This window comes from Zobellia russellii, assembly GCF_018728565.1.
GTDB classification, from domain to species: Bacteria; Bacteroidota; Bacteroidia; order Flavobacteriales; family Flavobacteriaceae; genus Zobellia; species Zobellia russellii.
Window position 1 is genome coordinate 173,015 of sequence record NZ_JACSOI010000007.1, and the last position, 47,727, is coordinate 220,741.

39 protein-coding genes are annotated in these 47,727 nt (G+C 39.2%); 17 read left to right on the plus strand and 22 right to left on the minus strand.

Translation table 11 applies throughout. The features are described from left to right. Positions 1-54: 54 nt before the first annotated feature. From H9565_RS16510 to tamL, 4 genes are all read right to left on the minus strand, one after another. Complete coding sequence (locus tag H9565_RS16510; RefSeq protein ID WP_215441288.1) at positions 55-540, minus strand: hypothetical protein; 486 nt, start codon at positions 538-540, stop codon at positions 55-57. Continuing rightward, positions 537-1,412 carry an acetyl-CoA carboxylase, carboxyltransferase subunit beta gene (gene accD / locus H9565_RS16515; protein ID WP_215441341.1) on the minus strand — a complete coding sequence of 292 codons (876 nt, stop codon included), beginning with the start codon at positions 1,410-1,412 and terminating at the stop codon, positions 537-539. Before accD ends, H9565_RS16510 begins: the two co-directional genes overlap by 4 nt. A 33-nt stretch (positions 1,413-1,445) precedes the next feature. Then, entirely contained in the window at positions 1,446-2,513 is a 1,068-nt protein-coding gene (fbaA, locus tag H9565_RS16520) for a class II fructose-bisphosphate aldolase (protein ID WP_215441290.1), read from the minus strand. 208 nt (positions 2,514-2,721) lie between these two features. After that, positions 2,722-5,334 carry a translocation and assembly module lipoprotein TamL gene (tamL, locus tag H9565_RS16525; protein ID WP_246560732.1) on the minus strand — a complete coding sequence of 871 codons (2,613 nt, stop codon included), beginning with the start codon at positions 5,332-5,334 and terminating at the stop codon, positions 2,722-2,724. A 184-nt stretch (positions 5,335-5,518) separates the two neighbouring features. Between tamL and H9565_RS16530 the strand changes: the two genes are divergently transcribed. Next, on the plus strand, positions 5,519-6,241 hold the full coding sequence (locus H9565_RS16530) for a TrmH family RNA methyltransferase (RefSeq protein WP_215441292.1): 723 nt from the start codon (positions 5,519-5,521) through the stop codon (positions 6,239-6,241). A 2-nt stretch (positions 6,242-6,243) separates the two neighbouring features. Here the strand turns inward: H9565_RS16530 and porT are convergent, their stop codons facing one another. Both porT and ubiE read right to left on the minus strand, forming a co-directional pair. Further along, a complete protein-coding gene (porT, locus tag H9565_RS16535; protein WP_215441293.1) occupies positions 6,244-6,963 on the minus strand; it encodes a type IX secretion/gliding motility protein PorT/SprT in 720 nt (239 codons plus the stop codon). Positions 6,964-7,042: 79 nt separating this feature from the next. Beyond that, the gene (gene ubiE, locus H9565_RS16540; protein WP_215441295.1) at positions 7,043-7,771 is read right to left on the minus strand and encodes a bifunctional demethylmenaquinone methyltransferase/2-methoxy-6-polyprenyl-1,4-benzoquinol methylase UbiE; all 729 of its coding nucleotides are present in this window, start codon (positions 7,769-7,771) and stop codon (positions 7,043-7,045) included. 203 nt (positions 7,772-7,974) lie between these two features. On the opposite strand from ubiE, the gene trkA reads away from it, so the two are divergent. Both trkA and H9565_RS16550 read left to right on the plus strand, forming a co-directional pair. Further along, on the plus strand, positions 7,975-9,324 hold the full coding sequence (trkA, locus tag H9565_RS16545) for a Trk system potassium transporter TrkA (RefSeq protein ID WP_215441296.1): 1,350 nt from the start codon (positions 7,975-7,977) through the stop codon (positions 9,322-9,324). Next, entirely contained in the window at positions 9,324-10,814 is a 1,491-nt protein-coding gene (locus H9565_RS16550; protein ID WP_215441297.1) for a TrkH family potassium uptake protein, read from the plus strand. The genes trkA and H9565_RS16550 overlap by 1 nt, the downstream gene beginning before the upstream one ends. 122 nt (positions 10,815-10,936) lie before the next feature. Here the strand turns inward: H9565_RS16550 and H9565_RS16555 are convergent, their stop codons facing one another. Together H9565_RS16555 and H9565_RS16560 are read right to left on the minus strand one after the other, a co-directional pair. Beyond that, complete coding sequence (locus H9565_RS16555; protein ID WP_215441298.1) at positions 10,937-12,145, minus strand: pyridoxal phosphate-dependent aminotransferase; 1,209 nt, start codon at positions 12,143-12,145, stop codon at positions 10,937-10,939. A gap of 94 nt (positions 12,146-12,239) precedes the next feature. Then, on the minus strand, positions 12,240-13,343 hold the full coding sequence (locus tag H9565_RS16560; protein ID WP_215441299.1) for a fatty acid desaturase family protein: 1,104 nt from the start codon (positions 13,341-13,343) through the stop codon (positions 12,240-12,242). A gap of 107 nt (positions 13,344-13,450) precedes the next feature. Here H9565_RS16560 and rsmG point away from each other — a divergent pair, with 107 nt between their 5' ends. After that, the gene (gene rsmG / locus H9565_RS16565) at positions 13,451-14,086 is read left to right on the plus strand and encodes a 16S rRNA (guanine(527)-N(7))-methyltransferase RsmG (protein WP_215441300.1); all 636 of its coding nucleotides are present in this window, start codon (positions 13,451-13,453) and stop codon (positions 14,084-14,086) included. A 541-nt stretch (positions 14,087-14,627) separates the two neighbouring features. On the opposite strand, the gene H9565_RS16570 is transcribed toward rsmG, so the two are convergent. The 5 genes from H9565_RS16570 to H9565_RS16590 all read right to left on the minus strand — a co-directional run bounded on the left by H9565_RS16570 (position 14,628) and on the right by H9565_RS16590 (position 19,898). Continuing rightward, complete coding sequence (locus H9565_RS16570) at positions 14,628-15,140, minus strand: DinB family protein (protein ID WP_215441301.1); 513 nt, start codon at positions 15,138-15,140, stop codon at positions 14,628-14,630. 118 nt (positions 15,141-15,258) lie between these two features. Continuing rightward, a complete protein-coding gene (gene pruA / locus H9565_RS16575) occupies positions 15,259-16,887 on the minus strand; it encodes an L-glutamate gamma-semialdehyde dehydrogenase (protein ID WP_215441302.1) in 1,629 nt (542 codons plus the stop codon). A 208-nt stretch (positions 16,888-17,095) separates the two neighbouring features. Beyond that, complete coding sequence (gene apaG, locus H9565_RS16580; protein WP_215441304.1) at positions 17,096-17,482, minus strand: Co2+/Mg2+ efflux protein ApaG; 387 nt, start codon at positions 17,480-17,482, stop codon at positions 17,096-17,098. 11 nt (positions 17,483-17,493) lie between these two features. Next, positions 17,494-18,621, minus strand: coding sequence for a DUF3667 domain-containing protein (locus H9565_RS16585; protein ID WP_215441306.1), 1,128 nt, complete (start codon positions 18,619-18,621; stop codon positions 17,494-17,496). Positions 18,622-18,653: 32 nt separating this feature from the next. Then, positions 18,654-19,898 carry a type IX secretion system plug protein gene (locus H9565_RS16590; RefSeq protein WP_215441308.1) on the minus strand — a complete coding sequence of 415 codons (1,245 nt, stop codon included), beginning with the start codon at positions 19,896-19,898 and terminating at the stop codon, positions 18,654-18,656. A gap of 152 nt (positions 19,899-20,050) precedes the next feature. On the opposite strand from H9565_RS16590, the gene H9565_RS16595 reads away from it, so the two are divergent. The 8 genes from H9565_RS16595 (at position 20,051) to H9565_RS16630 (ending at position 27,646) form a co-directional block, all read left to right on the plus strand. Beyond that, a complete protein-coding gene (locus tag H9565_RS16595) occupies positions 20,051-21,403 on the plus strand; it encodes a Na(+)-translocating NADH-quinone reductase subunit A (protein ID WP_215441310.1) in 1,353 nt (450 codons plus the stop codon). Positions 21,404-21,406: 3 nt separating this feature from the next. Further along, positions 21,407-22,681, plus strand: coding sequence for an NADH:ubiquinone reductase (Na(+)-transporting) subunit B (locus tag H9565_RS16600; RefSeq protein ID WP_215441312.1), 1,275 nt, complete (start codon positions 21,407-21,409; stop codon positions 22,679-22,681). 2 nt (positions 22,682-22,683) lie between these two features. Then, positions 22,684-23,433 carry a Na(+)-translocating NADH-quinone reductase subunit C gene (locus H9565_RS16605; RefSeq protein ID WP_215441313.1) on the plus strand — a complete coding sequence of 250 codons (750 nt, stop codon included), beginning with the start codon at positions 22,684-22,686 and terminating at the stop codon, positions 23,431-23,433. A 1-nt stretch (position 23,434) separates the two neighbouring features. After that, a complete protein-coding gene (locus tag H9565_RS16610; protein WP_215441314.1) occupies positions 23,435-24,082 on the plus strand; it encodes an NADH:ubiquinone reductase (Na(+)-transporting) subunit D in 648 nt (215 codons plus the stop codon). 21 nt (positions 24,083-24,103) lie between these two features. Further along, positions 24,104-24,850: an NADH:ubiquinone reductase (Na(+)-transporting) subunit E gene (gene nqrE / locus H9565_RS16615; protein ID WP_038235043.1), complete on the plus strand. Its 747-nt coding sequence runs from the start codon at positions 24,104-24,106 to the stop codon at positions 24,848-24,850. A 2-nt stretch (positions 24,851-24,852) separates the two neighbouring features. Continuing rightward, positions 24,853-26,160, plus strand: a complete 1,308-nt coding sequence (nqrF, locus tag H9565_RS16620; RefSeq protein ID WP_215441315.1) for an NADH:ubiquinone reductase (Na(+)-transporting) subunit F — start codon at positions 24,853-24,855, stop codon at positions 26,158-26,160. Positions 26,161-26,274: 114 nt separating this feature from the next. Further along, positions 26,275-26,643 carry a Na(+)-translocating NADH-quinone reductase subunit F gene (locus H9565_RS16625; protein WP_215441316.1) on the plus strand — a complete coding sequence of 123 codons (369 nt, stop codon included), beginning with the start codon at positions 26,275-26,277 and terminating at the stop codon, positions 26,641-26,643. After that, a complete protein-coding gene (locus H9565_RS16630) occupies positions 26,636-27,646 on the plus strand; it encodes an FAD:protein FMN transferase (RefSeq protein WP_215441317.1) in 1,011 nt (336 codons plus the stop codon). Before H9565_RS16625 ends, H9565_RS16630 begins: the two co-directional genes overlap by 8 nt. Here the strand turns inward: H9565_RS16630 and H9565_RS16635 are convergent. Genes H9565_RS16635 through gpmI form a run of 3 tightly spaced genes read right to left on the minus strand, consistent with a single transcriptional unit; the run spans position 27,643 to position 30,824 of the window. After that, positions 27,643-28,413 carry a class I SAM-dependent methyltransferase gene (locus H9565_RS16635; protein WP_215441318.1) on the minus strand — a complete coding sequence of 257 codons (771 nt, stop codon included), beginning with the start codon at positions 28,411-28,413 and terminating at the stop codon, positions 27,643-27,645. The two genes, H9565_RS16630 and H9565_RS16635, sit on opposite strands and share 4 nt — an antisense overlap. Before the next feature lie 42 nt (positions 28,414-28,455). Then, entirely contained in the window at positions 28,456-29,274 is an 819-nt protein-coding gene (gene map, locus H9565_RS16640) for a type I methionyl aminopeptidase (protein WP_215441319.1), read from the minus strand. A gap of 32 nt (positions 29,275-29,306) precedes the next feature. Then, positions 29,307-30,824 (minus strand): 2,3-bisphosphoglycerate-independent phosphoglycerate mutase, encoded by a 1,518-nt coding sequence (gene gpmI / locus H9565_RS16645; protein ID WP_215441320.1) that lies wholly within the window; start codon positions 30,822-30,824, stop codon positions 29,307-29,309. Positions 30,825-31,164: 340 nt separating this feature from the next. Here gpmI and H9565_RS16650 point away from each other — a divergent pair, with 340 nt between their 5' ends. Continuing rightward, positions 31,165-31,557 (plus strand): ankyrin repeat domain-containing protein, encoded by a 393-nt coding sequence (locus tag H9565_RS16650; protein WP_215441321.1) that lies wholly within the window; start codon positions 31,165-31,167, stop codon positions 31,555-31,557. Between the two features lie 109 nt (positions 31,558-31,666). On the opposite strand, the gene H9565_RS20300 is transcribed toward H9565_RS16650, so the two are convergent. From H9565_RS20300 to H9565_RS16660, 3 genes are all read right to left on the minus strand, one after another. Next, positions 31,667-31,834: a DUF6747 family protein gene (locus H9565_RS20300; RefSeq protein WP_317195445.1), complete on the minus strand. Its 168-nt coding sequence runs from the start codon at positions 31,832-31,834 to the stop codon at positions 31,667-31,669. 207 nt (positions 31,835-32,041) lie between these two features. Beyond that, a complete protein-coding gene (locus H9565_RS16655; RefSeq protein ID WP_215441322.1) occupies positions 32,042-32,806 on the minus strand; it encodes a M48 family metalloprotease in 765 nt (254 codons plus the stop codon). 37 nt (positions 32,807-32,843) lie between these two features. Further along, positions 32,844-33,578: a M15 family metallopeptidase gene (locus H9565_RS16660; RefSeq protein ID WP_215441343.1), complete on the minus strand. Its 735-nt coding sequence runs from the start codon at positions 33,576-33,578 to the stop codon at positions 32,844-32,846. Between the two features lie 363 nt (positions 33,579-33,941). Between H9565_RS16660 and H9565_RS16665 the strand changes: the two genes are divergently transcribed. Together H9565_RS16665 and H9565_RS16670 are read left to right on the plus strand one after the other, a co-directional pair. Further along, entirely contained in the window at positions 33,942-34,319 is a 378-nt protein-coding gene (locus H9565_RS16665; protein WP_215441323.1) for a TlpA family protein disulfide reductase, read from the plus strand. Next, the gene (locus H9565_RS16670) at positions 34,319-35,557 is read left to right on the plus strand and encodes a hypothetical protein (RefSeq protein WP_215441324.1); all 1,239 of its coding nucleotides are present in this window, start codon (positions 34,319-34,321) and stop codon (positions 35,555-35,557) included. Before H9565_RS16665 ends, H9565_RS16670 begins: the two co-directional genes overlap by 1 nt. Before the next feature lie 80 nt (positions 35,558-35,637). On the opposite strand, the gene H9565_RS16675 is transcribed toward H9565_RS16670, so the two are convergent. The 3 genes from H9565_RS16675 to H9565_RS16685 form a co-directional block, all read right to left on the minus strand. Continuing rightward, positions 35,638-37,095, minus strand: coding sequence for a RagB/SusD family nutrient uptake outer membrane protein (locus H9565_RS16675; protein ID WP_215441325.1), 1,458 nt, complete (start codon positions 37,093-37,095; stop codon positions 35,638-35,640). A 4-nt stretch (positions 37,096-37,099) separates the two neighbouring features. Beyond that, positions 37,100-40,243, minus strand: a complete 3,144-nt coding sequence (locus tag H9565_RS16680) for a SusC/RagA family TonB-linked outer membrane protein (protein ID WP_215441326.1) — start codon at positions 40,241-40,243, stop codon at positions 37,100-37,102. Between the two features lie 188 nt (positions 40,244-40,431). Beyond that, positions 40,432-40,797, minus strand: a complete 366-nt coding sequence (locus tag H9565_RS16685) for a hypothetical protein (protein WP_215441327.1) — start codon at positions 40,795-40,797, stop codon at positions 40,432-40,434. Positions 40,798-41,218: 421 nt separating this feature from the next. Here H9565_RS16685 and H9565_RS16690 point away from each other — a divergent pair, with 421 nt between their 5' ends. Both H9565_RS16690 and H9565_RS16695 read left to right on the plus strand, forming a co-directional pair. Next, positions 41,219-41,938 (plus strand): hypothetical protein, encoded by a 720-nt coding sequence (locus tag H9565_RS16690; RefSeq protein WP_215441328.1) that lies wholly within the window; start codon positions 41,219-41,221, stop codon positions 41,936-41,938. Positions 41,939-41,992: 54 nt separating this feature from the next. Next, positions 41,993-47,727, plus strand: a 5,735-nt coding sequence (locus tag H9565_RS16695) for an Ig-like domain-containing protein (RefSeq protein ID WP_215441329.1), incomplete at its 3' end; no start/stop codon positions are given.

The window sequence follows — 47,727 nt, forward strand, 5'->3', positions numbered from 1 at the left end:
CGGCAAATATACAATTATTATTGATAATATTTAAGAGAAGGTGCAATATGTTCTTTAAAAGGCACAACCGGTAGGAAGCGGTTCTACTTTTTCTAATTCTTTGGCAAATTCCGAGTCTAGTTGAGCTGGCATAAAGCCATTTTCAACAGAGCCTTTTTGTACGGCAGAAGCATAACCCAAGGTATTGATATGCACACGTACGTAAACCTGTGTGTTCTTTGTTAGGGGTATATTGGTTCCCGAGCGAGAAAAGGGCTGCTCGTCTACATGGCTATGCGCAAGGATTCTCCGGTAAATGAGGTTTCCTTCTAGATCAACAACTTCCCACCAGTCTGCGTATTGCTCGCAACCTGTATCCGGACTTTGTACCGTGGTGTTAAAAGTATAGGAGTTTTCGTTTCCGGTAACCTTAAGTGCAATTACTCCTGCTGTTTCAGATAAAATGCCTGCCGCGTCAGATTCTGCGGCAAGCATTTTTTCCTTATCTGTTGAACAACATAAAAACCAAAATGAAACTAGTGCGTAAACTAAAGGTTTCATGCGGAGGCTTTTTCCTTTCTAATAGGATTGTTCTGAATTAAATCTATATAAAGATTGATTTTCTTTTTCAAGTCCCTTCTATGTGAGATGAAATCTAGAAAGCCATGTTCTTTTACGAACTCTGCAGTCTGGAAACCGTCAGGAAGATCTTTTCCTGTAGCTTCTTTTACAACTCTAGGACCGGCAAAACCAATTAAAGCGCCAGGTTCGGAGATGTTTATGTCTCCTAACATGGCATAAGATGCCGTTGTACCTCCCGTAGTTGGGTCCGTACAAAGTGATATATAAGGAAGTTTGGCTTCTGCCAATTGCGCTAACTTAGCCGATGTTTTGGCCAATTGCATTAAAGACAGGGCCGCTTCCATCATACGGGCACCACCGGATTTTGAGATCATTACAAAAGGGACCTTTCTTTTTATAGCATAATCTATACCTCGTGCAATTTTCTCACCTACCACACTACCCATAGAACCTCCAATAAAGTTAAAGTCCATACAGCAAATTACAACGTCCTTGCCTAAGGATTTGCCAAAACCGGTTCTAACGGCATCGTTAAGTCCGGTTTTTTTCTGGGCGGCCTTTAAACGTTCAGAATATTTTTTGGTATCCTCAAACTTTAAAGGGTCTTTAGATGTTAATTTGGCATCCAGTTCCCTGAACTTGTTATCATCAAAAAGTATTTCAAAATACTCTTTACTGCCTATACGAACGTGATAATCGTCTTCAGGACTTACGTAAAAATTTTTGGCAAGTACTTCTGATTCAACAATTTTTCCCGTAGGAGATTTGTACCACAGCCCTTTTGGGGTGTCTTTTTTCTCTTCGGTAGCTGTCTGTATTCCCTTTTCCTTTCTTCTGAACCAAGCCGTCATATCTTCCATAATTAGTTTTGGGGATGCAATTTACTATAAGGTGTTTACATTGTTTAAGTCTTCAAAAGCCTTTTTTAGTCGCTCTACAAAAGATTTTTCACCTTCACGTAACCAAACTCTTGGGTCGTAAAACTTTTTATTTGGCTCGTCAGCTCCTTTTGGGTTACCAATTTGTGATTGAAGATAATCTTTATTGTCTTGAACGTAATCACGCACACCTGCTAAAAATGCATACTGTAAATCAGTATCAATATTCATTTTAATTACGCCGTAGCTAATACCTTCTCTAATTTCTTCGACAGTAGAACCTGAACCTCCGTGAAAAACAAAATCAATATGATTGTGCTCTACTCCATATTTTTCAGAAATGTATTCTTGAGAGTTTTTAAGAATTTTTGGAGTCAGTTTTACGTTACCTGGCTTGTAAACACCGTGAACGTTTCCAAAAGCTGCTGCAATGGTAAATTTTGGGCTTACTTTTGATAACTCTTCATAAGCATAAGCTACTTCTTCTGGTTGTGTATATAATTTAGAATCATCAACATCTGAATTGTCAACACCATCTTCTTCACCACCTGTAATACCAAGTTCTATTTCTAACGTCATGTTCATTTTGCTCATGCGTTCTAGGTATCCTTTACAGATTTCAATATTCTCTTCAAGAGGTTCTTCTGAAAGGTCTATCATGTGTGAGCTGAAAAGAGACTTACCGGTTTCGGCAAAATGCTTTTCACTGGCATCTAAAAGTCCGTCTATCCAAGGCAATAATTTCTTTGCACAGTGGTCTGTGTGGAGAATTACGGTAGCACCATAGGCTTCGGCCAATTGATGAACGTGTTTTGCTCCTGCTACAGCACCAAGAATAGCTGCTTTTTGGCCGTCATTGGATAAGCCTTTACCTGCGTTGAACTGGGCACCTCCGTTTGAAAATTGAATGATTACGGGAGCATTTAGGCTTGCTGCTGTTTCTAGAACACCGTTAATCGTGTCAGAACCAATAACGTTTACTGCTGGAAGGGCAAACCCTTTTTCTTTGGCATAGTTAAAGATTGCTTGTACTTCGTCACCTGTTGCGACACCTGGTTTTATACTGTGAGCCATAATGTTTCTAGTCTATGTTATTTGTAAAAAATGAATAGGACAAATGTAATAAAATAAATAGGTCTAAAAAGATTGGTGTTTATAAGTTTCTCAATTTTACGGCGTAAAATTGTTATAAATTGAAGGGGCTATAACCATTGTTTACGTTAAATCTGACCAAGATGTGATCTTTTTTCTATAGAAGTACATACCGCATTGGTCTGCTCCTTTAGAAAGGATAGTTAATACCAATTTGCAGTACGGAATTGGCTATATTGTAATCTCTGAACCATCTTTTTGAGATTACTTCCGCAGGATTATAGGTTTTAAATCCTAAGTCTGCACGTAATACAAAATAGGTAAAGTCATAACGAAGGCCAAAACCTGTGCCCAAGGCAATATCTTCTAATGATTTTAGACTGGTAAATGTGGCTTCGGGGTCTTCTACGTTGTCAAAAACATTCCAAATATTACCGGCATCCGCAAAAAGTGCTCCTTTAAGATTACCGAAAAGAGGAAATCTATATTCTAGATTGAGGCCAATTTTTAGGTTTGCTTCGTTAAAATCGTTAATTGCATCCGTACGGCCCGGCCCAAGGGAATACGGAGACCATGCTCTAATATCGTTAGCGCCACCAGCAAAGTAACTCCGTACAAACGGAATGTTGTTGGAGTTGCCATACGGAATGGCAATACCAAAAAAGCTGCGGAATGCTAAAACGTTGGTCCTAGAAGTGGCCCAATATTTTACATAATCGAATTCCGTTTTTAAATATTGACTATAAGGAACGCCAAATACTAGTTGGTTCTCATTATCATTTTCGTTAAACGGAATTATATTGGAAAGTAAGGATAGAGCATTGCCGGCACTTTCTAGTTTAAAACGAAACTGGAAGAAGTTGTTGTCCGTCAGGCCTTTTCTGTTGTTTAGGTTAAAACTGTAATTACTGGCAAAAATAAGGTTGTTCTCAGTAAGGCGTTGTCTTCTTTCTTCAATACGGCTTACGGTTTGGAATTCATCCGTAGTAGTTGGTACATCTCCATTAAGAACTGCTTCTGTAAACTCTGTAGTTCCGGAGGGAATACGTAGGCGTGGATTATCCGAGTTCTCTGAAGTTTCAAAATATCGTGTTAGTTCAGGGTAGTCTACCGCATCGTTATAGCTGTCAAAACTATCTGCAACATCATCAAGTTGGTTATATGAATTGCCGTAAACGTTGAAAAAACGGTCTGGGTTAACGTTTCTAACGAACTGTATGTTCAGGAGTTCAACATCATGTTTTATAAAATCCGAGGGAACCCAATTGTATCCTAATACGGTATTGAAAGCCTGCTTATCCAGACCTATATTTTTTTGAAAGCTTGTACCTATGGAAATACGTGTACGGGGCAGGGTGTAACTGGGTATAATTTTATTTGTGTTGATAAAAGGTAGCCAGATTCTAGGGATGTCCAGCGTTAGGTCTGCACCAAACTCTTGTATGTTAAAAAACCTACTATCAATAATGCTGGGGTCGTTTGAGGAACCAATACTTAATCTACCTGCTAAATTTAGGTTTTCGGCTCCGCCAAAAAGGTTTCGTGCCTGTAATGAAGGGCTTAGAGCCAATCCTACTTGCTGAATGTTGGATCTTGTAACTTCAAACGATGTTCCCAATGAGTATTTAGGGCGTGCCGCTAGATAGATGTTGGCATCTAATGTTGCGGAACTGTCTGTTGGGGTAGACGTAATAGTAGGGTACTTAAAAACACCTAGGTTGGTAATCTGTCTGTAGGTACGTGTACGGTCTATATCTTTATAAATACTGTCTTTTTCAAAAAAAACGGCATTGGCCAAGGTCTTAGGTTTAAACCTTAGCTTGTTCCTGTAAAATATAGTGTAGTCTCCGTAGCGTATAAATTTTTGTTCGCTGTCGCGTTCGTCATATAGAAAATCCGTATAAATATTGATTTTATCAAACTTATAAACCTTATACTCAGCACTGGTTACCGCACTGTCTCCTCGTCTTTTAAAATTGTCAATGTTGAGCTCAATGTTCATTTTTTGGTCATTGGCCAATTTGGTGGTATCTGTGGCTATATCATAGGAAATAGAGCTTTCTTGAAAATTATAGATACCGGAATTTCTAAAAATTGTACTTAAACGTTCTCTCTCATTGGCAAATTTAGAGAGGTCAAATTGGTCTCCATCCTTTACGAACGCATCGTCTTTGTTGAGCAGGTAGATAGAATCTATGGCTTTTGATTCTATTTTTCTTGATATGGAATCGATAATAAATGGCTCTCCTAAATCAATTTTGTAGGATACGGAAGCTCTTCTTTTGTCTACTAGACTATCAATTTCAAAACGCGTATTGTTGTTAAAATAGCCTTTACTACCATAATAAGCGCTTAATCTTTCTAAGGTGCGTTTTGTTTTTGTGGTGTCCAGTATAGCGGGAGACTCGCCTACTTTTTTAAGCCATTCGCTAAGTCCGCTCACTAGAAAAGATTCCCCAAGGCGGTCAACTTGTTTTTTTGATAGAATGTTGTTTAGCCGTCGTTCTCTTTTTTCGTTTTTATCTAGCCAGGCCTGATATGAAGAATCGGGGTTCTTTTTTGCTAAATTATAAAGGTTAAGGCGTAGCGGGTAGCCAAGAAGGGTGGTGTTGGGCTCTTGAATGATGAGGCTTTCAATATCCTCATCTTTTACTTCTACACTATCTGCAAAGATTGTATTTTTTTTGAGCAAGAATTCATCTTCGTCAACCCGTTTTAACGTGTTACAAGAGTTGATTGCCAGAACTACAAATAATAGGCTTATTTTAGCAGCGGTATTAGTAAAGCGTAACATTTTGCCCATAGAGATCAAAAATACATTGATTTCATTTAAACTTTTTTATTTGAAGCTGAAAATATAAGTTTTTCTAAGGGATGAGTCATTTTAGGCAGTCTTGATAACTTATTTTTCTAGTACAGCGTGAATATAAGGGGTAAAATAACATTTTTGCACAAATAAAAATCATCGGATAGAAGTATAGATTACTATGGTTTCAAAAAATCAAGTCAAACTTGTAAAAAGTCTACATCAAAAAAAGTACCGAAATCGTTATAATCTTTTCGTTGCCGAAGGTATAAAGGTTGTTCAGGAGTTAGTGCATTCCAGTTTTAAGGTTTATGCTCTCTTTAGTACGGATGCGCATATTGATTTGGGAAGCGAGGATGTTATTGAGATAATTAGTGAGGCCGATTTAAAAAAAATGAGTGCTCTTACTACTCCTAACAAGATTTTGGGCGTGTTTGAAATACCCGAGACTCAAAAACCTAATTTTGACAGCTGGGTGGTGGTTTTGGATGATATTCGTGATCCTGGAAATTTAGGAACTATAATTAGGTTGTGCGATTGGTTTGGTATAGAGCATTTAGTATGTTCTTCCCATACGGTAGATTGTTATAACCCCAAGACCTTACAAGCTACAATGGGTTCCATTTCTCGTGTAAATATTGGGTATACAGATATTTTAAACTTTTTAAAGGATGCTCCGGTAGATGTCTTTGGCGCCTTTATGGAAGGTGAAAGCGTATATGGGCAAGAGTTGCCTAGTTCTGGAATTTTGGTAATGGGTAATGAGGCCAATGGCATTTCCATGGAAGTGGAAGCTATGGTGACTAAAAAAATTAGTATTCCCCAATTTGGAAGAAGTACTACCGAAAGCCTGAACGTAGCTACCGCTACCGCTATTTTATTGAATGAAATTAGACGGGGTTAGGGTTATTCAAAAGTAAAGTTTATGAACAAGCCTCTGGTTTTCATAGATTCTATGTTTCCGGTCCATGGGCTATTGGGGTCGTTGTCTCTAATGATTTCATCTGTTAGCCCAAAAACACCACGTATGGAAGGGGTGAATTTGAAATATTCCAGATAAAAGTCGATTCCAAAACCGAGCTCATAATTGTAAGTCCACTTTTTCATTCTAAATGTGCCGCTGCTGTTGTCGTCAAGGCTCTTTTCATTACTTCCAAGGTTTAGGGAGGCAGAAGGCCCGGCTACTAAAAATGGTTTAAAATTGCCAAAACGGCGCATTCCTACTTTTAACAGAACAGGAAAATTAATGTAGGTAGATTTTACTTCGGTAATGGCATCGCGTTCTCCTTCTTCCGTAGCGGTAAAGCCAGGAAAACCTAAAGTACGTGCGTTATAATACAGGCCTGGTTCAAAACGTACATCAAGAAATTCATTTAAACGCAGCTCGCCAATAAGACCTACGTTAAAGCCAGTTGACTCCAAAACTTGGATATCCGTGCCTTGGTTGCCACGATCTTGTTTGTAATCAAATTTAAACCCATATCTATTAAAGCCCAGAAAATATCCGTAGTTCAGAAGTTTTTTATCCTTGTTCTCAATATTAAGAACGGGGTTGGAGTTAAATTGGGCATTCGCCGGTAGGGATAGGAATAAAATACCTCCCAAAAGCAAAAAAAATCTTTTCATTCAAAAAAATATTATCCGTTCGCTTTTCTGGTCAAAAAAAAGTAGAACCGCTATTTTTACTGGCCTTTCGGCTGCGAAATTATTTTGTAGCAACATATATAGATGCAACCCCAAATGTTTGGGGCTTGTTCTCTACCTCTATAAACCCGATTTTCCGTAAAATATTGTTGAAGGCATTTCCGTGGGGGAAAACAGAAGCAGATTCACTTAAATAGGTGTAGGCAGATTTATCCTTGGAAAACAATTTTCCAATAGCAGGTAACATATATTTTATATAGAGATTGTAACCCTGTTTAAAAGGTGTTTTGGTAGGAACGGAAGTCTCCAGAACAACAAAAGTACCGCCGGGAGCGAGCACCCTGTGTATTTCAGCAAGGCCTTTTTCCAATGTCTCAAAATTACGAACGCCAAAAGCTACGGTAATGGCATCAAAACTACCGGTTTCAAAAGGTAGGTTCTCGCTATCGCCCACAACCATTTCAATGGTGTTGTTCAAGCTTTTTTGTGCTATTTTCTTTTTGCCAACCTCTAACATTCCCGGAGAAATGTCTAGTCCTACTATCTTTTTGGCTCCTGTTTCAACTAAATTTATGGCTAAATCACCTGTTCCTGTGGCTATATCCAAAATGGAGTTGGGCTTTTTGGCCGTTAAAATGGCAACCACCCGTTTCCGCCATTTAATATCTATTCCAAACGAAATTACACGGTTTAGGCCATCGTAGTTTTCCGATATATTATCGAACATTTGGGTAACTTGGTCTTTCTTGCCAAGTTCAGAATCTTTGTAGGGTGTAACCTTTTTGGCCATAATGGGCAATTTTTTGGGCAAAGATACAATATCGTTTCAAGTAAACCTTCAAGCCAACAAATGAATGAAAGTGCATTTTATCGCCATTTTAAATAGGCAACCAAAATATTATGTAATTTTGCGCAGCAAAATATAAACAGCCATGTAGTTTTTACATTCATAAAGGGTTTATAAACTGCAGACCCGAATTAAGTTGCTGATAAATGAAAATTATTATCGCAGGTGCTGGTGAAGTTGGTTTTCACTTGGCTAAACTGCTATCTTACGAATCCCAAGATATTACACTCATTGATACTAGAAAGGAGAGTTTGGCCTATGCCGATACTCATTTGGATATTCGCGTGTTACGTGGTGATGCTACTTCTATTTCTGTTTTGAGGGATGCAGATGTGCAAAATTCCAGATTGGTAATTGGGGTTACGTCTTCAGAAACAACCAATATTACTTTATGTATGTTGGCAAAGCAATTGGGATGTAAAAGAACCATTGCCAGGATTTCAAATACGGAATTCATAGAAAATCAAGAAGATATTAATTTTGCTAATCTTGGTATTGATGAATTGATATCTCCAGAAGAATTGGCTGCAACGGAAATACAACTATTGTTAAATAAATCGGCCTTTAACGATACCTATGAATTTGAGGAGGGTAAACTAATTATGGTGGGTGTTTCCTTACCTGCTTCCGCGCCTTTTGTGGGGAAAATGGTAAAAGAAGCGGCAAGGGTGTTTCCGGAACTCAACTTTATGCCAATAGCCTTACAGCGAACCGGAACCCAGTATACGGTTGTGCCTAGGGGTGATACCGTTTTTAAACATGGTGATCAGGTCTATTTTATTACGACTAAGGAAGGTGTTGAGCAGTTGTACAAACTTACCGGTAAAAAGAAAGAATCCATTAGAAATGTAATGATTCTTGGGGGTAGTAAAGTAGGGTTTAAAGCGGCTCGTGATCTTTGTGTGAGCAAGTTTAACGTAAAGTTGATAGAGAAGGACAAAGAAAAAGCCTTTGACCTAGCAGATGACCTGCCCAATGCCCTTGTAATTAATGGCGATGGTAGAAACGTTGAATTGCTTGAGGAAGAAAGTCTGGAATCTATGGATGCCTTTATTGCAGTTACCGGAAATTCAGAAACTAATATCATGTCCTGTTTGGTGGCAAAGTCCAAGCATATCAAGAAAACCATTGCTATGGTTGAAAATATGGACTATTTTCAGTTATCGCATTCCATTGGTATAGATACCTTAATAAACAAAAAACTACTTGCCGCCAATAATATATTTAGACATATCCGTAAAGGTGAGGTAGTGGCGTTAATGCGTTTAAACAACCTGAACGCAGAAATCCTAGAGTTTGTGGTTAAGCCCAATTCAAGGGTAACGGGTAGTGTTATTCGTGAACTTAAGTTTCCGAGAGCGGCTACCATTGGCGGGGTCATTCGCGGAGAGGAAGGAATTATTGCCTTAGGGGGATTTGAAATTCAAGCGGGAGACCGCGTTGTGGTTTGTTGTTTGCCAGAGGCTATTCCTAAAATAGAACGATTGTTTCTTTAATGCAGTTAAACTCAAAAATAATATTTCATATCATGGGGCTGCTGTTGTTGTGCAACGGGGGCTTTATGCTATTAGCAGCGTTAGTAAGTGGCATCTATGATGATGGTGCAACTTTAAGTATTGCGCTGGCGGCTATTACAACCATGTTCGTGGGTACCTTTGCTATGTTCTATACTAGGGGGCATAAGAAAGAAGTAAAGCGAAGAGAAGGGTATATTATTGTTACTTTTGGCTGGTTGGTGATGTCCTTTTCCGGTATGCTGCCTTATTTGTTTTCGGGTGAAATACCTACCGTTACCAATGCCTTTTTTGAGACGGTTTCCGGCTATACCACCACCGGGGCTTCAATTTTAGATGATATAGAAGTTCTACCGGAAGGTTTGTTGTTCTGGCGTAGTCTTACCCATTGGATAGGAGGTATGGGGATTATAGTTTTGGCCATTGCAATCTTACCTTTGTTGGGTATTGGAGGAATGCAGTTGTTTGCTGCCGAAGCACCTGGGCCCAGTGCCGATAAGTTACATCCCCGAATTACGGATACCGCAAAGCGACTTTGGTTAATCTATGTAGGGTATACTTTAGCGGAAACCGTGCTTTTGAAATTGGCCGGTATGAGCTTTTTTGATGCCATTAACCATTCTTTAGCTACTTTGTCTACAGGTGGTTTCTCTACTAAGAACCTAAGTGTGGCCTATTGGAATGACCAACCTCTTATACAGTATATTATAATCTTATTTATGTTTCTTGCCGGAAGTAACTTTGTACTTAGTTATTTTGCTTTTAAGGGTAAGGTACAGCGTGTGTTACAGGATGAGGAGTTTAGGTATTACGGTGGTTTTGTTATTGTGTTTACGATAATTGCGGCCCTAGTGGTTTATTTGAAAGCCGAAGTTCCTGTCACGGAATACCATCCTATGGTTCTGGGAAGTGGGGAAAGTGCTTTTAGACATACCTTGTTTCAGGTAATTTCTGTAATAACTACTACAGGTTTTGTCTCGGCCGATTTTACAAGTTGGACTCCTTTCTTAACCGTTTTCTTTTTTGGTTTGATGTTTCTGGGCGGTTCTGCCGGTTCTACTTCGGGAGGAATAAAAGTAATGCGCCATATTCTTATTATTAAGAACGGATTGTTGGAGTTTAAGCGAACATTGCATCCTAACGGAATAATTCCTGTACGGTACAATAATAAGACGGTAAAGGAGCAAATTGTGTATAATATCATTGCTTTTTTCGTACTCTATATGTTGTTGTTCATAATAGGGGCTTTGGTGTTGGGTGCCATGGGTATCGATTTTGTGACGGCTATTGGTGGTTCTGCATCTTCTCTGGGGAATGTTGGTCCAGCTTTTGGGGGATTATACCCGCTAAGTAATTTTAACGGTCTGCCGGATGCTGCAAAATGGTGGTGCGGCTTTCTTATGCTAGCAGGTAGGTTGGAGCTTTTTACGGTTCTTATTCTATTAACCCCTTATTTCTGGAAACGTACTTAGTTAAATGATAAGTCCTTTTTTACGGAAGCTATAGGTTAAATATCTTCGCTGAAAGAGTAGATATAGAAAAACCCCGTTAATAGTAACTATTAACGGGGTTTTAAAAAATATTTAAGTTACTTCTATTGAAGTGCTTTTTTAATTCTAGAAATAGCCTCTCTAATTTCGCTCTCCGCGGCAGCGTAAGAAATACGAATACAGTTGCCGTTCCCAAAGGCATCTCCGGTAACAGTAGCTACATTTGCATATTCCAATAGGTACATGGCAAAATCCGAAGCGTTGTTAATGGTAACACCGTTTAAGGTTTTTCCAAAATAGGCGGTAACATCAGGGTAAACATAAAATGCTCCGTCAGGTTCGTTACATTTAAATCCTTCTATACCGTTCAATAGCTCTAGGATAATAGCCCTACGCTCCTTAAACTCGTCTACCATATATTTTATGCGGTCTGGAGACTCAACCAATGCGGTAATAACGGCACGCTGTGCAATACAGTTGGCACCACTAGTAACTTGGCCTTGTAGCTTGTTGCAGGCACGGGCTATGTAGGTAGGACCTCCAATGTAACCAATACGCCATCCGGTCATCGCAAATGCTTTTGCAACTCCGTTTACGGTAACCGTACGGTCAAACATATCTTCAAAAGCGGCCATAGAGGCATGCTTGGTTACTCCGTAGTTAATGTGTTCGTATATCTCATCACTAACGACTATGATTTGTGGGTGTTTCTGTAAAACATCCGCCAATGCGCGTAACTCTTCTTTACTATAGATAGAACCACTTGGGTTACAAGGAGAGCTGTACCAAAGCATTTTGGTCTTAGGTGTAATAGCAGCTTCTAATTGCTCGGGCGTCATTTTAAAGTCGCTCTCTATGCTTGTAGCAACTTCAACAGGAACACCGTCCGCTAATTTTACAATATCACTATAACTTACCCAGTAAGGACAAGGTAGAATAACTTCGTCACCTTCATTTAGAACCACCTGTGCAATGTTGTACAAAGCTTGCTTGGCTCCTGTAGATACTACAATTTGAGAAGGTTCGTAGCTAATACCGTTATCTCTCTTGAATTTGGTGATAATAGCATCTTTTAAGTCTACATATCCGTCTACAGGTGTATAGGAATTATAGTCTTGGTTTATGGCGTTTACGGCGGCTTCCTTGATGTAATCAGGAGTGTTAAAATCAGGCTCGCCCAAACTTAAACCGATTATATCTTTTCCCGCAGCACGTAATTCGCGCGCTTTAGCGGCCATTTCCAAAGTAGCCGAAGGAGTAAGGCTATTGATACGGTCAGAAAGTTGATTTTTTGTGGCAGTTGATGGTGTCATAATAAAACTAAGGTTTGTGCACGAAGCAAATTAAATAACTCATAGACCGTTACTCTCTAAATTACTTGTGCTAATAAAGTTTCTTAAATTACGTTTATTGCAGGTTCAGGGCAGGTCTTTTACCCAGTTCCTTTAAATGTTTAAAGTGCGAAATTATAGCTTTTCGGGTAGTTTCATACTCGTGGTAAGGCAAATTAAACTCCTTTGCCGTTTCTTTCACAATTTCTGCAATTTTTGTGTAATGTACATGGCTAATATTTGGGAAAATGTGATGCTCTACTTGATGGTTCAATCCACCAGTAAACCAATTTACAATCCTATTTTTAGTGCCAAAATTTACCGTAGTGAATAACTGGTGTATGGCCCATGTGTTTTTCATCGTACCTGTTTCATCAGGTAGTGGGGTGTCTGCATCATCAACTATATGTGCCAATTGAAATACTACACTTAAAATAACACCGGCAACGTAGTGCATGATAAAGAAGCCAATAAGTATTTTCCACCAAGCCATATCAACAAAAATAAGGGGTAGAACAATCCATATAGTTATGTAGAGTATTTTTGTAATTACCAAAGTACTCCAATTTACGACCGGATTAGGTAATTTACCGTATGAAAGCTTTCGTTTCATGTAGCGGTACATCTGTTGAAAATCTGTAGTTATGGCCCAGTTAAAAGTTAAAAGCCCATACAGGAAAACAGAATAAAAGTGTTGAAATTTATGATGCTTTTGCCATTCTGCATGTTTGGAGAAACGCAGAATACGTCCTGCTTCCATATCTTCATCATGCTCATGAATATTGGTATAGGTATGGTGCAGCACGTTATGTTGCACTTGCCAGTTATAGACATTTCCCGCTAGGATGTATATACTACTTCCCATAAGTTTGTTCACCCATTTTTTATTGGAATAGGCACCATGGTTTCCGTCATGCATTACGTTCATGCCAACACCGGCCATACCAACCCCCATAACAATAGTAAGGAGAAGATTGGCCCAAGTAGGCAAACCTAAGGTTAGTATCAGGAAATAGGGTGTTAGGAAAATGGCGAACATAATTACCGTTTTAAGGTGCAAGCGCCAGTTGCCTGTCTTTTTTATCTTGTTCTCCTTAAAATAATCGTTGACCCGCTTGTTCAAGGTTCTAAAGAACTGTGCGGAATCTTTTCTGGAGAATCGTACTGTTTTTTGGTCCATATGAATAATATTATTGATAGATATCGTAGAAATGTAAAGCTTTAATTATCGATAAAATATTATTTCATCGATGAATATAGTAGTTTTGCAACCATACAAATATACACATGACTGCCGAATTAGTTTTTAAATATTTTCCCAATTTATCAGATCTACAGCAAAAACGTTTCATCTTACTTGAAGAATTGTACAAAGATTGGAACCAAAAGATAAATGTTGTTTCCCGGAAAGATATAGATGAACTTTATCTAAGGCATGTTCTTCATTCCACCGGAATAGCTAAGGTTCAGCAATTTAAGGAAGGTTCTTCCATCATGGATGTTGGCACTGGGGGTGGTTTTCCCGGTATTCCTTTGGCTATTTTGTTTCCCGAAGTACAATTTACTTTGGTAGATTCTATCGGAAAAAAAATAAAAGTGGTCAATGAGGTTGTTGATGGGTTAGAGCTTGATAACGTCACTACAGTGAACTCTAGAGTAGAAGAGGTAAAAGGCCAGTACGATTTTATTGTGAGCAGGGCGGTTGCGGCGATGCCAACTTTTGTACATTGGGTAAAGGGCAAAATAAAGAAGGAGTCACAACATGAAAGACGAAACGGAATTCTTTATTTAAAAGGAGGAGATTTATCCGAAGAGCTTAAAGAATATAAGGCCATAGAGATGTATGACCTTACGAGTTATTTTGATGAAGCTTTTTTTGAAACTAAAAAAGTGGTCTATTTACCTATGAAATTTAAGGGTTAGCCTATAAGCTCAATAGGTGATAATACGCCTTTCTGTATTTTCTAGCATAAATTTTTAAATGTCCCCATACGTGTATGATTAGACAGTCTGCTATCATTCGTGATCTACTGTATGTTTTCTGCATGTCCATAATCTTCATTTTTTACAGTTACTACAAAGTACGTAATTATTACGTTTAATTTACAATTACTTAACGTTAAATTTACACTAAAAGTATGTTTTGCTGATTTTTTACTCAATTTAGAACTGAAAATCAGCTTTATAGACTACTTTTTCACGTTGTGTTTGATATTAAAAACCAAATCTATGCTTAGAAGAATAGTGATTTAATAAATTGTAAATCAGTAGTTTACTACTTAAAAGTTCTTCATTGTTGCAATTTTTGAATTGCGATATGTAGTGTGTTTGTTATTTTAATGTAAATATAACGTTAACTAGAGAGCTAAATTGTGCAGTTTGTCGGTAAAATTTAAAAACAGGACATAAAAAAGCCCCTGAAGTATAATTATACGGCAGGGGCTTTTAGTTCTTTTTCATGTTCTTATTTGCTCCAAGGCGGAGTAACTCCGTTTGAGCGTGCGTAGGCTATTAACTGCCCTTTGTGTTCTCCATTATGTTCCATCATGGCAAGAAGTCCGCCAAGCATATTCATTTTAGCAAAGCCAAAATCTACTTCGTTGGCAAATTGATCATCTTCTACTAGAACGATTTTTTCAAGAACAAATTCATTGGACTTTTTAAGTGCGGCAATAATATTTTCTTTTCCTGTTATTTTGGACAGGTTCATCATGTCAACATCTTCTGGTGGGGCGAATCCCATTTTTGAAGCTAAGTAGTAGTTTGCCCCGGCAACATGTAATAGTGCTTCTGCAACGGAATTAACTCCTTCGGTAGGTCTCCAGTCGTATTGTTCTTCGGAAAATGCTTCCGCTAGAGCAACTACTTGTCCTTGGTTACCTTGTAATACACCTTGAATGGTGTTCTGTGTCAATTTTTCTTGTGCATAGGTCATGGCGCCTACCATGAAAAATGCAATCACTGCCAATTTTTTCATTTTTTTAAGTTTTAGTGGTTATAAAAATTCCCCAATCCTTCTTTTTAAAAAATGGGATTGGGGAATTTAATTAAAATTGACCATAGTTTTCTTATGGTCAGAATTATTTAATGGTTTTTTATCCTAAAAAAGGATATCTGTAGTCCGTTGGGGTTACAAATGTTTCCTTTATAAGTCTAGGTGAAACCCATCTTAATAAGTTCTGTGCAGAACCGGCTTTGTCATTTGTTCCGGATGCTCTTGCTCCGCCAAACGGTTGTTGACCAACTACGGCGCCTGTTGGCTTATCGTTAATGTAGAAGTTACCCGCACAGTTCTGAAGTGCTTTTGTAGCTTCGTCAATTGCGTACCTATCTGTGGCTAATACGGCACCAGTAAGGGCATATTCAGAGGTTTCGTCAACTAGTTTTAAAGTTTTGGACCAATCTTTATCTTCATATACATATATAGTAACAACAGGGCCGAATAGTTCGGTTTCCATAGTTGTATACTTGGGGTCTGTAGTTAAAATAACAGTTGGTTCAATAAAGTAACCTTTGGATTTGTCATAGTTTCCACCGGCAATAATCTCTGCATTGTCATCCTTCTTGGCTTGGTCAATATATTTGGCCAATTTATCAAAAGAACCTTCATGAATAACCGCCGTTATAAAGTTGGACATATCTTCTGGACTTCCCGGTTTGTTGAAAGATGCTATGTCTTTCTTTACTGATTCAAGAATCTCTTCTGAAAGGGATTTTGGCAAGTAAACGCGAGATGCGGCACTACATTTTTGACCTTGGAACTCAAAACTTCCACGAACAATAGCTGTAGCTACTTGTTGAGGTTTGGCCGAAGGATGTGCTATGATAAAATCTTTTCCACCGGTCTCACCAACTATTTTTGGGTATGTTTTGTAGGTGTGAATATTGTTTCCTATCTGTTTCCAAAGTTCCTTGAACACGTGGGTTGAACCTGTAAAATGTATACCGGCAAAATCTGGGCTGGCCAATACAGTCTCGGTAATCATTACGGGGTCACCGTAAACTACGTTAATAACCCCATCAGGAAGACCGGCTTCTTTAAAGATGTCAACAATAACCTTTGCGGAGAAAATTTGGCTATCGCTGGGCTTCCAAACCACAACGTTACCCATCATAGCCGCACTTGCAGGAAGGTTTCCGGCAATAGCGGTAAAGTTAAAAGGGGTAATGGCATATACAAAACCTTCAAGAGGTCTGTATTCTACACGGTTCCAAATCCCTTCTGCGGAATCAGGTTGTTCCTCGTAGATTTGTGACATGTATTCTACGTTAAAACGAAGGAAATCAATCAACTCACATGCCGAATCAATTTCTGCTTGGTGAATGTTCTTTGATTGTGCGATCATTGTTGCCGCATTGATTTTTGCACGGTAAGGTCCGGCAATCAATTCGGCGGCTTTTAAGAAAATAGCGGCACGTTGCTCCCAAGTTAGGTCTGCCCATGCGGATCTTGATGCCAAACAGTTGTCAATAGCTTTGGTTACATGTGTTTTTTCTGCAACATGATAGTGGCCAACGACGTGTTTATGGTCGTGTGGGGGAGACATTGGCTTGGTATTGCCCGTCTTAATTTCTTCGCTACCTATATATAAGGGTATATCCTCGTTGCCGTTAAAATAAGAACGGTACTGTTCTAGGACTTCTTCTCTTTCTGGAGAGCCCGGCGCATAACTTTTTATGGGTTCGTTAATCGCTGTCGGTACATGAAAAAAACCTTTGCTCATAATACTATAATTAATTTTTAATAGAGTCCAAAGGTAGGATTCTTAAAGCGAATAAAAAATTGCTGCAGCACTAATGAATCACATGAAAAGTGCTAAAAAAAACTTAATAAAATTAAAGGCAAATGTTTTTGTTCTTGTTGCGTAAGCAGTCTGCTAACAGATTGTTAGGCAAGAATCAAAATCACTATAAATATTGAAAGTAGAAGGCCTAGTTTAATGCAAAAGGTGCATGGAATTTAAAAGTGGGGATATATACCCTGAACTTTTCGGTAGAGCTAAAGTTGACCATATTGTAGTGGCCTTTCATGGCTCCTATAGGAGAAGTTAAAAGGCACCCAGAAGTATAGGTGTGCGATTCTCCAGGTTTAATAACCGGCTTTTTGCCAATTACACCTTCGCCATCTAGAACTTCTAGCTCGTTTAACGCATCGTAAATTTTCCAATGACGGGAAGTAAGTTGAACCGAGTCCTTACTTTGGTTCTCTATGGTAATTGTGTAGCCAAAAGCAAAATGCATTTTATAGTTCTTGAAGAATGTACCTTCAAAACTAGTGTTTACCGAAATTTTGATGCCCTTGGTTACTTGTGTTGTCATATGTTTTCCTTCTAAAAGGTGATAATGTTACCGGTAAATAGTAGTACCGTTGATAATATAGCCAATATAAAAAAAATAGTATTCAGAAATAGATATTTAACAATAGTTTTAAATACGCTCTGATCGTAAAAATTTCGCATAGCAGCAAAGAGGTATGTCGAAAAAATCATTAAGAAAATCCAATTGCTCTGAATTTTGAAAATAGAATCAATCAAATAGCTAATAATGAGCAAGATAAACAATAACGCTGTGTTGTGAAAACTAAAGATCAAATGATCGGTATAACTATATTTTTTTCTGATATACATCAGCCAAATAAACAGGGTAAACACGGGTAAAAAGAAAAATATGACAAATGGTAATTTAGATATTAGGGTGCTTAGAAAAGTTCCGGGAGACCTCTGGAACTTTAAAAATCCGTTTGCAATGTTGAAAATTACTTTATTTTCAAAGGTGTGGGGAATTTGATATGTGTTCGTCACGTCTTGAAAGTCATATATAGTATCATTTTTTAAGAGCGTGGTAAAAAACTCCCGTTTTTTGTTGTTGCGGTCACTTAAAGAACCTTGGTCTATTTTTTTGAAATACATTATGGGGTCTAAAAGTATTGTAGAATCGCGCTTCCGTTTTTGTTTTATATAATTATCATAGTGCACTATCTTTCTAAGGGAGTCTATTGTTACGGAAAGTTCAGCAGTGTCTTCTTCGTTTATTTCATTGGCCCATTCATAGACCAAGTTTTCCGCTTTTGAAAAGTCTTGAGAACCGTACTTGTCGTATTTTGAGAAATTACTGCTAAAGTTTATGATCAAGAAATAGATTATGGCAAGACTTAATAAAAACCGAAAAGGATTTGTGTAGGAAATGCGTTTGCCGTCTATATAACTTTTGGTGATTTTTCCCGGTTTTATCAGCAAGGTAGAGAGTGTGCGAAGCAATCGGGAGTCATAGGAAATTAACGTCCCAAAAAACTCGTCAAGGTAATCTTTAATGGTAATTTTCTTTGTACTGTTCGCCTGCGCGCAATTAGGACAGTATTTATCGCTCAGGTCTAGAGGGTGTCCGCAGTTAAGGCATTCTGTGCCTCGGTAGTTTAAATTATATCTTCCTTTTCCGGAGACGGTGGGTTTGTTGGTCATTTATCCAAAGGGTATTCAAGGATAAATATAATCTAATTACTGATATTTCTTGAGTTTGCCGAACCAACGCCAATAATACTATCGTATAAATCGCCAAAATTTCTATAATAAACTAATATAAGGTAGTTGTTTTCGGTAAAATGAAAGTTTCCGCCAATTGTATTTGTTTCAATGGTGCCGTCTTCACGCTTAATAACATACTTGTAGTTGTAGAAGCCCTGCTTTAATTTTATGTGGGCCTCCATCATGCCGTTGTCCTCGTTGTAGTTCATCTTATTTTCATCGGACAAGGCGTAATTATTGAATTTTCCGTAAATATAAACTTCGTCTAGCTCCAACCTTTCATCATAAGGTAGGGAAAAATGAACCATGGTGTATTCGGCTTCTCTAGAATTGTCTTCGCCCTGTAACGTGCGAATTACAAAGTCTCCGTTAATATCCGGATAATAGGTGTAGGGATGGTCCGATCGGTAGCTGTCCGCAAATAAATAGTGATTGTAAAGATCGTTGATTTCTATTCTTGAAATTTGAGAAGTTGGTGCCCTCAGGTCGCTGGTGTCAAAATTTAAAAATTCGTTGCCTCCATAAAAACTGGTTTCCTGATCATATTTGTATACCAGTTCTGTACCTATTGTGTACTGCGGGGCCACGTCATAAAGAGCGGTTTCCCATTGGTGATTCTGCACAATAGCTACTTTCACTTCTTTTTTAGGGTTTACCAGTTGAAAGTTGCCGGCGTTAATGTTGAACTGAACAACTTGTTTTTCATTTATAAAATTGAAATCACGGGAACGTTTAATGCTTCCGCCTACGGTAACGATATCCTTAAACACAACAAAGCGTCTGGAAAATTGAAGCTCATAACTGTCATTATATATCTCTAGAACGTAATTTCCGCTAACTTTTAGGCCTACATTTTCGTTAGGAATGGATAATTTGTAGTTGGAGTAGGACTGTAGTGTTGAGTAGCTGTTCTCGTAATTAATGATGCGTTGGTTGTCTACACCGTTCAAGTATTGCGATTTTAAAAGTTGGGAGGGTTGCCAATCGTAATTACAATGTATGATTTTGTAATAGTAGTCGCTCTCGGAGGCTGTTGTGTCATCAAACTCCAGTTTTATGGTCTCTCCGAGCTCCACAACAGGAAATTGGTCTTCCGTAGGTCCGCCAAAAATAACTGTCTTAATATTTTCGGGCGGGTTAACTTCCGTTTGAACCTGAGCGTATAAAGATGAAGTTAGGGTAAGGAGAAAAACCAATATAATATTCAAGCGCATTACCTGCTATTTTTTGCTGTAAAGGTAAACAAAAAGCGTACCTAAAAAATTTAGATCGGTGTGTTGTCCAAATTTCTAGGCATTTATTATGAAAACAATCCTTTTAGTATTATTTTTGCTCGAAATTTTGTTAACCTAAGGTCTAGAACAATATGTCTAAAGACATCAGGATTAAAAAGGGCTTGAACATAAAACTTGTTGGAGCTGCAGAGCAAACTACCTCAAAAGCCGTTTTAAGTAACGTTTATGCAATAGACTTAAACGATTTTCACGGAGTCACACCTAAAATGCTAATTAAGCAAGGTGCTGAAGTCAAAGCGGGAGAACCACTTTTTTACAATAAAAACAAGGAAAGCATGCTTTTCGTTTCGCCTGTTAGTGGCGAGCTGGTTGAGATTGTAAGAGGAGCGCGAAGACGCATTCTTTCATTGAAAATTTTAGCGGACAAAGAGCAAACGGGTATTGCGCATGATTTGTTGAACGTAGAAGGTGCTTCTAAAGAAGAAGTGAAAGCATACCTTTTAAAAGGAGGGTGTTGGCCTTTTATTAAGCAACGTCCGTACGATATCATTGCGGATCCGGATACGAATCCAAAAGCGATTTTCGTTTCGGGCTATGTTACCGCTCCTTTGGCAGCCGACTTGAATTATGTTTTGCAAGGAAAAGAAAAGGAACTTCAGGCGGCCATTACCGCTTTGGGTAAATTAACGCCCGGTAAGGTTCATGTTTCCGTTGGAAAATCTGAAAACTCGCCATTGACCGGTTTAAACGGTGTGGAACTGCATAAAGTTTCGGGTCCGCATCCCGCTGGTTTGGTAGGAACGCAGATAAATAAAATAGACCCGATCAATAAAGGGGAAACGGTTTGGACCGTAACGCCTCAGGATTTAGTGATAATAGGAGAATTACTATTGACCGGGAAATTTAATGCAGAGCGTATTGTTGCCTTGGCTGGTTCTTCGGTTAAAGCGCCAAAATATTACAAAACTAAAATTGGAACTGAGATTTCTACCTTTTTATATGGTAGCGGTGTAGAAGGTGATAACTTTAGGGTGATAAACGGTGATGTGCTTACGGGTTCAAAATCAGCTCCTGATGGTTATTTGGGGTATTATAACAATACAGTGACCGCTATTCCTGAGGGTGATGATTATGAGTTTTTTGGCTGGAATAAGCCAATCTTCAATAAAATATCGGCTACAAGAGCATTAACTTTCTCTTGGATGCAACCGAATAAAAAATACGACCTTACTACAAATACAAACGGAGAGCACCGTGCTTTTGTGGTTACCGGAATGTATGAAAAAGTATTTCCGTTGGATATTTTTCCTATGCAGTTGCTTAAGGCTTGTATGGTGAAGGATTTAGATGAGATGGAGCAACTGGGGCTTTATGAAGTAGCGCCGGAAGATTTCTCGTTGACTGAGTTTGTTTGTGTTTCCAAGCAACCACATCAACAGATTATTAGAGAAGGATTAGATCTATTGCATAAAGAAATAGGATAAAAGATGAGTGATAAAAAACTGACTTTCAAAAAAAGGTTGCACATTTTAAAGCACCATTATAGGGGCAAAAAAATGGCTCCTGCATTTAATGCGTTGCACACATTTTTGTTTGCTCCAGATGAAACCACACATTCGGGTTCTCATGTTAGGGCAGCAGATGATTTAAAGCGTACCATGAACACGGTTATTATGGCCTTGGTTCCGGTATTGCTTTTTTCAATGTTCAATGCAGGGTATCAGCATTATTCGGCTATTAACGGTTTTCCTGCGGAATTTTCGTTAATGAACGATTTTCTTACTTGGGACAATTTCTGGATCGGAATTATAAAAGTACTTCCGTTAGTAGTTGTATCCTACGGGGTAGGTCTGTTGATCGAATTTATTTTTGCCGTTATTAAAGGCCATGAGGTAGAGGAAGGTTACTTGGTTACTGGTATGTTGGTACCGTTGATCGTTCCTATTGATACACCACTTTGGATGTTGGCTGTAGCCGTAGTCTTTGGTGTGGTAATCGGTAAAGAAGTATTTGGTGGTACGGGAATGAACATTCTTAACCCAGCGTTGACGATTAGGGCTTTCTTGTTCTTTGCTTATCCTACTTGGATGAGTGGAGATAAAGTTTGGGTCTATGAAGCTGTTGAGCGTGCTGGTGGCCCAGATGCTATTTCAGGTGAAACTATATTAGGATATTTAGCACAGAATAAAGGGGCGGAAATGTCGTATTCTATCTCTGATATGTTCTTTGGTTTTATTCCTGGTTCAGTAGGTGAAACTTCAACATTCTTGATTCTTTTAGGAGGGTTGTTCTTGATCTTTAGTAAAATTGCTAGCTGGCGTATTATGTTAAGTGCCGTTATAGGTTCTTTGGTAATGGGCTTGATATTTAACGGCGTAGTTGATGCAGGTTGGATTGGAGAAACCAGTAAATTTTACGGATTAATGAGTTTTGATTTCTGGCAGCATCTTATTGTTGGTGGTTTGGCTTTTGGTATTGTCTATATGGCAACCGATCCGGTTACGGGTGCACAGACCAACCGTGGTAAGTGGTTTTACGGTTTCTTTATCGGTTTCCTTTCGGTAATGATCCGTGTATTTAACCCCGCGTATCCAGAAGGTGTTTTCTTAGCGATTCTCTTAATGAACGTATTTGCACCAACAATTGACCATTATGTGGTTCGTGGAAACGTAAAACGTAGAATGAAACGATTGAAAAATGCAACCATCTTGCCAAAAGATTCAGCTGGCAAGGCAAATGAACTTCACGCAGAAACCGTATAATCATGGCAATCAATACAGATAAAAATTCATACACCGTTATTTTTGCTGCCGTTATGGTAGTGATCGTAGGGTCTATTCTTGCTTTTATGTCCTCGAGCTTAAAAGATAGAATTACCGAGAACGAACGGTTCGAAAAACAACAGAACATTCTTTATGCCATGGGCGTAAACGATAATGTTGATGAGGGTAGTGTAAATTTTGTTTCGACCGATAAGGTAGAGGGAGAGTTTAAAAACTATATTAAAGAGCAGTTGGTTATTGAAGGTGATAAAATCACTGAAAATGATGAAGCTTATTTAATAGACATGAAAAAGCAAATGGCAATCGCTGGAAAAGGCGAGACCCCTAAGCTTCCTTTAATGATAGGAGAGAAGGATGGTAAAAAATACTACATCATTCCTATGTACGGAAAAGGGCTTTGGGATGCTATTTGGGGCTTTATTGCTTTGGATGATAAAATGGTTGTGCAAGGTGTTTACTTTGATCACAAGGGGGAAACTCCAGGTTTGGGTGCAAACATCAAGCAACGTTATTTTATGGATGACTTCACAGGAGAAAGCATTCTTAAAGGAACTGAATATGCCGGTATTGCTGTTGCAAAGGGTAATAATGACCCGTTGAACAATACTAAGGATGATAATGAAGTAGATGCTTTAGCTGGAGCCACAATTACTGGTAACGGTGTTTCTGCTATGATCAAAGAGAGTCTAAATCTCTATAAAGACTATTTAAAAACCGTTAGCGCAAAATAATATGGCACTATTAACAAAAAAAGATACAAGTTTAATAACGGATCCGTTAGCGGATAATAACCCGATTACTATTCAAGTATTGGGTATCTGTTCCGCCTTGGCAATTACCGCCGAACTAAAAGCTTCGATTGTAATGGCTGTTGCTGTAATGTTCGTTTTGGGCTTAGGTAACGTGGTCATCTCTTTAATGAGAAATGTTATTCCTTCAAAAATTAGGATTATCGTACAGTTAATTGTAGTTGCTACTTTGGTGATTGTTGTTGATCAAGTGCTTAAGGCTTTTGCTTACGAGCTTAGTAAAACCTTATCCGTATTCGTTGGTTTAATTATTACTAATTGTATTATCATGGGACGTTTTGAAGCTTTTGCTTTGGCTAACGGTCCATGGAAATCCTTTTTGGATGGTATAGGAAATTCACTGGGATACGGTGTTATTTTAATAATCGTAGGTTTTTTCAGGGAGCTTTTAGGTTCAGGAACTCTTTTAGGGTATAAAGTTTTAGGTGATCCAATTGCCAAAACCGGATTATACGCAACAGGCTATGAGAACAACGGATTTATGATTATTCCACCGGCAGCACTTATTGTTGTGGGTATTATCATATGGGTACAGCGCTCAAGGAATCCTGCACTTGTAGAAGATAATTAATTAAGGCAAAAAGATAGAATTATGTTAGAGCATATAGAATTATTTTTTAAATCCATCTTTATAGATAACATGGTATTTGCCGTGTTCTTGGGGATGTGTTCTTACCTAGCGGTTTCCAAAAAAGTAGCTACTGCCGTAGGTTTAGGGGCGGCTGTAATCTTTGTACTTGCTGTTACCGTACCGTTGAACTGGTTGTTAGATCAATATCTATTGAGAGATGGTGCTTTGGTATGGTTAGGGCCTGAATATGCAGATTACAATTTGAGCTTTCTTTCGTTTATTCTCTTTATCGCAACCATTGCAACAATGGTTCAATTGGTAGAAATTGTAGTAGAAAAGTTTTCTCCATCATTATATAACTCATTGGGTATTTTCTTGCCATTAATTGCGGTAAACTGCGCTATTTTGGGTGGTTCTCTGTTCATGCAGGCAAGGGATATTCAAACTTTAGGTCTGGCACTTAATTATGGTGTTAGTTCTGGTATTGGTTGGTTCCTGGCTATTTTGGCCATAGCTGCTATTCGTGAGAAAATTAGATATTCAAATGTACCCGCTCCGTTAAGAGGCTTGGGTATTACATTTATCATTACAGGTTTAATGGGTATCGGTTTTCAAAGTTTTGGAGGTATGTTAACTGGAGGTGACGATGCTGCTCCTGTGGAGGAACAACGTATGGATTACGATAAGGTATCCGAAAATAAAGAGAAAGAAAATAAAGAAGAGATCGATAGTAAAGAGGTCTCTTATAACGACGCCATAAACAAATAGATATGCTATTAGCTACAAGCACTGGAGGAACGATTTTAATTACCGTTGTCGCCTTTATGATACTATTGATGGTATTGGTGGCCCTTTTATTGTTCACCAAAGAAAAACTGTCTCCATCAGGACCGGTTACCATTACAATAAACGGAGAAAAGAAAATAGAAGTTGGTTCGGGAAGTTCGTTACTTTCAACCTTAGGTAACCAAAAAGTATTTTTACCATCTGCCTGTGGTGGAGGTGGTACTTGTATTCAGTGCGAGTGTCACGTTCTTTCGGGAGGTGGAGAAGCACTTCCTACTGAGACACCTCACTTCTCTAAAAGAGAATTGAACGCTGGTGCTCGTTTGGCCTGTCAGGTAAAAGTAAAGCAGGACATGGAAATTACCATTCCTGAAGAGGTATTCGGTATTAAGAAATGGCCGGCTAAAGTAGTGCGTAATTATAACGTTGCTTCTTTTATTAAGGAATTTGTAGTAGAGATTCCAGAGGATATGGGTTACAAAGCTGGTGGTTACATCCAGATTGAAATTCCAGAATGTGAGGTAAAATATGCGGATATAGATATTACTGCACACCCGGAAGAACACGAGACTCCGGATAAATTCCAAGCCGAATGGGACAAGTTTAACCTTTGGCCATTGGTTATGAAAAACCCGGAAACGGTTGAAAGAGCCTATTCCATGGCTTCTTTTCCAGCAGAAGGTAGAGAGATTATGTTGAACGTACGTATTGCTACGCCACCATGGGATCGTGCTAAAAATGGATGGATGGATGTAAACCCAGGTATTGCTTCGTCATACATTTTTAACCTTAAGCCTGGTGATGACTGTACTATTTCCGGTCCTTATGGTGAGTTCTTTATCAATGAGTCTGATTCAGAAATGTTATACGTAGGTGGAGGTGCAGGTATGGCCCCAATGCGTTCTCATTTATATCACTTGTTCAAAACATTAAAGACCAATAGAAAAGTTACCTATTGGTACGGTGGTCGTTCAAAAAGAGAGTTGTTCTATTTGGATCATTTTTATAAGCTTGAAGAAGAATTTCCAAACTTTAAGTTCTACCTAGCATTGTCCGAACCGTTAGAAGAGGATAATTGGAAGGTTAAGGAGAACATAGATGCTCCTGGAGATGGTTTTGTAGGTTTCATTCACAACTGTGTTATTGACAACTACTTAAGCCACCATGAGTCACCAGAAGATATTGAATTGTATTTCTGTGGTCCTCCATTGATGAACAAAGCTGTGCAAAAAATGGGTGAAGACTTTGGTATTCCCGATGAGCACATCCGCTTTGATGATTTCGGTGGATAATACGATTTTTATTGTCAAAGGAGTTCAGGTTGAATCTGACTCCCGAGCAAAACGAATAAATAGAAAAACCGATGTTTACGCATCGGTTTTTTTTGATCTAATCTTTCTAGCGTTATGGGAAAACCATTAACTGAGCGTGAACTGCATAACCTAGCCATGAATATTGTAGGCAAGGAGCTTGAGGCACAAGGGTATGATTTTATGGGAGTCAATAGCGAACCTAAAAGGAATCCGCAGTTTGTTTGTCTAAAGGATAAAATATTGCATTTTATTGTGGTGCGTCATGTACCATATCCACAAAATCCTCATGTGTATGATGAGGCTCTTATGTTAAAAATGAAGAACCATGCGAACAAGCACGAAGCCAGGACTTATTACGCTGGTGTGGGACTTTCTAATGCTGAGAATCCAGAATTGCCGGTGTATTTGAATGAGCCTTATGCTGTGGATTATATCGGTTTAATTGAAATAAAGGATGAATAGATTTTTAGTTTTTTTTGGCATGTTGTTGTTATGCTCCTGTGGAGGCAATCCAGCCGGCATGGTGCGAAATGAAAGTTCCGGTGCTGCCCTAGGAACTTCCTATAACCTAATATTCCTGTCCAAGGAAAATCTGGACCTTCAAAAGCAGGTAGACTCCGTTTTTGACGTTATTAATCATTCATTATCTACATATATTCCAGTTTCGGACATATCTAAGATCAATAAAGGCGATTCTACTTTGGTTGTTGATCATATGTTCAAAGAGGTTTTTGAGCTCTCACAGGAAGTGTATGGAGCTACAAACGGGTATTTTGACCCTACTGTAGGTACACTGGTAAACGCTTGGGGTTTTGGGCCTGGCAAGCAAATTCAGATGGATAGCACCCGTGTGGATAGTTTGTTGCAATATGTGGGGCTTGATAAAGTGGAACTTACAGCAGAAAATAGAATAAAAAAATCCGACCCTAACATCTACTTTGATTTCAATGCAATTGCAAAAGGATATTCAATAGATCGATTGGCAAAGTTAATGGACGCAAATGGAATTGATAATTATCTGTTGGAAGTAGGAGGGGAGCTGGTAGCAAAGGGTCAAAATCAAATAAAGCATAAGCCTTGGATTGTTGGCATTGATGACCCAACGGTTGAAAATGAAAGAAAGTTAAAGGCAACTATCCGATTAGAGAACAGGGCCTTGGCGTCATCTGGGAATTACAGGCATTTTAGAAAAGACCCGGTCACCGGATTCAAGTATGTACATACTATTGACCCTATAACGGGTTTTACCAAAAATGCCAATACACTTGCGGCTACGGTTCTTGCGGATAATTGTGCTAAGGCAGATGCTTTTGCTACTTCGTTCATGGCTATGGATTTGGACCAGGTGTCCAAAGTATTGACCCTTAATCCCGAACTTGAGGCTTATCTTATTTTTATAAATGAAAAAGGGGAAACAGATGAGTTTATGAGTCCTGGCTTTAAAGAGTTGGTGACCAAGAATTAAAGTGTTTTTTTGACTAAGGGGATTATTTCGCCTTTGGCCAAACGATACCTATCAATGGTTTCGGGAGAAAGGGTGGCTGTGTAATCTACTTCCTCCACAATAAAACCAATACTTCTCAATTTTTCAAAATAATCCCAGCCGTAAATGCGTACGTGATCATATTGTCCAAATATTTTGGTGCGCTCTTTTTTATCGGTAATGGAATCGTCTTCAAATGTGGTTTCGCGTTCTAGATCCTGAGGGATTTGCAATATGGCCCATCCGTCTTTTTTTAATACACGGTATAGTTCTTGCATAGCTTTTGTATCGTCCGGAATGTGCTCAAGTACGTGGTTGCAAAGAATTACATCAAAGGAATTGTCCTCAAAAGGAAGATTGCAAATATCCGCTTTTACATCTGCCAAAGGAGATAAAAGATCGGTAGTTATGTACTCTAAGTTTTTAAGTTTTCTGAAACGTTTATAAAAAGCCTGCTCAGGTGCAAAGTGAAGCACCTTTAGTCTCTTGGTAAAGAAATTAGTTTCGTTTTTTAGATAGAGCCATAACAGCCGATGTCTTTCTAAGGATAAAGTAAAAGGAGACAGTACATTCTCTCTAGGGCTTTCATATCCATAGGGTAGAAAACTCTTGAATTTTTTACCGTCAATAGGGTCCTCATAACGATTTCCGCGCATCCATAAACCCAATAAAGGCCTCACCAGGTAACTTAGTTTAATAAGTAAGGGCCTAGGAACGGCATTTAGAATAAACTTGAAAATTTTGGACACCTATTACATCAATTAGCACAAATTAGCTTTGTTCACCCTAAATTAAAGAACCAATTTTTCCTTTCGGAAATTGTCTTCTTCATCAGTTTCAATGCCTAAAGCATCGTAAATGTACTGATATGTAGAGAGCAATTCAGGTTTGCCATCAACAATAGCCACATTGTGCTCAAAGTGCGCGCTTGGTTTGCCATCTGCAGTTAAGATGGTCCAACCGTCCTTAAGCTGTTTTATACGTCTGGTTCCCATATTGATCATAGGTTCAATAGCTACTACCAGACCTTCCTTAAATTGCTTGCCGCGGCCTCGTTTACCGTAGTTGGGCATTTCCGGGCCTTCATGCAATGATTTGCCCAAACCATGTCCTACCAACTCACGAACAACACCGTACCCGTGGTTCTCACAGTAATTCTGAATAGCAAAAGCAACATCGCCAACGCGGTTACCAGCCTTAAATTCTGATATACCAAGGTATAAGGATTCTTTGGTTACTTTCAAAAGTTTTGCGGTTTCCGGTGCAATTTCACCAACAGGGAAGGTGTAGGCATGATCACCATAGTATCCGTTTTTTAGTGCACCACAATCCACAGAAATTATATCGCCTTCTTTTAAAGGTTCTGCATTAGGTATACCGTGAACCACTTGAGCGTTGGGGCTCATGTTTAGTGTATTCGGAAAATCGTACATACCTAAGAAACCTGGTTCAGCGCCCTGTTCCCTGATAAAATCTTCTGCTAGTTTATCAAGATATAGGGCGTTGACACCTGGTTTGATTTCCGATGCCAGCATGCCCAAAGTTTTTGATACGACTAAGGCGCTTTCACGCATTAGTTCTATTTCCTCGGGTGTTTTTAATTTGATCATAGCGGCAAAGGTAAAAATAATTGATGTATTCTTTATACAAGAGCTTCTCTTGTCATTAATTCCGGTTGTGGTACGCCCAGTAATTTCAAAATGGTTGGGGCAATATCACCTAAAACACCATCTTTAATTTCTTTTATATCCTTATCAACCAAGATTAATGGAACCGGATTAGTGGTGTGTGCGGTGTTAGGGCTACCATCTGGGTTGACCATAGTTTCGCAGTTACCGTGATCAGCTATAACAATAGATGTATAGCCGTTTTCAAGACCTGTAGTTACAACCGCTTTGGCACATTCATCTACTACTTCGCAAGCTTTGATGGCGGCAGACATAACACCTGTATGCCCTACCATATCCGGATTGGCAAAGTTCAGGCAAACAAAATCTACCTCGCCTTTTTTCAGTTCGGGAATAATAGCGTCCCTAATCTCATAAGCGCTCATTTCCGGTTTTAAATCGTATGTAGCAACCTTTGGAGAAGGACATAATAGGCGCTGTTCACCATTAAAAGGTTCCTCACGTCCACCATTAAAGAAAAAGGTAACGTGTGGGTATTTTTCGGTCTCTGCAATACGTATTTGCTTCTTGTTGGCTCTTTCTAAGACTTCACCAAGAGTATCTTCAATATTTGCTTTGTCATAAACCACATGAACACCGTTGTAAGAAGCATCATAGTTGGTTAAAGTAACGTAGTACAGTTTTAGTTTGTGCATGTTCTGTTCATGCATATCTGTTTGGCTCAATACCTCAGTAAGTTCTCGGCCACGATCTGTTCTGAAATTAAAGAAAATAACCACATCATCTTCCGTGATTTTAGCAACTGGGTTCCCGTTACTATCGGTCATGACAATAGGCTCTATAAATTCATCGGTAATATCGTTATCGTAATTTTCTTGCATTTTAGCAGCAATGTCCGTAGTCTTTTCGCCTTCGGCATTTACCATAACATCGTATGCTTTTTTTACGCGTTCCCAACGTTTATCACGGTCCATAGCAAAATATCTTCCCACTACAGAGGCTAATTGGGCATTTTTATCGGCGCCAAATGCACTAAGTTCGGTCAAGAATTTTTTCCCGCTCTTGGGGTCAACATCCCTACCATCCGTAAAGGCATGAACGTACATGTTTTTTACCCCGGACTCATTACCGGCTTCAATAAGACCTTTTATGTGGTTTATGTGACTGTGAACACCGCCATCACTTACCAAACCTAAGAAATGTACAGGCTTGTTGTTTTCTTTTGCATAGGTGAAAGCATCCTTTAGGACCTTCTCATCCTTTAAAGTGTTTTCCTTTACGGCCAAGTTAATTTTTGCCAAATCTTGATATACGATACGGCCGGCACCTAGGTTCATATGACCTACTTCGCTATTTCCCATCTGACCTTCTGGAAGGCCAACGTTCATACCATCCGTAAGAAGGTTTGCGTTTGGATAGTCTTTATATAGGGAATCAACAAATGGAGTATTTGCATTATCTACGGCGGAGACTTCGGGATTGGGTGATTTGCCCCAACCATCAAGAATCATAAGTATTACTTTTTTGTTCATGGCTATGATAAATTAGATTTTCAAAAGTACAGTGATCTAAGAGGAAATGCCAAATATAAAAGGGCTTTTTTAAAGTGATTTTGGCTTTGTTAGAGATGCCACATTTTAGAGAAATTGATGAACATTTTTAATGAAAATAGGACATGCCCATAATTTAACTAGATATAAAAAATGATTTTAGGGTTTAACTTAAGTTGTTAAATGTTAGTGTTTTACTTAGTTTTTTTGGCGTCCTAAATGTTAAAGTTAAGTTATCGTCTGTTTTTTCCTGTAACAAAATCTGAATTCTCCAGTCTACTTTATACAATCAAATACAATTCATCAATTTAAATCATTCATCATGAGAAAAACGTTTTTAACCTTCGCAACGGCCTGTTTGGTCGGAACTTCTGCCATAATGGCAAATGACACTATTACGAGCATGAACACTCCAACTTATGAAATGTTCAGAACCGTAGAACTAAGTTCTTTCTGTAAAGCAATTATGCAGGGAGATTTTGATACTGTAAAGAAATTTATAGAGCTCGGAGAGGATGTTAACAAAAAATCTATGGGCATGACACCGGCAATTTTTGCCGCACGTTATAATAAGGCAGAGATTTTGGAACTTTTGATTGCCAACGGGGCTAATCTTAAAATTAAAAGTGATAAGGGATACTCTGTTAAAAAATACGCAGAACTTTCCAATGCTACAGATGCCCTAAGGGTTATTGAAACAGCTATGGGGAGCTAAACATTTTGAATTAGCTAATTGCCCTTTAAAGCGAGAAACCCGACCATATGTTTATGGTCGGGTTTTTTTTCATATAGTATCTCGTAAAAGAGCGGTAAAGCGGTGCGAATTAAAATTCAAATCCGTTCAGGGCTCTGTGTACAAACGCGTAAACAGCCATAAACAACATTAATCCACAAAATACCGAGTAAACCTTTAAAAGTAATACTACTAATTCAGGCTTGCAGTTCTCGAATGCTTCGGTATACAAATTTTTAAGATGCAATAGTGTTCCCATATAGTTTTATTTTAGATGTCTTGTCTAGGGACATCGGTTAATTTAAAAGCTATAAGGAGTTAAATTGCTGCGTTAGCAACGGTAGTATTTGGGAGCCGTAAAGATAGTTAAATTAGCTCACAAGCCCTTGCATTTCAACGAATTTAACAACCGTTCAAGGGATTTATAAAATAAAAAATAAAGGCTTTAGAAGACTTTCTAAGAAACTTATTGGTTCTTGTACTTTTCTATGGATTCCTGTATCTTTTCTATTCTATTTTCTGGGTCAGGGTGAGAGCTTTGAAATTCGGGAACCCGGTTTGGACCTGCGGCCGCTTTTAGAATTTCCATTACCTTAATCATTTCTTCTGGCTGGTAGCCGGAATTCATCATGAGGAGAACCCCTAAATCATCACTTTCCAATTCATCGCCGCGACCATTTTTTAAAAGAATGTTCTGCCCAATACCACCAATAAGATTACCTGCATCTGCACCCACAGAGGCACCGGTTGCAAGTAATTGCCAATGTTCACTTTCTGCAATACGTTCTGCGGAATGCCTACCAATAACATGGCCTATTTCATGACCAAGTACACCGGCCAATTGTGCTTCATTTAGTTGTTTGAATAGGGCATAGGTAATAAAAATAGGGCCGCCGGGCAATGCAAAGGCATTAATGGTTTGATCATCGGCCAATAAATGAAAATCATACTGATAGGGAGTTTCCCGCGCTATACTGTTTTGTACAAGTTTGTTGCCTACCTGGTCTACATAAGCCTGTAGTTTTTCGTCTGGATAAAGACCGCCATATTGTTGTGCGATTTCCGGAGTGCTTTGGAGACCGATAGCGATCTCTTGTTCGGCACTCATGTTTATGGTCTGTACCCTTCCTGTATATGGGTTTTCTTCTTTGCTGCTACAACGCTTAATAAAGGCGAATGCAACAATGGCCAAGCCAATGAATATCCTGATTTTCCAACTTCCTCTTCGCATGGTATAGTGTTCTTTTGTAGCTCAATATACAAAAGACCTACAGAAGTTCGGTATTGATATCCAAGATATTGTCTTGGATATAGCTGGTTAAGAAGCCTTCGGTAAAATGTTCGCTGCCGTAAAAATCCTCATCTTTTAGCAACTGCATAATGTTCTTTCTGCGAAATTCGGTTAACATAGGTATGGAAATTGGGGCGTAGCTGTAATGCCATGGCTCATATTTAAACCCTCTTCGTCCGGGAACATCGGTGTAAACTAGATGAAAGTCAAAACTCTTTGCGTTTTCGTCCATCCATTTTTTAAAATCGGCATAAGGTTCGCCCTCGGCGAACTTGGAAGGCACGAGCATGTCTCCTTTTACATTTCTGTTTCCATCAACAATGTCAATATCCGTTCCCCAATGATGTCTGCTGGTGCCGGGTATAGTAGAGTATTCTATAATTTTGTCAATGGCCTCTAAAGGTTCTATATTATTGTCGTCTGTATATTTTAAATATTTACGTTCCCAAATAGAACGTTGACGCTCAAAATTGCGGTAGCTGGAAACCACTTTTAAATCAATGCCATCACTGTACGCGGCTTTTTTCATTTCAATAAAAGCATCATGGGCCTCTTTGCGCAAGTTTATGCCTTTTCCGTAAAGCTTTATATCTGTTTTGCCCATTAATTCTAGGATGCTATACTCAAAATCTTTGGAGAATGCCAAATTGGGCAATGCTGCTAAAGTAATGCCTGCAATTCCACTTTTTTTTATGAATGCTCGTCGTTCCATCATACCATTTTTGAATTTAATCGTGTTCACAATCCAAACAAAGATACCCAAATTTGGTGCCAAGATTAGATTGTAGTTATATTGATAACGTTCATAGGTGCATTTATCGTGTAATGAACCTATTTACTATTTAAAAATTATTTTCTTCTGTACCATTTTTAGGAAAATGACTTCCGCTAGGCTACAGACTTTAGGTATCTTTACAATCTATATTCCGTAACTGAAGAATGAAGATACGTTTGATGTTTTTAGTAGGTTGTCTATTCTGGACGATGTCTTGTAAGAAGATAGGTAAAGAGAAGAATTCAGCCGAAAAAAAGTCAAGACATTTCCGTTGAAACTGAACAAAAGGAGGCAGTATTCATGGATTTGGAGGGGAATGCCGTTTCGTTGTCCGATTTTAAAGGGAAACGCATTTTACTTAATTTTTGGGCTACATGGTGTAAACCCTGTATTCAAGAAATGCCCAGTTTAATGCAGGCTAAATCCGTTTTGGAAAAAGAGGGGTATGTTATTCTTTTGGCTTCGGAAGAATCTTTGAAAACAATTCGGAAGTTTAAACAGACCGTACCGTACAAATTTAAATATCTAAGGTATGCAGGAGGATTGGTCCAATTTAGTGTGCACGCACTTCCTACTACTTTTATTTTCAGTGAATCTGGGGAAAAGGTTCATGAAATTATAGGTGCCACTACTTGGGATTCACCGGAAATGATCAAAAAATTAAAAGCTATAGAGTAATGAAAAGTGTAGGGTATGCCGCAATGGGTAGTTTGGTCTTGATGGGTTCTTGTAAAGAGTTTCCCAAACAGGAAGAGGTTAGTAATACGCAAATCAAGAAGGAAATTGTAAACCCTCTTGTTTCACCAGTAAAGAGCGGTAGTTCATTACCTAGTTTATTTACTGCCAATGACGGAGCTTTACTGTCATGGGTTCATGAAATAAATGATTCTTTGGCCGAGTTTAAATTTGCCCGATTATCTGCAGGCGAATGGACGGAGCCTGAAACCATTGTTCAGGGTTCCGATTGGTTTATTAATTGGGCCGATTTTCCAACGATTGCGGAAAACAACGGAAACTTATTATCGCACGTGCTAAAAAAATCTTCAAAAGAAACTTTTTCGTATGACATTCAGTTAAATCTAAAGTCTAATACAGATGTTTCTTGGCGTACGCATCTACCCTTGCATACAGATGGAACCAAAACGGAACACGGTTTTGTAACCATGTTGCCATATAACGAAGATGCATTTTTTGTTACGTGGTTAGATGGTAGAAACACCGGAGGTGGAGGCCATGGTCATGAAGGTGACATGAATATTCGCGCTGCGGAAGTAGCAGTAGATGGCACGGTCAGTAATGAGGTGCTTTTGGATGCCAAAACATGTAGTTGCTGCCAAACTACAGCGGCAATTACAGATAATGGCCCGGTTGTTTTATATAGGGATAGAACGGATGCTGAAATAAGGGATATTGCCATTACGAGACAGGTAAATGGAAAATGGACGGAGCCTAAATTTATTTTTGATGACGGATGGGAGATAAACGGGTGTCCAGTTAATGGTCCCAAGGCCGATGCTATTAATAATAACCTAGCCGTTGCTTGGTTTACTGCGGTAAACAACGAACCAAAGGTTAAACTGGTTTTTTCTTTGGATGGAGGTGAAAATTTTGTTGCTCCTATTCTAATTAGTGACAACACTACTATGGGTAGGGTAGACCTTATTTTACTTGATAAGGAAAATGCTATTGTAAGTTGGATGGAGACTGTTGGCCAAGAAGCTCAGATTAAGACGGTAAAGGTGAATCGTTCCGGTGAAATGTCAAAAGCGATTATTGTGAGTAAGCTTGGAGCTTCTAGGAAAACAGGATTTCCACAGATGACTTTAGTTGGGGATAAGGTTTATTTTGCATGGACAGATGTTACCGAAGATATATCAACCATAAAAACGGCTTACATATTCTTGAACGATTTTTAGTTCCGGGTACATGGAGGTTTAAAAATTAAAATAGCGGAGCAATGCTCCGCTATTTTCAAAAGGTAATTATGGTATAGTGTTTAGTAACCTTTTGTCTGTTGCATTTGTGAAGCTTCTATTTCGCTTGCAGGAATAGGATAGATGGTTTTTGCCGATGTAGCTTCAATATTAAGATTGTTTACGTTTACGCCCGTGTTTATGTGGTCGGACTCAGGTCTGTTGATATTCTTTCCCGTTCGTATATAATCGTACACTGCGTGGCCCTCCAACGCAAGTTCTCGCCTTCTTTCTTCTGCAATTCTTGCCTTTAGGGCTTCGCCGGTTTCTGTTGCTTTATAGGTGTCAAAATCTGTGGTACGTTTAGCTATCAGTGTGTTCAAATAAACCAAAGCCTGGGTGTCACCACCGGTTGCCCCGTTGGCGCATGCTTCCGCAGCTATCAAATAAATTTCGGATAGGCGTAGAATAGGAATGTTGTGAATACTTAATCCGCTACCACCACTTCGGTTAATGTATTTTACGAATGCGGCATTGGTGCCTTCTTTATCCTCAAGTAACAAAGCGGCACGTGGGTCGCCTTCATACGCTTGTAAAAGGTCAACAAAAGTTTGGGTGGCAATGACATCTCCCTGGCCTCCATCCCTTAAATCAAATTGTGCTCCAAGGCCGTTACTTCCTACCGAGTTATCTGTAGTTATGCTCAGTTCAAAAAGAGACTCCGTAGTATAATCATCAAAAATATAGGTGGAAATATCCATTAAATCCGCTTCGGTTTTTACGCTAAGCACCTCTTTACAATAGGTGAGTGCATTCTCCCAATCTTGTTTGTACAGGTACACACGTGCCAAAAGGGCATGAATGCCACTTTTGGTCATATACTTTGTACTGCCCTGTTCCCAGGTATTGTCTTCGATTTCATTTAGGGCCGCGTTAAGGTCTACAATGATTTGCTCATATGTTTCTCCAAGTGAACTCCGTTCGGTAATAGTTTCGGTAGAGGATAAATTCAGCGGCATTCCCTGAGCACTGGCACCTTCACGTATCCACGGGTAAGAAAAAGTACGGGTAAGATCAAAATAAATCATCCCTCTTAATGCTAGAGCTTGTGCTTTAATTTGTTGTCTTTCGTTATCGTTGCCTTCCGCAGTTTCAATGTTATCGAGAATTAGGTTGAGGTTGCCAATTGCCTTGAAGCATTGTAGCCACATACTTTCTGCGCTACCGTTGTTGTTACTGCTTTCTTCGTAACGATATTCGGTCTGCTCGTAATCTCTTGGGTTGAACGTAGTTTTTACAAATCTAAAATCCGTGCCTTTTACGGCCGCTCTTTTGTACAGGGTTCTTCCTAAATACGAACCATCCGAAATTTCACTGTACGAACCGTTCAATAAATCCTGAAGTTTTTCTACGGAATTAATCACTAATGATTCCGAAATAACGTGATCTGGTTCTTGGATCAAAACATCTTCATTACAACCTTGTTGGATTGTAAGGATGACTGCCAAAAGGCCTATTTTTATATATTGGATACTTTTCATCTGATTATAGTTTTATTTGAAGACCTAATAAAATACTTGTGGCCGTTGGTACTTGAAAAAAGTTAACTCCATTGGAAACCGCCTCAGGGTCGTAGTCATCCAGCTCGGTTGCAAGGAATAAATTATCGCCCTGTACATATAGCGTTCCACTTTTTATAAACTTCAGTTCTGGTAAATTGAAACTCAGTTTTAGATTTCTCAATTTTAAATAATCCCCACTGTACAAATGTCTAGTAGATACGTCATTGGAGAAACTTGTGTTTCCGTTTATACGGATAGGCACATTGGAGTCCGGGTTGTTCGGATTCCAAGGATTTAACTGTGCTATGGTGTTGGTAAACTGTGGGGCAAAACCGTCATCGTCCCTTTTAAATGCCGTACGATCATACGCGTTGCCACCTATACCAAAAGTGAAAAGAAAGTCAAGGCTAAAGTCCTTATGCGTAAATTGATTATAGAAACCGCCTTGAACATCTTGCAGCGCTTTTCCGAAAATACCAAAACCGGCTTCTTCTGCATTGGTAGTAATTGCGCCTGTTCGCTCACCGTTCTCAAGAACATAGTATTGGGCGCTACCGTTGGTTTTATCAACACCGGCATAGTCTCTTAAGTAAAAAGAGTTCAGGCTTTCGCCTACTTTTATAATGGTCGGGTCCTGCCCGTATCGTGAGCCGTAGCTGGGAATCAAATCGCTTTTTAGTTTAGTAATTTCATTGTCCAGAAGTGTTAGGTTTATTCTAGAATTCCATGAGAACCTATCGGTTGCAATAGGGGAGTAGCCCAGTTCAAATTCCCAGCCTTTATTGGTCATTTCCCCAAAATTCTGTAATTGGTCGCTAAAACCTGTTGTACCGGAAACAGGAATGTTCAATAATAGGTCTTTTGTGTTTTTGGAAAAGTACTCAACGGTCATATTCAACTTGTTGAAAAGCACCGCATCAAAACCAATATTAAAATTGTAACTCAACTCCCATGAAAGGTCTGGGTTGGCCAATTGTCCGTATGAAAGTCCGGAAGAACCACCATAACCTTTGCCGCTGGTATCAAAGAAAGCCAAGGAAGCATAAAATTCCGGAGGTAAGTTTCCGTTGGTTCCGTAGCTTCCTCTCAATTTAAAATAATCTAGACCATTAAGGTCAATGAACTTTTCTTCCGTGGCGATCCATCCTCCGGAAACGGACCAAAAATCGCCCCATCTAGAATCTTCACCAAAACGTGAAGAGCCGTCCCTTCTGTAACTAGCGGCTAAGTAATATTTCTGATCAAAATTATAATTGAACTGGGAAAAGTAGGATAAAAGCGAATAGTTTTCGCTGTACCCGTTCCATGACCAAAGCGTTCCAATAGAACTGGAAGAAAGTAAGTTGCTGTCTAGAACATCATACCCGGAATTGTTAATTGAACTCATTTCCGACTCTTGTAGTTCAAGACCTAGAAGCGCACCAAAGCCATGTCTGTTCAGTTGCTTGTTATAGGTGAGTAGATTGGAAGTTGTGTATTGCAAAACTTCACTTTTAACCACGTAGAGAACACCGTTCCATACACCACCACCGGCACCAAATTCTTTGTTGTCATAGAAGGTTTCCGCGTTAGATTGATGGTCTACCCCAAAAGTTGATTTAAACTTAAGGTCTTTGGTCAGGTCAATAGCGGCAAAAATATCGCCACGGGTGCGAAACTCGGTATTGGAGTATTTCCCTACTTCAAGAACCCCCACGGGGTTGGCATTTTTTTCTATGGCGTTGGGTAGGTCTGCAATACCCTCATAGCCATTAGGGTCGTAAATTGGTGCAGCAGGAGGTAATACGCGCGCCATGTATAACGGATTGAGTCCGCCAGCATAACCGCTGTCATAGTTCCCGGCATTTCTTTCGGTTTTAGCAACCGATAAATTAATGCCAATGCGCAACCAATCTTTGGCTTGATTTTCCAAATTAACCCTCCCAGAGTAACGTTTTAAGCCAGTGGTAATAATAGTTCCGTCTTGGTCAAAGTAATCTCCGGAGATATAAAAAGATGTTTTCTCACTTCCACCTCTAGCGGATAAATTATATTTTCTGAGAGTACCCGGCTGGTAAATGGCATCCAACCAATCAGAGTTGGCATCAGAGGTGCCATAAATACTCTCATAATCGCTTTGAGCTTGGTTTTGATACGAGGCATAAAGAGCATCATCGCCATACACTCTGGAAAACTCCCCGTTTTCACTATTCTGAATGTACTGGTTTACCTGTCCTTCTTGCCACAGGCTTTTAAATTGCTCATTATTTACGTTTTTCTCTTGGGTAAGGTTTCGGCTAGTACCTAGTTCCATACCAAACGTAATTTCCGTATCTCCGTTTTTCCCTTTTTTAGTAGTGATGATAACCACGCCGTTGGCCGCTCTGGAACCGTAAAGAGAAGCGGCTGCTGCATCTTTTAATATGGTGATGTTGGCTATATCCTGAGAATTAATGGTGGATAACGGGTTGTAGGCTGTAGCTCCAGAACCGTTAGCTCTCAGTGTTTTATCCGTATTGATGACCACACCATCTAACACGTATAAAGGTTCTGTAAGTCCGTTTATGGACCCAACACCTCTAATTTGCACCGTTGATGCACCTCCGGGTTGGCCGGAAGTAAAAATATTAACGCCTGAAACATTACCCTGCAAGGCAGTTTCAAAACTTGCTGTTGAGGTTCGGGTTAAGGTTTCGGTGGCTACTTTTTTAGCGGATCCTGTAAAGCTCCTTTTGTTGGATGTTCCGTAGGCCGTAACAACAACTTCATCCAGGCCCGTGGCATCTTCATGCATTTGGACAGAAATAGAAGATTGTTGGTTTACGTCTATTTCTTGGGTGATATAACCCAAGTAGGAAACAACTAAAACAGCATCAGAAGGAACTTGGATAGAAAAATTTCCGTCAAAATCGGAAAGGGTTCCGTTAGAAGTGCCTTTTTCCAAAATATTGGCTCCAGGTAGGGGCGTGCCATTTTCATCTGTAATGGAGCCGTTAATAGTGTGGGTTTGAACAAAACTTGATGGGTGAACAGCTGTCTTAGCCTTTATTTCTTGAGAGGAAAGCTGTGCGAACAATAGCGCTAGGACTATTTTGGAATAGAGACTAAAAGGTGGTTTAAGTCTCCTGGATACGGTAAAAAATTTCATTGGTTTTACATTTTGAAAGCAATAGCGAGATGGAGAACTATTACAGGGCAATCTCTTCTTGCAATCAGGTTGAATAAAAATATGATTTGAATTCTATGCCGCAAGTGTCCTGTGAACAGTGTTCATGGGATAACAAGAACACCTTCGGAAATTACGAAAGTGAACGTTGCAGCAATAGCGGAGTGTTGCTAAATGAATTGGGGAGGTTGTCCGGTTTCGGAAATAAGTTCATACGGAACCAACGCAAGATATCGCTTGTAATTGGCCTGTACGGAATCTAATGGGAGGGACTGGGATTGATAGGATTGGAACCAATCTATAATGGGTAACTTCAGTTTTGAAAGCTCGCTTTCAAACGGGCTTTTCTCTTTTTCTTCAGATTCTTGGGCCAGCTGTTTTGCTAAGAAACATTTACCATCACAACGAAGCATAGGTTGATTTCGATTCTCACAAAGGTTGGTAACAATGTAATCATAGTTAACGGCATAGTTGATTAAAGGCCATAAAGGCTTTAACAACATAGATACCGCTAAAATGAGTAATAGGTGCTTCATTAGTATGCCTCTCTGGGACCAAAGAGACAAAAATAGGGGCTATTTCATAGTTATCCCAAATTATGCGGGTTAAAATAATTCTTACAAATGGTTTTTTATAGTTATGTAAAAATTCCTACTAATAACACAGTTAAAATTGCTACAAATCCCGATAACTACAACGATTTCGTCAATTTTAAAATAGGTATTTAAATAATTGATATAATGATATTTGTAATTTTTTTAAATAACAAAAATCGTTTGTTTACATCAATTTTAAGTAGGTTTTACAACATTCTATTTCATTAAATAATTAAGATGATACTTTTGTTTTGGTAATTATTAAATAGTAATAATCTTACAATTTTGTCGGATTATTAAGTATATTCAGAAAACCTTTTAAAATTAGTTGAACAACCTAACTTGTAAATCTTATATCAACATGAAATCAGTAGCCGTATTTAAACCTGAATTCCAATTATTCAAGAACTATTTCATAGTCATTCTTCTCATAGTTTTTTCATACTCCGCTAAAGCTCAATCCGTGGGTATAAATACTTTAACTCCCGACCCGGCTGCGGCATTGGATATTCAATCTACAACAGGTGGTCTCTTAATGCCTAGGATGACTACAGTAGAAATGGATGCGTTGGTTAGTCCACCAGATGGTCTCATGGTCTATAATACGGATTTGAACAATAGCATGATGTTCGTGCAGGGTGTTCCATACGAGTTATATAACAAAACAGCAGGTACGGTTATCACAATTTTAAGTGGAATAGCTCCCACATTTTGGACTAGTATTGGTAATTTATCTCTAACAGAATTTTTAGGATTAGATGTTCATCGCATTCAAATGGATCTATCCGATGCAAGTGAAATTCGCATAGTTGCTAATGTTACAGGTTTAACACTTGGTTTGGGTGGCGAATTGTCTATAGCACTGCAATACTCTACTGATGGGGGGTCTAACTGGACCTATGTTAATAGCAGTAGTTTCGGGCCTGCATTGTCAATTTCTGTAGATGGTTTAATTGTAACTCCATGGACCGATATTGATACTGCAGCTAAAGGAGATGTACAGCTTAGATTGGTAGGTCGGGCAACCGGAGGAATCATTACGCAGGCAGGCCTAGGTCTAGTTATGCTAGAAATTAGATAGCAGTTTAGCTTACTATCTAAATTATTTTCCCTTTTCACAAATAACCACATTAGTATGAGAACCAACCATTTATTTGGATTGCTTTTAATCTTAAACTGTTTTGCTCTATCTGCGCAGGGCGGCTTAACTATTTCAGGAGCCAATATTTCAATAACCTCAGGAGCAAGCATTCGCGTAGATAAAGGAGATTTGCAAATTTCAGGAGATGCTGAAATAAAAAATGAATCTGCAATAAGTGTAGACGGCAACTGGTTGAATAACAATAGTACAAGTCAAGTTTTTACAACAGATTCCGAAGGAACGGTAACCCTTACCAAAACTACAGATGTTACTACCGTTGGCGGAACAACCACAACCCTTTTTTATAATTTAATTCTAGAAGTAAATAAGGCTTCATTAGAGGTGAACACCATTGTAGGAGGTTCGGTTTCAGGTACGAACTTAGGGGTTATAGATCTTAACAATTCGGGACTAGACTTAAATTCCAATACTTTACAGATTACAAATTCACTCATAGGGGCACTTATTTCAGATGAAGGATACATTATTAGTGAAGATGTATTGAACCAAAGTAAAGTACTTTGGCAAACTTCCGGTACCGGTGGCGCTTATACCATTCCTTTTGGTACTGCTGCTGGTGAACGTATTCCTTTAACCGTAGAAAGGGCCACAGGTAATTTAGGGGAAATTACGGTATCTACTTATCCTACGGGGCTGGATATGACTCCATATCCTACGCAACCCGAAAATGTAACAAGTATTGTAGATACTAATGATCAAAGTTTATCCGGGAATTCGGTTAATAGATTTTGGCAGTTAGATAAAACCGGAACCGGGGTTGCCAACCTTACTTTTTCTTATGCAGATGCAGAAGTACCTAGTAACGGAGAGAATAATCTTTATTCCTATAGATATGATACTACAGTAAATAAGTGGGAACCTAAAGGCGCTAGTTCCTCTGATTTCGCCAGCAATAAAGTTAGTGTTTCTGGTGTTGCTGAGTTCTCACCGTGGACTATTGCAGGGGGAACTCCAGAAGATTTGGATGGGGATGGTATAGCCAATGCAGATGATTTGGACAATGACAATGATGGTATTTTAGATACGGATGAAGGTATTTGCACTCCAATTCAATCAGGTACATGGGGAGGCTTTATTGACAATGTTACCTATGATTATGGAAATGGGGTAATAGTTAGAATGACCACTGCGGCAACAAACGGTTTTGCTCTAGGAAATTTTAACCCTGGAGGAACTGGGTTTTGGTCGGAAGATTTAGCAGGGGATTCCTCTATTCAATGTGATTTTTTGTTCGGGGAAAGTGTTACTGTAAGTTTTGAGGATGCTTCTGGAAATCCTGTACAAGTGTCTAACCCAATTATACATTTTGATAGAATCGGTGGTTCGGCGGATAATGTTCAAAATTCGGCAAGAATTACTTTGCAAAACGGATTAACTTGGGTAGAATTGGCAGGTACCGATGATTTTTTGGCGACTTCTACAACAGCAAGTGATGGTGGTGCGGGATCAACTGCAGGTATTCAGGCTAATGGATATAGCCCGGAATCTACCCAGAATGATATAGACGGTACGGCTGCAGGTAGTATGGAAATTCAGGGAACGGTTAGCACTTTTACTTTAACCTTTCCATCCGCATCAACCACATCAGGTACCGCAGATGGCATTGAAATGATCGTATTTGCCTGTAAGCAGATTGACGATGATAATGACGGCATACCTAACTATTTAGATTTAGATAGTGATGATGACGGCTGTCCGGATGCAATTGAAGGTGACTCAAATTATGATTATAATGATTTAAATGAAGATTTTACTTTAAATGCCACATCGGATAGTAATGGCATTCCAGGAGGGTCTTCACAGGGTGTAGGTACATCTCAAGATGAATTGCAGCAATCTGCAGCATGTAGTGAGTGTGATAGTTCTAATCCTTTATATGTCGATAGCGATGGAGATTTGATTGGAGATTACTGTGATGAAGATGATGATAATGATGGTATTTTGGATACAGATGAGATGCAATCTCAGGTATGTAATGCTTACCCCGCCTTGTCATTTAGTTCACCATCATTAGAAAGTGGAACTGATTTGACCTCAGGGGCAGTATATAGATTTGCATCGGTTACTACGGGTGTAGACGCATTAGTTACCATTGTATCCTCAACACCAAATCCGGGAATAACTACTATTGATGATGATGCAACCAATACAGCCAATTTTCAGCCCATATTGGAAACTGAAAGTTCCTTGGTTGAATTCGATTTTCAATTTGTTTTAACGGGGTCATCTACCCCAACTAAAATATCCCAATTCTATTTGACAGCTATAGATGTTGATGGAGATGGAGTTGGAGGACGAGAATTTGTCGAGTTAGATGTTGATGGAGCTTCAGTTCAAACTGTAGAAAATCCCAGTGATCTTACTATTTATAATACTTCTTATGGTAAATTATTCAAGGGGTCTCTAGATGCGGCTACAGGCATAGACGTAAATGCAACCAATGTTATGGTTACTGCTAGGTATTTTGACAGAAGCCAGTTTAAATTGAGAATAGGAGCAAACCCTACCTCTAATGTAAATCGTCTTTTCTCAATTAATTTTGACCCATGTACCTACAATATTTACTCAAGCCCATCCAATCCCGATTTATTGCTTCAAGTCTTGGATACAGATTCTGATGGAACTCCTAATCATTTAGATAACGATAGTGATGGCGATGGATGTCCAGATGCCCTTGAAGGTGCGGCAAATTATGATTATGCAGATTTGGATGCTCAGTATAGATTAACGGCTGCTGTAGATGGTGCTGGTGTTCCAGGAGGTACTTCACAAGCTATTGGAACGGCAATAGACAACTCGCAACAAGCAGATGAGTGTAGTGAATGCCACCCTTCACATCCTTCTTATGTAGACAGTGATGGTGATACAATAGGTGATTTCTGTGATTTAGATGATGACAATGATGGTATTTTAGATGCTAATGAATGCGGGGTTCCTTTGTTGGCTACTGGTATATCTGGAGAAGGAACGAATACAATTTCCGGTTCATATGAAGCAGGTGTCATGAACACGAATTTTTCCCTAACATCCCCTTCCCAAGTAGAAATTTCATTAGGTTCGCCAGAACCTGTAGAACTTAATGTTTTTACTAGTGGAGTTACAGATGGGCTTTTAGTTATTTGGGACGAAGGGTCAATAAACCCAGGTAGTGTTTTTGATATGACACTCATCTTAAATGAAGCTCAAAATGGAGAACTACTCTCTCTGCGAATAGGAAACAACGCTCCAAGTTCTACATATGGCGCTCAAAATGCCACAAAAGAAATTACACTTACATGGCCAGGGGGAAATGTAGCCGTTCTTAATGACCCATTAAATGAAATCTTAAATTATGCCCACGGAGCAATCATTACTTCAGGCACTGTTTTAGATTATGACACAGGAGGTAGCGCTGTAAGAGATTCACAATGGTATATAGATTTAAATCTTGATGGAGCTACTTATCCTTTTAACGTTGATTATCATACGGTCTCTAGTGTTTTGACTAGAAATGAGGGATTTGCTTTTGTGCCGATCGGTTGTTTAGATACGGATGATGATGACCTTACGGACAATGTGGATACAGACAGCGATAATGATGGTTGTAATGATGCTGTAGAAGCTGGTCATTTAGACGAGGATAACGATGGAGAAGTAGATGGTTCTGGTTATGATACAAATGGTCAGGTAACTGGTGCTACAACGGCATACACAGGTACTACAAACGGAGTGACAACGGCATCAGAAACAACTATTGATACAGCACCAACAGACCAAGAAGAACGAGTTGGTGACGATGCTACATTTACAGTAACAGCTTCAGTTTTAGATGCTTCGGCATATACTTCGGGAACACCAACCTATGATGTAAATGCTAGCCCAACGTACCAATGGCAGGTAAGCACCAATTCTGGATCTACGTTTTCTAACATTTCAGGAGCAACTAATTCTAGTTTAACTATTTCAGATGTTACCCTTATCATGGATGGGAATATCTATAAGGTTTTGGTTAGTAGTGCAAACAATTCTTGTCCAGAAGAGACACAAGCTACATTGACAGTAATAAACAACGTAGATGCTATTGACGATTCGGCAGGTATAACTGCTGTTGAAGGATTTACTGGAGTAAACGACGTTTTAAATGTATTAGATAACGATGAGTTTAATGGTATAATTCTCACGCCTGCAAGTGTTACCATAACTCCGGTTACAAACGGACCTTTAACAGTAAATGGAGATGGTTCTGTAGATGTAGCGAATAACACGGGTACGGGTTCATACACAGTAAACTATCAAATTTGTGATGCCGCAAATCCTTCAAATTGCGATATAGCAACAGTTACTGTAAATGTTGGGGTAAATAGTTTGCCAATTGCTCAAGATGATGCGATTTCAGTAGCACAAGATTCGAACAACAATAGTTTAAATGTATTGGCAAATAATGGTAATGGCCCTGATGATTTTGGTGGAGATGGACCAAATGCTGGTGCAATTACACTTCCAAGCGCTTCATCAACAAATGGAGGAACGGTTTCTATTAATACTAATAGTACGCCATTAGACCCAACAGATGATACGGTATTGTATACACCTGCAGCTGGGTATAGTGGACCAGACTCCTTTACCTATATGATTACGGATGCCAACAATGATTCGGATACGGCAACGGTAAATGTTACAGTAGTGCCAACACCAACAATCGCAATTAATGTAGTGGCTGGAGATGATATCATCAATGCAACGGAAGATGATAGTCCGGTAACTATTAGCGGAACAAGCACCAATATTGAAGACGGACAGACGGTAACAGTTATTTTAAATGGAGAAACGTATACCACTACGGTTTCCAGTAATACATGGACTTTGGATATTCCTGCTGTAGATGCACAAGCATTAGGTGCTACGGAAACTATAACGGCAGATGTTACCAACAGTCTGGGGACTGCTGCTGTTCAAGCAACCAGAGATATTCAGCATATTGCTACACTTCCAGTCCCTGTACTGGCGATCGATGATATCACGGCCGATAATGTATTGAATGCGACCGAAGCAGGAGGAAACGTTAATGTAACCGGAACAGTAAGTGGCGACTTCACCACAGGAGATACGGTAACGCTAACAGTAAACAGTACCGATTATACGGGAACTGTAGATGGCGCAGGAGCTTACACGATAGCAATTCCAGGTAGTGAATTGGCTGCCGATGGTGATACGACGGTAGATGGCAGTGTGAGTACTACCGATACCAATGGTAATGTAGGCACAGCAACCGACAGCCAAGTATACTCGGTAGATACGACTGCCCCGGTCCCTGTACTGGCGATCGATGATATCACGGCCGATAATGTATTGAATGCAGCAGAGGCTGCTACCAATATAGATGTAACTGGAACGGTAAGTGGCGACTTCAACTCCGGGGATACGGTAACCCTAACAGTAAACGGTACCGATTACACGGGAACTGTAGATGGCGCAGGAGCTTATACGATAGCAATCCCAGGTAGTGAACTGGCTGCCGATGGTGATACGACGGTAGATGGAAGTGTAACGACAACGGATACCGCAGGCAATGTAGGAACCGTAACGGACAGCCAAGTATACTCGGTAGATACGACCGCCCCGGTCCCTGTACTGGCGATCGATGATATCACGGCCGATAATGTATTGAATGCTACGGAAGCAGGAGGAAACGTCAACGTAACCGGAACGGTAAGTGGCGACTTCACCAC

Bases quoted from the DNA above. Each gene is read 5' to 3' on its own strand.
- H9565_RS16630 (WP_215441317.1), top strand. From the start codon at position 26,636: ATGAATAGATTTTTAGTTTTTTTTGGCATGTTGTTGTTATGCTCCTGT.
- H9565_RS16510 (WP_215441288.1), bottom strand. From the start codon at position 540: ATGAAACCTTTAGTTTACGCACTAGTTTCATTTTGGTTTTTATGTTGT.
- porT (WP_215441293.1), bottom strand. From the start codon at position 6,963: ATGAAAAGATTTTTTTTGCTTTTGGGAGGTATTTTATTCCTATCCCTA.
- trkA (WP_215441296.1), top strand. From the start codon at position 7,975: ATGAAAATTATTATCGCAGGTGCTGGTGAAGTTGGTTTTCACTTGGCT.
- H9565_RS16680 (WP_215441326.1), bottom strand. From the start codon at position 40,243: ATGAAATTTTTTACCGTATCCAGGAGACTTAAACCACCTTTTAGTCTC.
- H9565_RS16605 (WP_215441313.1), top strand. From the start codon at position 22,684: ATGGCAATCAATACAGATAAAAATTCATACACCGTTATTTTTGCTGCC.
- gpmI (WP_215441320.1), bottom strand. From the start codon at position 30,824: ATGAACAAAAAAGTAATACTTATGATTCTTGATGGTTGGGGCAAATCA.
- H9565_RS16690 (WP_215441328.1), top strand. From the start codon at position 41,219: ATGAAATCAGTAGCCGTATTTAAACCTGAATTCCAATTATTCAAGAAC.
- H9565_RS20300 (WP_317195445.1), bottom strand. From the start codon at position 31,834: ATGGGAACACTATTGCATCTTAAAAATTTGTATACCGAAGCATTCGAG.
- H9565_RS16595 (WP_215441310.1), top strand. From the start codon at position 20,051: ATGTCTAAAGACATCAGGATTAAAAAGGGCTTGAACATAAAACTTGTT.
- H9565_RS16570 (WP_215441301.1), bottom strand. From the start codon at position 15,140: ATGAAAAAATTGGCAGTGATTGCATTTTTCATGGTAGGCGCCATGACC.
- nqrF (WP_215441315.1), top strand. From the start codon at position 24,853: ATGCTATTAGCTACAAGCACTGGAGGAACGATTTTAATTACCGTTGTC.
- nqrE (WP_038235043.1), top strand. From the start codon at position 24,104: ATGTTAGAGCATATAGAATTATTTTTTAAATCCATCTTTATAGATAAC.
- H9565_RS16560 (WP_215441299.1), bottom strand. From the start codon at position 13,343: ATGGACCAAAAAACAGTACGATTCTCCAGAAAAGATTCCGCACAGTTC.
- H9565_RS16685 (WP_215441327.1), bottom strand. From the start codon at position 40,797: ATGAAGCACCTATTACTCATTTTAGCGGTATCTATGTTGTTAAAGCCT.
- H9565_RS16590 (WP_215441308.1), bottom strand. From the start codon at position 19,898: ATGCGCTTGAATATTATATTGGTTTTTCTCCTTACCCTAACTTCATCT.
- H9565_RS16600 (WP_215441312.1), top strand. From the start codon at position 21,407: ATGAGTGATAAAAAACTGACTTTCAAAAAAAGGTTGCACATTTTAAAG.
- H9565_RS16550 (WP_215441297.1), top strand. From the start codon at position 9,324: ATGCAGTTAAACTCAAAAATAATATTTCATATCATGGGGCTGCTGTTG.
- H9565_RS16650 (WP_215441321.1), top strand. From the start codon at position 31,165: ATGAGAAAAACGTTTTTAACCTTCGCAACGGCCTGTTTGGTCGGAACT.
- ubiE (WP_215441295.1), bottom strand. From the start codon at position 7,771: ATGGCCAAAAAGGTTACACCCTACAAAGATTCTGAACTTGGCAAGAAA.
- pruA (WP_215441302.1), bottom strand. From the start codon at position 16,887: ATGAGCAAAGGTTTTTTTCATGTACCGACAGCGATTAACGAACCCATA.
- rsmG (WP_215441300.1), top strand. From the start codon at position 13,451: ATGACTGCCGAATTAGTTTTTAAATATTTTCCCAATTTATCAGATCTA.
- H9565_RS16655 (WP_215441322.1), bottom strand. From the start codon at position 32,806: ATGCGAAGAGGAAGTTGGAAAATCAGGATATTCATTGGCTTGGCCATT.
- H9565_RS16610 (WP_215441314.1), top strand. From the start codon at position 23,435: ATGGCACTATTAACAAAAAAAGATACAAGTTTAATAACGGATCCGTTA.
- H9565_RS16585 (WP_215441306.1), bottom strand. From the start codon at position 18,621: ATGACCAACAAACCCACCGTCTCCGGAAAAGGAAGATATAATTTAAAC.
- H9565_RS16555 (WP_215441298.1), bottom strand. From the start codon at position 12,145: ATGACACCATCAACTGCCACAAAAAATCAACTTTCTGACCGTATCAAT.
- map (WP_215441319.1), bottom strand. From the start codon at position 29,274: ATGATCAAATTAAAAACACCCGAGGAAATAGAACTAATGCGTGAAAGC.
- H9565_RS16530 (WP_215441292.1), top strand. From the start codon at position 5,519: ATGGTTTCAAAAAATCAAGTCAAACTTGTAAAAAGTCTACATCAAAAA.
- H9565_RS16625 (WP_215441316.1), top strand. From the start codon at position 26,275: ATGGGAAAACCATTAACTGAGCGTGAACTGCATAACCTAGCCATGAAT.
- tamL (WP_246560732.1), bottom strand. From the start codon at position 5,334: ATGGGCAAAATGTTACGCTTTACTAATACCGCTGCTAAAATAAGCCTA.
- H9565_RS16675 (WP_215441325.1), bottom strand. From the start codon at position 37,095: ATGAAAAGTATCCAATATATAAAAATAGGCCTTTTGGCAGTCATCCTT.
- H9565_RS16660 (WP_215441343.1), bottom strand. From the start codon at position 33,578: ATGGAACGACGAGCATTCATAAAAAAAAGTGGAATTGCAGGCATTACT.
- fbaA (WP_215441290.1), bottom strand. From the start codon at position 2,513: ATGGCTCACAGTATAAAACCAGGTGTCGCAACAGGTGACGAAGTACAA.
- accD (WP_215441341.1), bottom strand. From the start codon at position 1,412: ATGACGGCTTGGTTCAGAAGAAAGGAAAAGGGAATACAGACAGCTACC.
- apaG (WP_215441304.1), bottom strand. From the start codon at position 17,482: ATGACAACACAAGTAACCAAGGGCATCAAAATTTCGGTAAACACTAGT.
- H9565_RS16670 (WP_215441324.1), top strand. From the start codon at position 34,319: ATGAAAAGTGTAGGGTATGCCGCAATGGGTAGTTTGGTCTTGATGGGT.
- H9565_RS16665 (WP_215441323.1), top strand. From the start codon at position 33,942: ATGGATTTGGAGGGGAATGCCGTTTCGTTGTCCGATTTTAAAGGGAAA.